The 46,259-nt window shown below is 62.9% G+C and carries 35 protein-coding genes and 1 pseudogene; 16 read left to right on the plus strand and 20 right to left on the minus strand.

Annotated elements, in window-relative coordinates; all coding sequences use genetic code 11:
- Positions 1-441 precede the first annotated feature (441 nt).
- Both G6038_RS18230 and ribB (G6038_RS18235) read left to right on the plus strand, forming a co-directional pair.
- A complete protein-coding gene (locus tag G6038_RS18230) occupies positions 442-993 on the plus strand; it encodes a nuclear transport factor 2 family protein (RefSeq protein WP_165039210.1) in 552 nt (183 codons plus the stop codon).
- A 222-nt stretch (positions 994-1,215) separates the two neighbouring features.
- Entirely contained in the window at positions 1,216-2,397 is a 1,182-nt protein-coding gene (gene ribB / locus G6038_RS18235; protein WP_346772850.1) for a 3,4-dihydroxy-2-butanone-4-phosphate synthase, read from the plus strand.
- 105 nt (positions 2,398-2,502) lie between these two features.
- On the opposite strand, the gene G6038_RS18240 is transcribed toward ribB (G6038_RS18235), so the two are convergent.
- On the minus strand, positions 2,503-3,027 hold the full coding sequence (locus G6038_RS18240; RefSeq protein WP_165039211.1) for a nuclear transport factor 2 family protein: 525 nt from the start codon (positions 3,025-3,027) through the stop codon (positions 2,503-2,505).
- 342 nt (positions 3,028-3,369) lie between these two features.
- Between G6038_RS18240 and G6038_RS18245 the strand changes: the two genes are divergently transcribed.
- The 8 genes from G6038_RS18245 to G6038_RS18280 all read left to right on the plus strand — a co-directional run bounded on the left by G6038_RS18245 (position 3,370) and on the right by G6038_RS18280 (position 13,408).
- Complete coding sequence (locus tag G6038_RS18245) at positions 3,370-4,539, plus strand: flavin reductase (protein ID WP_206025047.1); 1,170 nt, start codon at positions 3,370-3,372, stop codon at positions 4,537-4,539.
- Positions 4,540-4,565: 26 nt separating this feature from the next.
- Positions 4,566-5,333 (plus strand): SDR family NAD(P)-dependent oxidoreductase, encoded by a 768-nt coding sequence (locus G6038_RS18250; protein ID WP_165039213.1) that lies wholly within the window; start codon positions 4,566-4,568, stop codon positions 5,331-5,333.
- A gap of 751 nt (positions 5,334-6,084) precedes the next feature.
- Positions 6,085-7,320, plus strand: coding sequence for a hypothetical protein (locus G6038_RS18255; RefSeq protein WP_165039214.1), 1,236 nt, complete (start codon positions 6,085-6,087; stop codon positions 7,318-7,320).
- Positions 7,321-7,540: 220 nt separating this feature from the next.
- Positions 7,541-7,993 (plus strand): TRAP transporter small permease subunit, encoded by a 453-nt coding sequence (locus G6038_RS18260; RefSeq protein ID WP_165039215.1) that lies wholly within the window; start codon positions 7,541-7,543, stop codon positions 7,991-7,993.
- Positions 7,986-9,485: a TRAP transporter large permease gene (locus G6038_RS18265; protein ID WP_165039216.1), complete on the plus strand. Its 1,500-nt coding sequence runs from the start codon at positions 7,986-7,988 to the stop codon at positions 9,483-9,485. Before G6038_RS18260 ends, G6038_RS18265 begins: the two co-directional genes overlap by 8 nt.
- Before the next feature lie 71 nt (positions 9,486-9,556).
- Positions 9,557-10,795: a CoA transferase gene (locus G6038_RS18270; RefSeq protein WP_165039217.1), complete on the plus strand. Its 1,239-nt coding sequence runs from the start codon at positions 9,557-9,559 to the stop codon at positions 10,793-10,795.
- A gap of 17 nt (positions 10,796-10,812) precedes the next feature.
- Positions 10,813-11,958: a CaiB/BaiF CoA-transferase family protein gene (locus tag G6038_RS18275; RefSeq protein WP_165039218.1), complete on the plus strand. Its 1,146-nt coding sequence runs from the start codon at positions 10,813-10,815 to the stop codon at positions 11,956-11,958.
- 466 nt (positions 11,959-12,424) lie between these two features.
- Positions 12,425-13,408, plus strand: coding sequence for a LysR family transcriptional regulator (locus tag G6038_RS18280; protein ID WP_165039219.1), 984 nt, complete (start codon positions 12,425-12,427; stop codon positions 13,406-13,408).
- Positions 13,409-14,017: 609 nt separating this feature from the next.
- On the opposite strand, the gene G6038_RS18285 is transcribed toward G6038_RS18280, so the two are convergent.
- The 17 genes from G6038_RS18285 to G6038_RS18360 all read right to left on the minus strand — a co-directional run bounded on the left by G6038_RS18285 (position 14,018) and on the right by G6038_RS18360 (position 34,544).
- On the minus strand, positions 14,018-15,376 hold the full coding sequence (locus tag G6038_RS18285) for an NtaA/DmoA family FMN-dependent monooxygenase (protein WP_165039220.1): 1,359 nt from the start codon (positions 15,374-15,376) through the stop codon (positions 14,018-14,020).
- Positions 15,377-15,578: 202 nt separating this feature from the next.
- Positions 15,579-17,060 carry an MmgE/PrpD family protein gene (locus tag G6038_RS18290; RefSeq protein ID WP_165039221.1) on the minus strand — a complete coding sequence of 494 codons (1,482 nt, stop codon included), beginning with the start codon at positions 17,058-17,060 and terminating at the stop codon, positions 15,579-15,581.
- A 722-nt stretch (positions 17,061-17,782) separates the two neighbouring features.
- A complete protein-coding gene (locus tag G6038_RS18295; protein ID WP_165039222.1) occupies positions 17,783-18,547 on the minus strand; it encodes an aldolase/citrate lyase family protein in 765 nt (254 codons plus the stop codon).
- Positions 18,548-19,021: 474 nt separating this feature from the next.
- Entirely contained in the window at positions 19,022-20,686 is a 1,665-nt protein-coding gene (locus tag G6038_RS18300; RefSeq protein WP_165039223.1) for an FAD-dependent oxidoreductase, read from the minus strand.
- A gap of 107 nt (positions 20,687-20,793) precedes the next feature.
- Positions 20,794-21,885 (minus strand): CaiB/BaiF CoA-transferase family protein, encoded by a 1,092-nt coding sequence (locus tag G6038_RS18305; protein WP_165039224.1) that lies wholly within the window; start codon positions 21,883-21,885, stop codon positions 20,794-20,796.
- Between the two features lie 11 nt (positions 21,886-21,896).
- On the minus strand, positions 21,897-23,057 hold the full coding sequence (locus G6038_RS18310) for an acyl-CoA dehydrogenase family protein (RefSeq protein WP_165039225.1): 1,161 nt from the start codon (positions 23,055-23,057) through the stop codon (positions 21,897-21,899).
- 11 nt (positions 23,058-23,068) lie between these two features.
- A complete protein-coding gene (locus G6038_RS18315; RefSeq protein WP_165039226.1) occupies positions 23,069-24,079 on the minus strand; it encodes an acyl-CoA dehydrogenase family protein in 1,011 nt (336 codons plus the stop codon).
- Positions 24,080-24,108: 29 nt separating this feature from the next.
- On the minus strand, positions 24,109-24,846 hold the full coding sequence (locus G6038_RS18320; protein ID WP_165039227.1) for an SDR family oxidoreductase: 738 nt from the start codon (positions 24,844-24,846) through the stop codon (positions 24,109-24,111).
- Between the two features lie 61 nt (positions 24,847-24,907).
- Positions 24,908-25,765 (minus strand): enoyl-CoA hydratase-related protein, encoded by an 858-nt coding sequence (locus G6038_RS18325; protein WP_165039228.1) that lies wholly within the window; start codon positions 25,763-25,765, stop codon positions 24,908-24,910.
- A gap of 26 nt (positions 25,766-25,791) precedes the next feature.
- Positions 25,792-27,006: an acyl-CoA dehydrogenase family protein gene (locus G6038_RS18330; protein WP_165039229.1), complete on the minus strand. Its 1,215-nt coding sequence runs from the start codon at positions 27,004-27,006 to the stop codon at positions 25,792-25,794.
- A 64-nt stretch (positions 27,007-27,070) separates the two neighbouring features.
- Complete coding sequence (locus tag G6038_RS18335) at positions 27,071-28,315, minus strand: 12-oxophytodienoate reductase (protein WP_346772851.1); 1,245 nt, start codon at positions 28,313-28,315, stop codon at positions 27,071-27,073.
- Entirely contained in the window at positions 28,254-29,246 is a 993-nt protein-coding gene (locus G6038_RS18340; RefSeq protein ID WP_346772852.1) for a nitronate monooxygenase family protein, read from the minus strand. The genes G6038_RS18335 and G6038_RS18340 overlap by 62 nt, the downstream gene beginning before the upstream one ends.
- 709 nt (positions 29,247-29,955) lie before the next feature.
- Complete coding sequence (locus G6038_RS18345; RefSeq protein WP_346772853.1) at positions 29,956-30,189, minus strand: WhiB family transcriptional regulator; 234 nt, start codon at positions 30,187-30,189, stop codon at positions 29,956-29,958.
- A 932-nt stretch (positions 30,190-31,121) separates the two neighbouring features.
- Positions 31,122-31,865 carry a transposase gene (locus G6038_RS31460; RefSeq protein WP_346772854.1) on the minus strand — a complete coding sequence of 248 codons (744 nt, stop codon included), beginning with the start codon at positions 31,863-31,865 and terminating at the stop codon, positions 31,122-31,124.
- Between the two features lie 6 nt (positions 31,866-31,871).
- Positions 31,872-32,288 carry a transposase family protein gene (locus G6038_RS31465; protein ID WP_240918577.1) on the minus strand — a complete coding sequence of 139 codons (417 nt, stop codon included), beginning with the start codon at positions 32,286-32,288 and terminating at the stop codon, positions 31,872-31,874.
- 201 nt (positions 32,289-32,489) lie between these two features.
- Entirely contained in the window at positions 32,490-33,080 is a 591-nt protein-coding gene (locus tag G6038_RS18355) for a TetR/AcrR family transcriptional regulator (RefSeq protein ID WP_165039232.1), read from the minus strand.
- Between the two features lie 402 nt (positions 33,081-33,482).
- Positions 33,483-34,544 carry an AraC family transcriptional regulator gene (locus tag G6038_RS18360; protein WP_165039233.1) on the minus strand — a complete coding sequence of 354 codons (1,062 nt, stop codon included), beginning with the start codon at positions 34,542-34,544 and terminating at the stop codon, positions 33,483-33,485.
- A gap of 405 nt (positions 34,545-34,949) precedes the next feature.
- On the opposite strand from G6038_RS18360, the gene G6038_RS18365 reads away from it, so the two are divergent.
- From G6038_RS18365 to G6038_RS18395, 6 genes and pseudogenes are all read left to right on the plus strand, one after another.
- Complete coding sequence (locus G6038_RS18365; RefSeq protein ID WP_346772855.1) at positions 34,950-35,483, plus strand: flavin reductase family protein; 534 nt, start codon at positions 34,950-34,952, stop codon at positions 35,481-35,483.
- Complete coding sequence (gene ribB / locus G6038_RS18370; protein WP_165039234.1) at positions 35,483-36,337, plus strand: 3,4-dihydroxy-2-butanone-4-phosphate synthase; 855 nt, start codon at positions 35,483-35,485, stop codon at positions 36,335-36,337. Before G6038_RS18365 ends, ribB (G6038_RS18370) begins: the two co-directional genes overlap by 1 nt.
- Positions 36,338-37,138: 801 nt before the next feature.
- Positions 37,139-38,707 carry an AMP-binding protein gene (locus G6038_RS18380; protein WP_165039236.1) on the plus strand — a complete coding sequence of 523 codons (1,569 nt, stop codon included), beginning with the start codon at positions 37,139-37,141 and terminating at the stop codon, positions 38,705-38,707.
- A gap of 673 nt (positions 38,708-39,380) precedes the next feature.
- Positions 39,381-40,277: an alpha/beta hydrolase gene (locus G6038_RS18385; RefSeq protein WP_165039237.1), complete on the plus strand. Its 897-nt coding sequence runs from the start codon at positions 39,381-39,383 to the stop codon at positions 40,275-40,277.
- Between the two features lie 69 nt (positions 40,278-40,346).
- Positions 40,347-41,783 (plus strand): MFS transporter, encoded by a 1,437-nt coding sequence (locus tag G6038_RS18390; protein WP_165039238.1) that lies wholly within the window; start codon positions 40,347-40,349, stop codon positions 41,781-41,783.
- A gap of 167 nt (positions 41,784-41,950) precedes the next feature.
- A pseudogene (locus G6038_RS18395) lies at positions 41,951-42,748 on the plus strand (IS5 family transposase).
- A gap of 336 nt (positions 42,749-43,084) precedes the next feature.
- Here the strand turns inward: G6038_RS18395 and G6038_RS18400 are convergent.
- A complete protein-coding gene (locus tag G6038_RS18400; RefSeq protein WP_165039239.1) occupies positions 43,085-44,569 on the minus strand; it encodes an aldehyde dehydrogenase family protein in 1,485 nt (494 codons plus the stop codon).
- A gap of 362 nt (positions 44,570-44,931) precedes the next feature.
- A complete protein-coding gene (locus G6038_RS18405; RefSeq protein WP_165039240.1) occupies positions 44,932-45,765 on the minus strand; it encodes a mycofactocin-coupled SDR family oxidoreductase in 834 nt (277 codons plus the stop codon).
- Positions 45,766-46,259: the final 494 nt, after the last annotated feature.

Below are 46,259 nucleotides of genomic sequence, written 5' to 3' on the forward strand. Positions count from 1 at the left end.
AACGGGGCCGACGATGTCCGGGACATCGTCCGGGCCATGGGCGCACCCCCCAACAACTGAGAACCCCTCGTTCACAAGCCGGTTCGGCACTTCGCGATGTCGATTCGAATGTGCCTCGAAGCATAGCCGCGCGGGCCGAGCCGCAATCGAAGGGTTCGATTTATCCCGTGAAGGTGAGGCCCCGTGCGGGTGGGTGTAGGGGCGTCGGGTGGCCGGCCATCGAGACCGTGCCGGACTACGGCTCTATCAGCTGGTGTGCAAGAGAAATTCGACGACGTATCACCGCCGAGTGGTGCGGACCAATAGAACTCGGTCAACCCGACGCCCAGACCTGAATTGCAGATCGCCGATCCCCGAACGACAGATGATATGGAATACATTGAAATCCGCCATTTTTGCGGTCTTCGGCACCCCGCTCCTTCAATGCACTGGTGGTGAACAATGCTGACTCTCTGGAAGTTGATCCGTTCGAAAGTGCTCGGGTTAGAGCAACGGATACTCCTCCTCGAGGATCAGGGTGCGATCGTACGCACTCTGACCAGATATGCTCAGTGTCTCGACTACGGCGACGAAGACGGCTTCATCAACTGTTTCACCGCAGATGCGGAGTACGAGATTCGCTCAGCGCAGACGCCACAGAGGAGCGGCGGACAGCGCACCGAGTCCGGCATGTGCTACAGCGGTCGGGAAGCTCTGCGCGCGTTCATCCAGCAGCACACCCGTGCGCCGATGGTATTTCACAAGCACGTCGCCATGAACCCCTTGGTGGAACTCGAGGGCGACCACGCGTCCAGTGTGAGCTACATTCTCCGGCTCGATGTCGATCTCAGCGGCACTATTTATGTCCGGGCCTTCGGACGGTATCTGGATCGGCTCCGTCGATGTGAGGACGGCGAATGGCGTATCGAGTGCCGAATCGCCGAGCCCGAGGCGCTCGACCTGCGTGAGTTTCGAAGGGCAGCATTAAGTCCTGAAGAACCGCTTCGCTTCTGAGGGAGGCAAGACAGAAATCCGAGTCACGAATTCGTGATTTGGACAGCACCACCGCCGTGTTCAGTGGAAACGGTGCTCCTGCCAAGGCCGTTCCCCGGATCTCCCTACGGCACCATTCGTTCTTCGATCGAGTGTGATGCCGGCGCGACATGGCGGCAACTCGAGTTGAAAATTGCCCGATCAAGACGTCGTAGCCTGTTCGGCTGACTCAAGGAGGATATCGTGACCGAGGTTTCCGTTGCTGTATCGATCGATGAACCGTGCGCCTATCTCGACCCACCGATGTCGCGTGTGCCGGGTGTGAAGTCAGAATTCGCAGTAGTCGAGCAGGCCGTTCGTGACATTGCGAGCGGGAAGCCGGTTGTTGTTGTAGACGACGAGGATCGGGAGAACGAAGGTGATCTGATCTTCGCTGCAGAACACGCGACGACTTCCCTGATGTCGTTCATGGTGCGGCACACGTCAGGCTACATATGCGTGGCTCTGGCCGAGGAGGAGGCGGACAGGCTGGACTTGCCGCCGATGGTGGCACGCAACGAGGACAAGCACGGGACTGCGTACGCGATTTCTGTCGATGCCCGACAGGGGGTCTCCACAGGCATCTCGGCAGCCGACCGAGCTCATACGGCCCGGTTGCTCGCAGACGCTCACACCACTGCCCACGACCTGACCCGTCCTGGCCACGTAGTGCCGCTGCGCGCCCGCGAGGGGGGTGTGCTGAAGCGCCGCGGACATACCGAGGCCGCGGTAGATCTCGCTGTACTGGCCGGGCTCAGGCCGGCAGGTGTTCTCTGTGAGATTGTGAGTGAGCAACAACCTACCGAAATGGCTCGAACCCCGGAATTGCGTCGGTTTGCCCACCGCCATGGCCTGACGCTGGTGTCGATTGCGGATCTGATCGCCTACCGGCGAGTCAACGAACTTTCCGTGCAACGGGTGGTGTCTGCGCGCATGCCGCTCCGTGCAGGAAACTTCACCGCAGTCGGATTCACCAGCAACGATCAGACGGGCGAGGAGCATATCGCATTGATATGCGGCGACCTGAGAGGCGCGGAGCATGTCCCTGTTCATATCCATTCGGAGTGCATTTTTGGTGATGTTTTCGGAGCCAGACAATGCGGTTGCGCAGGATATTTGGATTCCGCGCTATCCGAAATTTCCGCAAGCGGCCGCGGCGTAGTTCTGTACCTACGTAACGGTGAGTACGGCGGACACGGCCTATGGGATGCGGTACGCGTGCGGTCCACTCCCCACGGCCACCGTGCCGACCCATCGTGCGGCGCCCCTCTGGACGAGGCGCTCATAGCTCGAATCCTGTTGGATCTCGGACTGCGCAACCCGCTCCTGATCACGAGAACCGATCTTCAGAACCGGCGGCGGCAGATCTCGCAGCACCTCGTATGAGGGGCGAGGGTGTTCCGGACTCGTCTTGACAGGAGTCCGGAGCTAACGCCGCCGCCGAAACCAATCGTCGTGGGTTCTCCTCGAAGTGTCCGGAGGGAGCGAAGCTCACCCGCGAGGTAGGCCGGGGCCGAGCGAATCCGGACCGGTGTACGCAGGATCGAGTCGGCTGCGACTACCCAGGACGAAACGGTCGCCGATCGGTTCGGTGACGGTCCGAACGTCGCGGAACGTCTTTACGACAACGCGTGACGCAATTCGCCATTCGTTGTTTCTGCGTTCGAACCGGTCGACATAGCGGCCCACCGATGTCAGGAGCTTCCGGTCGTTCTCGCCATTCGGCTTGAGGAGATGCATTCCGGTGAAATATGACTCCGTGTAGGCGGTGTCGCCATCGAGATCGATAATGATCGTACCGAGTGAATGGGTCGTACTTTCGTAACGAGTATCGACTCCGGCCATCGCGTGTTCGACGAATTCCTCAGCTGATCCCACAAATGACCCGTGGTCGTCCACTGCGTCCGGATGGTAGAGCGAGCTGAGGAGCTCTCTGTCGCCGCGGTCGACCGCACGGCAGTAGAGATGAAGGATCTCTCTGATTCGTTCGCGGTCCGCGAGTACCTCGGGCGTCATTCTCCCTCTCTTCTCTCTTTCTTCTCTCTGGAGCTGTCGGGTCAGTTCCGTAGGGACGCAGCGATGGACGCGACGAAGGCCGCGCAATCGACACTATCTCCGTCGGTGTCCGACATTGCTCCCAGGGTCCAGGTGCACGCTCAGCCGCTCGGGGACCGGACCGGTTCCGAGACCGCGTGGCAACGAGGCCGGTCCATGTCAGGCGGTGTCCCCCTCCGCTGGGCCGTAGCGAGCTGGAATCTCAGATGATATAAAGATATCTAATGTACCTTACTTATTCGACGAAAGGGATCGCAGAGGCCGGCGGACCCCTCCGATCCCGGCCGAAAAGACGGGACGAGCATGAGCGATAATGCGAGCGTGTCGATAGACCCACGAACGTTTCGTGACGTGTTGGGTCACGTACCGACAGGGGTGGCGGTCGTGACGTCGATCGACAGTGATGGGCGACCGGTCGGCATGGCGGTGGGATCGTTCACATCGGTGTCATTGAACCCACCTCTCGTCGCCTTCCTGCCGGACAAGGGGTCCACGACATTTCCGAAAATCCGAGCTGCGGGGCGATTCTGCGTCAACGTGCTCTCGTCCTCACAGGAGGCCACCTGCCGCGCCTTCGCTGTACGGGGCGGAGACAAGTTCGCTTCGGCTCCGTGGCAACCGGCGCCCTCGGGTTCTCCGATTCTTGATGGCGTGGTCGCTTGGATCGATTGCGACCTCGACGAGGTCCACGAGGCGGGCGATCATTTCATCGTCGTGGGAAGGGTGACGAGCTTGGCGATCGACAACCCTGTGACACCTCTGGTGTTCTTCCAGGGAGGGTATGGCACATTTGCCATGAACTCCTTGGTTATGGGGGTTCTGGACGGCTGGAGCGAACAGATCCTGATGGCGGACAAGGCTCGCGGCCCTATCGAACAGCTTGCTCGTGAAACGGGTATGCTCGTGAGGGCCTACGGAGTGCATGGAGACGATCTCGTCGTCGTTGCGTCGGCGTCGCCACAACCGGACGTGACCCCCTCCGGAGTCGGCTTGAGACTGCCCTTCGTGCCTCCTTTCGGTCGGGGCTTCCTTGCATGGTCCGATGACGCGGTGTTCGACGAGTGGTGCTCACGCTCGCCGCATCCGTTGACCGAAGAGCAGAGGCGAGCGATCCGGAAAGACCTCGAGACCGAGCGTTCTCGGGGATGGGTGGCAACCAAGCGTTCGGATGGCTTCGGCGAGATATGGTCGCTCGCGGAACATATCGGCGCGGTCGGTCAGACTCCCGCGCTAGCCCGTCAGATCGCGTCGCTTGTCAGGGAACTCGACCTCGCCGAACCTGAGGGCGTGGACGTGCTCGACGGTCGAACGGTACAAGGATTCTCGGCTCCTGTATTCGACGCGGACGGAAAAGCTGCACTGGTCCTTTCGATTTCCGGGATCCCTGCAGGGGTGACCTCGTCCGATCTGGTAATCGTGCTCGACGAGCTGCGGGCAACAACGAGAACCATCGCGTCGGTGTTGCAGGTCTGATTGCTCACAGCACACAAGGATTCGAAGTGGACGTTGCCGGAGTTTCAGCTCTCGTCACCGGTGGTGCAAGCGGTCTCGGTCTCGCCACGGCTCGGTCACTCGCGACCGCAGGCGCCGTCGTGACGATCGTCGATCTACCCTCGTCGGGTGGTGCCGAGGTTGCTTCCTCGATCGGTGGCTACTTTGCACCGGCAGATGTTGCAGACTCTGAGCAAGTGGCAAAGGCTGTCGCGGCCGCCACGGAGCACGGCCCACTGCGGGTGGTCGTGAACTGTGCGGGCATCGCACCATCCTCGACAGTCCTGGACGAGGACGGCGCGATCAGGCCGCGCTACTTCGAGAAGGTCGTTCGCGTCAATCTCATGGGTACGTACAACGTGACTGCCTACGGCGCTGCCGCGATGAGGTTGATCGAGACTGACGCCGACCAGACGCGCGGGGTCATCGTAAACACCGCCAGCGTTGCAGCGTTCGACGGGCAGATCGGCCACACCGCTTATGCGGCAAGCAAGGGCGGCGTTCACGCGATGACACTTCCGCTCGCTCGTGAACTCGCCCGATACGGAGTAAGAGTTGTCACGGTCGCTCCTGGCATGATGGAGACGCAGATGTTCGAGAGGCTTCCGTCCCGGACGCAAGATCTCCTCATCCAAGAGATTCCGTTCCCGGCAAGGCTAGGGCGGGCTCACGAATTCGCAGCTCTCGTGCGACATATCGTCGAGAACGAGTATCTGAACGGCGAAACGATACGTCTGGATGGGGCGATCCGCTTGTCTCCGGCGCCAGTGAGGTAGGTGAAAGGGCACGAGCCTCCACCCCGGGCCCGTCCATTCGTGACAGTCGCCGCTCGGTGGAGCAGGGCCAGGTCGGTGGATCACATCGGACACTTTCCAGCGCAAGCCACGCCGGCTCGAGTAGCACGTGATTGCCACTCGGATGGAACTGTCCGAGTGGTCGTCTTCCTACAACCGGCGGTGCCGAGTCTCCGTCCTCGGACGCCGCGCCAATGGGACTCGAGCAACGCCAATCATCGTGTCATACCGTTGCCTGCCAGGTGCAACGCGGTGCTGAGGGCGGGAGACGTTATTACTTTGAGTCGCTCGAGCCGACAGCAGACGATGTTCCGGGTGTGAGCAGGTGCTTCCGCCGAGCGAGCCGTGCTGAAGTGCGCTTATCGTGCCGCCCGGACAGCTGAGCTCGAGCGCGAGCGGCCCTCATAGGTGTATCGAGGTGGAAGGGGTCGACTAGTGTTGTTCGCGGTCGCCTTTAGAGGTCGTATCACCCAACAATGACCTATCCTCTGTGCCACAACGTGATTCATCCCACCCTGGAACGTGTGTTCTTGCCTGTCGCGCGTTCTGCAGATGCGATCGCGGCCGGTGGGCCGCCACGGATCTACGGCAGGAGGGAGCGAGTTCCTCGACCGAAAAGAATGCTCTTAGTGCATTGAGTTGTTTCTTTCGATGCCATAATATGATGGCCATCACAGTGGAGCTGAGGCGAGGTCGCCGCGCGCCCACCCTCACGTATACGAAGGAGTACGCAGTGTCCAATAAGAAGGTGCTGTCGGGGGCCGCGATTCTCGTCTTGATCGCACTGCTCACGGGATGCTCTGCCGGCGGGGCATCGTCCTTCTCCGGTGAAGAGCCAACATCTTTCGATCAAGTCGAAGCACGAACGCTCGTTGTCGGAGAGATCTTCCCGCCCGAGAGCATCGGAGCTCGAGCAGCTCAGGAATACTACGACTACGTCACGGAGAACACCGACGGAAAGATCACCTTCGAGGTGCACCACTCCTCCTCGCTGTTCCCCTACCCGGAGGCTTTGAGTGCTGCTGGTGCAGGCGTGGCGGACATCGCAAGGTTCAACATAACTCAGACTCCAGACGACCTGCCGATCTCCAACTGGGTAGCTTCGATCGGTATGCTCGAACCCGACGGGTACCCGTTCGGAATAGTGGTCGGGCAGGGAGCGGGAGCCGAACTGTTACGGCACGAGCTCGTGCAGAACGAGTTGGCGGAGAACAACGTCATCGGTCTTCAGATCGGAACATCTCCACGTGCCACGATGCTCTGCACGGAGCCGGTGACGACCCTCGCCGATGCGAAGGGAACGCCGGTTCGGTCGGGATATGCCTATCTTGCGAAGGAACTTCAGGAGATCGGCATGACCCCTGTGAATGTTCCGGGTAACGAGCGGTACGAGGCCCTCCAGCGTGGTGTGGTGGAGTGCGAAGCTACGGTGGCAGGCGGAACGGTTTTCACAAGCTCGAGCCTGTATGAAGTCGCAAAGCATTTCAGTGACCCTGGCTTCCGTCAGCCCTCGCTGGGCGGCGGATACGCGATGAACTTGGACACCTGGAACTCGTTCCCGCAGATCGTCCGTGATGTTTTCCTCGACGCGGAAGCGCGCCTCGCCGCGACGGCAATCGAGGTGTTTGCAATCGGCAACGCAGAGTTCGCCGAGATCGCCGAAACTGCAGGTGTCACGTTCCACGAGACGGAAGAATTCCGCGAGATCCTCAACGATCTGGCACAGGAGGAGCTCGACAGCATCATTGCTGCGGCTCCGGCCGGAGTAGAGGATCCGCAGGCGATCGTCGACGAATACCGCGCAGCTATAGAGCGCTGGTCGGCAATCGCGGAAAACGAACTCGGTTTGTCACCTGAGGACGGCGTTCCGACCGGTGAAGAGTTGAAGCAACAGTACTTGGATGGAGTGACCGCGGTGGACTGGGACCTGTACGCGGAGTTCATTGCCACTGAGGTCTACGGCCTCTGACAAAGACCATGGAAGGTAGGGACAGGCCCCTGCCGAAGCGGTCCCACCCATCAACGAATTCCGGGGATGACACGTGCAAGTGCAAACACCGAGCCCAGCGTTGGGTCCACAGGCGAGTGACGACATGCAGTCCGACCACAACGAAGAATCGGCACACGTCACCGTGCCACCCAGCAACCCAGTATCTCGATTGACGCGGATCTGCGCAGGAATCGCAGGAGTGGCCCTCCTGATCGGCGCGGTCCAAGTATTCCTCGACGTCCTTCTGCGGAAGACGATGAATCAACCTTTGCCTGCGACCTTGGAAATCGTCAGTTACTGGTGGATGCCGGTGATCGGCCTCCTCGCCCTGGGCCTTGCTGAGATCAGGGGCGAGCAGATCCGGATGACCCTCGCTTTCGAGGCAGCCTCGCCTACAACCGTGAAGTTGGCCGACGTGGGTGCGGGGATCGTCTCGATCATCGTCGGATTGTGGATCACTGTGCTGTGCGCGCAGCAGGCTTTCGAGTCGTTTGTGAAGGCCGAATCCGGAGTCACTGTGCGCTGGCTGCCGGTCTGGCCGGCACGGTTCGCCATCGTTGTTGCGCTCGCCGTGTTCCTGATCGCCGCAACAGTGCGCGTGGTGGTAACGATCCGTGAATCGCGCTCGGAAAGGGCAGACAACGATGCTTAACGCAACCACAACACTGAGCGTTCCGGCAAAAGCCGACGAGGCGTCGACCCGCCGGTCGGATGGCAGGCGGTCGAGGACCGCCCTCTACATCCTGTGGGCGGTCGTGGTTGGCGTGGCTGCCGTCATGCTCTTCGCGGACATCCCCTCGCTTGCGAGCGGAGTATTGACGATCGTCCTCTTGCTTCTGCTGATGGCGGCGATGGTTCCCGTCGGATTCGCCATGGTCGCGGCAGCCGGTCTCGGCTTGATCAGTCTGGGCGGCATACGAGTTGCCGAGCAGTCTGTTGAGGCTGTGGTTTTCGACAGCGTCGCCTCATGGAACCTCATGGTCGTCCCGATGTTCATTCTGATGGGCGTCGCGATGTGGAAAGGTGGCATCACAACCCTTGCGTACTCTGCTGCGCAGAAGTGGCTAGGGTGGCTACCAGGTGGACTTGCTGTCTCAACCAACTTCGCGGGGGCCGGGTTGGCGTCGGCAAGTGGGAGCACACTCGGCATCTCCATGGCTCTCGGTCGAATGGCGATCCCGGAGATGTACCGTGCGGGCTACAGTCCGCAACTGACCACCGGGACAGTCGCAATGGCCGGCACATTGGGCCAGATCATCCCTCCGAGTGTGCTTCTCGTGTTGTATGCGGGGCTTGTGCAGGTCCCGGTCGGTGCGCAGTTGGTGGCCGGTATCATTCCGGGAATCATTCTCGCCGTAGCCTTCGCGCTGTGCATTGTCGTGTGGGCACTGGTCAAGCCGGACCACGCGCCTCGCGCGAAGCTCGCCGTCAGCTGGGATGACCGATTCCGTTCGCTGGTGGGTTTGGTGCCGCTTTTGATCATCGGCCTGTGCGTCGTCGGTGGAATGCTGGTGGGCTTCTTCACTGCGACCGAGGCGGCGGCGGTGGGCGCGGTCGTCGCAATCGTTCTGAGCCTGGCTACCATGAAGGGCCCGCGAGATCTGCGCTCCATGGGGCGAGTCATCGGACAGACTGTGACGGAGACAGTGGTCTCTGTGTCAGGGCTCTTCCTTCTGATCATCGGTGCGATGTTGCTCAGCAGGGCAATCTCTTTGAGTGGTTTGGCAAGAGAGATATCGGGGTGGCTGATCGGGCTCGACCTCAGCCGGGTGCAGTTGCTTCTCGCTCTGATCCTGGTCTACGTCGTGCTGGGTATGTTCCTCGAGTCCTTCCCCATGATGGTGCTGACGCTGCCGTTCCTGCAGGGTCCGCTCGAATACCTCGGCGTCGACATGATCTGGTTCGGAATCTTCATCGTGATCATGTGTGAGATCGGGATGGTGTTTCCGCCAGTGGGAATGGTGACATTCGTTGTGCACCGCCTCGCTCAGTCCCCGGAGGTTTCCGGAGGTCGGAAGACGTCGTTGGCTCAGGTTTTCGTCGGCGTGATGCCCTTTGTTGCAGTCGCGGTGGTCATTGCGGTGCTCTTCATCTTCTTCCCTCAAATCGTGTTGTGGCTCCCGGAAACTGCAGCGGTGCAGTGACATGCATACCTAGAGCGCATTAGAGTATGCATTTAAATGCGATTCGTTGAAATGAACTGTATGGGAGTCCCATGACCAGCATGCACACCGGACGTCGGCCACTCGAGGGCCTCATTGTGGTGGAAGTGGCTTCCTACCATGCTGTACCCGGGGCGGGAGCGACGCTGGCCGACCTCGGTGCCACCGTCATCAAGGTGGAGAATCCACAGGGAAGTCCCGAGCGGTTCGCCAAGCGGGACGGTACCGACCCGCTTCGGTCGGCATCGGTGAACGACGACGAGTGGAGTCTCCTATGGGATTTCGCCAACCGGAGTAAGCGTGTGATCAGCCTTGATCTCAAGCAACCCGAGGCGCAGCAGATTCTCCATCGGCTGGTAGAAAACGCGGATGTCTTCCTGACGAACACCCCGGTGCGTGCGCGCGCGGGAATCGCAACCGGCTATGAACGATTGCGTGAGGTCAACCCACAGCTCGTGTACTGCAGTCTGACGGCGTTCGGGTCTGAGGGGCCGATGGCGGCACAGCCCGGATTCGACTCACTCGCACAAGCTGTTTCAGGGATGATGATGGCCACCGGGCAGGACGAGCCGCATCAGCTCGGGCTCATCCTGCTGGATCACCTTTCGACCATCGCGGTGACTGCAGCGGTCACGACTGCACTCGTGACGCGGCAACTTCAGGGCATCGGTCAGGAAGTTCATGTTTCTCTACTCGGTGCGGCGACCTGGGTGATGCAGACGAACTTGCTTTCCTCCAGCGTCAACGGCGCCCCCGTCGATCTGAGTTATGACCGTATTCGAAACTCCCCGAATGCAACCACATACCGAGCGGGCGACGGGAAGTGGATCATTCTCGTGAACGTGCCTGAAGCCAAGAACTTCGCGAAGCTGTGCGCAGCGGTCGGCCATCCCGAGATTGCCGAGGACTCTCGGTTCGCAACAACCGAGTCGCGACGTGCGCACCGAGGCGAACTCTTCGCTGCCTTGGATTCGGCATTCGCCAAGCGCCCGCGTTCGGAATGGCTGGAGCTGCTGGCCCAGGAACGAATTATGGTGGCACCGGTCAACGACCTGTTCGATGTGCTTGATGATCCGCAGATCCTCGCCAACGACTATGTGGTTCAGATGGACCACCCACGCCTCGGGAGAATCCGAACACCGCAGCTGCCTCTGCGATTCGGGGTATCGGCGCCTCCGCAGGCGGCTCCCGCCCCGCAGGCGATCGGCGAGAACACGGCAGCCGTGCTTCGCGACTACGGGTGGGATGACGAAACAATCACCGATCTGCGCGCTCGTGGCGTGATCCGCTAGAACAAGGACTGACGCATATGACACATTCGACCACAACCCCCTCGGGCCCTCTCGCCGGCCTACGTGTCCTGGAAACTGGTGGCACAGGCCCCGTTCCGGTCGCAGGGATGTTCCTCGCCGACAACGGCGCAGAGGTGATCCGCCTGGATCGATTCGGCGGTGATCGTGGTTCGGGCATGCTGGTTTCTCGGGGAAAGAAGTCTATCTGCATCGACCTGAAGAAGCCGGCTGGAAAAGGCCTTCTGCTCGAGGTCGTCGATGAGATGGATATCGTTCTGGAGGCATTTCGACCGGGCGTAGCCGAACGGCTGGGATTCGGACCAGATGATTGTCTCGCTCGTAATCCGCGTCTGATCTACGGCCGGATGACAGGTTGGGGACAAGAAGGACCGCTAGCGCAGACCGCTGGGCACGACATCAACTACATTTCCGTTATCGGAGCGCTCGACGCCATCGGCCGGGAGGGGGAGTCGCCGGTGCCGCCGTTGAATCTCGTCGGCGACATGGGCGGTGGTTCGATGTTCCTTCTCTTCGGCGTCCTCAGCGCCCTGTACGAGCGCCAGTCGAGTGGTCGTGGACAGGTGATCGACGCGGCGATGGTCGACGGAGCTTCGCTGCTCCTGACGATCATCCACGACATGGTCGCGCGTGGAACGTGGGGCGACCGCGGAACGAACCTTCTCGACTCCGGCGCGCCGTACTTCAATGTCTATGAGACGAAAGATGGCCGGCATCTGTCGATCGGCTCCCTCGAACCCCAGTTCTACGCGCTGGTGAAGGAAGGCCTGGGATTCGCAGACGGTGACCTTCCCGAGCAGACAGATCGATCCCGCTGGCCCGAAGCTCGCAAGCTTATCGGCGAGCGGATCAAGACGCAGCCGTTGCAACATTGGGTGGACGTCTTCGACGGTACGGACGCCTGTGTTACGCCGGTCCTGTCGCTGACGGAAGCACCCGAGCATCCGCACAATGTGGCAAGAGGAACCTTCGCAACGATCGGTGGTGTGCGCCAGCCTTCGCCCGGGCCTCGTTTCAGTCGGACGCCGCAATCTCTGCCGGAACAGCCCGCTGCTCTCGGTGCCCATACACGAGAGGTGCTCGCCGGCCTGGGCATGACCGACAGCGCTATCGATCGACTGTTTCAGGACGACATCATTCGCTGACGCGCCGCTGGTCGATGAGCGCCGAGCGCGCGACCTCTGGTCGGACGCGTGGCCATCATCGGTCCGAGTACACGAGACGACCCGGAAGCGGCGTCTGAATGCAGAAGGACGCGCGCCTTCGAAGAAGAATCGACAAAATCTCGAGGGTCTGAACAGGACCGAGCGGGCGATGCTGTGCAGGAAAGCGCGCTTGTGGGGCATAACCGTGGACCGCGCCGTTGTGTCTTTCGTATCTGTCCGCCGTGTTTTCTGGAGCGGATCGGGGACACCCATCGCGACACGATTTTGGATTGGGCACAACAACGATCCGGCAGGCAGAAGGACTCCATCATTCTTCGGGTAACGTCAACACCGCGTGTTGCGTGACGAACGGCCCGGGTGATATCGGACCACCGTTCGTTCGCGGACGGTGGCCGGTAGTCGATGATTCCAGCCTGGAACGGATTTGTGGAAAGGATGCGGTGTAGTGGTAGACGAGGCACAGTCATCCCCAGAGCCCGAACCGCTTCTCGATCTCGCCAAGCTCAACCATTTCGTCATCGTCGCCCGCTCGGGAAGCTTTGTGGACGCAGCCGGACAACTCGGGCTCTCCCAGCCGGCTCTCAGCCGGAGCATCCAATCGTTGGAGCGTCATCTCGGCGTCCGGTTGTTGGAGCGCAGCCGTGCGGGCGTTGAGCTTTCTGCGGCAGGCAAACAGTTGATCGCCCGGGCCGAAGATCTGCTGTACACAGCACAGTTGTTGAGGCGAGAGGTAACCGGAGTATCCGACGGGACTCGGGGGAGTGTGGCGTTCGGGATCGGGCCCTCGGTTGGATCTCAGGTGTTGCCGCATGTCAACCGTCGCCTACTGAGCGAGTATCCCGGGATTCACTCGAAAGTTGTGATGGCGAGTTCTGCTGAGATGTCCGAGCAGCTCGTCGAGGGGGAGATCGAATTCTACATCGGACTGGCCGATCATGGTGCGGCAAGCGCGCGAATCAGCAGTGAGCAACTCGGTGAGGTGACACCGGCTTTTCTTGTCCGGAAGGGGCACCCACTGCTGTCGAACAAGACCGTCACTCTGGAGATGCTGGCGGACTATCCGAAGATCTCCGGCTCGGCGTGGGCACGGAGGGCCCCCATGGTTCTGCCCGGCGCCTATCGGAGTATCGCGCCGGTCTCGCTCGAAGTGGATAATCAGGCCCTGCTCATCGACGCCGCGCTGTCCACCGATGCGATCCTTTCGATGTCGACAGGGGCAGAGCTTCCCGGCCTTGTACTTCTACCGGTGAGGCTCGATATCCCGTCGAGTGTGATCGGTCTCCACTGGGTGTCGAGTCGGACCTTCTCACCCGCCGCGCTAACCGTACGCAACCTGATCTCTGAGGTGATCAAGACGATGCGCATCTTTCCCAGCCGAACAGCGACCACAGACTCCTCACGCGACTCGGGTGACCTGAACGGCGGATGAATTCCCTGGCAGGCATCTCGAGACGATTCTCCATCTCCAGGTGCGGGCCTGCGCTGTACGCGATCACGTGCGATGTCCTCGAGAGTGGCGGAGACGCGTTCGGATTCTGTCCTGGAACCGGCCCGCGCCGCATTGCGAGTCCTGGTTGTCTCGGTGGTGCTGGAAATGGACAGCCGGCCAGACACGTTCAAGCTCGAGTAGGTTCGGAGCAACTCCCGGACTGATGTTCAGCCGTATTCCGCAGCGTCCCGGCTGATGCACGCAGCGATTCGGTGGGCTGCCAAAGCGCGGATCTCACTCTCGGATTGCGTGATTCAGCCGAGCGGATGTCGACAGCGGGCCATTCGTGTAGATGCCTACGCAGCGAGTTGCCCGCGGAACCGTCGCACCGACGAAGATCGCCGAGGTGGAACTCGGTGGGGATATTCGTGGAGGTGATGCGAGAGAAGGCGATTGCACCGAATCCAACGTCGGTCGCTCCATTGTCGGCACTCGGCGCCGCACCAGATCGTAGTGGTGCGGCGCCGAGTGAACTGCACGAGCTCGCTCCCGAACTGGGGAGCGTTCGTCACGGGTACGCTCCCGGACGACCGCGCAACCGGTGCGTCGTCAGCCTCGCGTCCGGTCCTGGAGGCCCAGCCGCTGGCGGATCGTTCCGCGCGTGTCCGGATCGCCGATGAGACCGCGCTTGCGTAGCTCCGGCATCACCGTGCGCGCGATGTCCTCGTATGTCCCGGGCGAGTTGGTGGGCTGCAGAACGAAACCGTCGCAGGCCTCGGAACGGAACCACTCCTCCATCTGGTCCGCTACCTGAGATGGGTTGCCGACAAATCGGTTGTTTGCGCGCGCTGCTCGCACGCGTGCCAGATCGTCCAGGGTGGCGTTTTCTCCGAACATCCGGCGAGCTTGCTTGATGTAGTTCGCCATCAAGCCCCTGGTCCCGGTGACGCGCTCGATCAGGTCGTCGGTCAGAGGCTCGTCGCGGGGCAGGATGGACAGGTCGAAGTTGGCCTGCTCCGAGACGTAGATCAACTCTTCCTCGGTATCGACCAGGCTGTCGTAGTACGCCTCCTTGGCTCGCGCGAGTTCCTCGGTGTCACCGACGATGACCTGCGCAGAGGGAATCAACGGGGCGGCATAGCGTCCGCGTCCGGCGGCCTCGAAGTGCTGCTGCTGGTCCGCGTAGTGCTTGCGGCCGTCATCGATGGTAGGCGCGCTCATGAAGATCAGGTCGGCCCAACGCGCGCCGAACTGCCGTCCGCGGGGTGACTGGCCTGCCTGGAGTAGCGCCGGCCAGCCCTGCGGTGAACGCGGCACCGTCAAGGGGCCCTTCGAAGAGTATCGATTTCCGCGGTAGTTGATCGGAGCGATCTTGTCGGGATCCGCGAATCGTCCGGTGCCACGATCGAATTCGACCGCGTCTTCGCCCCAGCTTTCCCATAATGCTGTGACGATCTCGAGGAATTCGTCGGCGCCATCGTAGCGGTCACCGGGTTGGCGGTAGTCGACTCCAAAGTTCTCTGCCTCGTCCTGGTTCAGGGAAGTGACGACGTTCCAGATGGCCCGGCCGCCCGACATGTGGTCGAGTGTCGCGAAGGATCGAGCTACGTGGTAGGGCTGCCCGTAGGTGGTGGAGAAAGTACCACCGAGTCCCAGTCGTTCAGTCTTCCCAGCCAGGAGACCAAGGATTGGAATCGGGTCGAGTTTGATGGCGCGCGCCCCGCGCTCGACCGTCTTTCGGATGGATCCCTCGTACGCGGCCGGCATGGCGAGACGATCGTCGAAGAACATGAAGTCGAAGCCGCTCTTGTCCAACGTCTGTGCGAGCGAGGAATAGTAGTTCGGGCTCATCACGTCGGGATTTGTCGAGGGCATCATCCAGGCGCCTAGCGACGTCTTGGTGATGGAGGCGGAGACGAAGGCTCCGATCACCATATGTTCGCGGCGTGGGCGTTCGGAAGAAGACATGTGAGTTGTTCCTTTCGGTGAGAGTTTCCAGGCGCGCTCACGCGCCGCGATACTTGGGAGCTCGGTGACTCCACGAGGACCTGAATGGGTGCGCAGCCGACCCCGATGAGGAGCTATGACCGATCGGATGTCGGGAATGGGTGCCTATCGGTGACGGTGCCGTCCACTGAGACTGAAGGTGCGGTTACACCGGGTCGACGGTTCAGGCTACGGTTGCCTTGGCGATGCGGGAGATGTCGGTGGACCCTTCGAGGACGCGGACCGCTTCGATGAGCTCCTCGATTCGGGCCGCGGGGAGGATGTTGTGGAGGAAACGGCGTGTCTTGTCCGCTACGTCGTCGAAGCCGAACGCGGTTTCGGCGCTCCACGGGTCGCCCTTCGCGTACTCGGTGTATTCGGTATATGTGTGCCCGGATCGAGTGCGCAGCGTGACCTCTGTCGGGATCCGCGCCGAGAAGCCTTGTGTCTCCATCTGCTCGAGCATCACAGGACCCCAGTCTGGATTCACCTCATGGCGTACCTTTCGCGCGAGGGTGCGGATCCGGTCGGATTGGAGTAGCTCGTCGTCGAACCAGGCAGGTCCAGCGGGTACCCGGTTGGCAAGCAACGAGATTGCCGTTGGTTCACTCGACATGAGCTTCAGACCTTCGTCGATCTCGTAGGTCATGAATAGTTCCTCGGAGAGCAGGTGAGGAATGATCCGTACGAGAATGTCGTCGATGTCGTCGGCCGGAATGTCGTGTTCGGTGATGATCTTGTCGACGAGATCGAGTGCGTGGTGGCCGAATCGGCAGAACGGATACGGCTTAATCGAGGTCTCCGAAATGAACCACCGTTCGCCGAGTCGGTCGTACAATACATCCGAATCAGCGCCGGGCGCAGCGAAGGAGATCCAGAACTCGCTACCCTCATCGAAGATGTCGGTGTTCGCTTTCCACCCGGATTCCGCGAGAAGGGCGGCGTTGACTGCCGACTCTGCAATCGGACCGGAGAGCTGATACTTGTGCCAGTTGGGCCTGGCGCCGAGAGTGCGCATCTTCGGCTTGTTGCGCCGCAGGTCGTAGTAGATCGGGGTGGTCGCGTATGCCTGTCCGAGAGCGTGTGTCATCGCTTCGGCATCCAGTCCGATGACCCGCCCTGCGGTTGCTGCAGCACCGATCGACTGCCACGAGAAGCCCCATATTTTTGCGTAGGTGAGTCCGCCGTTTCCGTCGGGAACGAACTGCTTCAGAGACTGGCCGACACGAGCGGTCAGGTCGTAACCTGCGGCGATCGCGGCGATGAGATCTGCGCCCGCGACATTTCCCCGTTCCGCGAGTGCCAGACCCGTCATGACGCTGGATGAGACGGTGTGCATACGGTTATGCATCGTTTCGTCAGCGTCCAGTAGGTTGGAAAGCTGACCGTGGACGTAGGCTGCACTGCCCGCGGGCACCTTGCGCCCATCCACCATCAGGGTGGCCTCCGGTACGCCTCCCTGATCGCCCTTCAGGGCATAGAGCGCCTTGGCCATCGGCGTGTGGTAGGTAGCCGCGGTGACGGCTATACCGTCGAGGATAAGACTTTTCGTCGATTCGACGACGCTCTTGGGAAGCGACTCGAATGAGCTCTCGGCGGCAAATGCCGCCAGCCGGCGGGTGGTCCGGTCCTCGTCGATGGCGGGAGTCATCTCGTCAACCGTCATTCCGTCTCTCCTTCTCGGAGCCCGGGGTTGCTTCTCCGCCTTCGGGCTCCAACGTTGATGTTCAGGAAGAGTCGCTTGAAAGCGACTTCGCTTCGGCTATCCGTTCTTGATGCGCACTCGACTGTCGCGCACACTCGAAAGTGCTTCGGGGGTAAGGTCTGCCGACTGCGCACGGAATTCTTACGCCATCACGATTCGTACTCATGAAGTAGCTGCTGCACCGTGCCCTCCTGGCCCATCGGGAGGGCTTCAACGGAGGGATGGGGCGTTAGGGACCTTTGCGCCCCCTTCCGTGGCAGCAGCAGAAAGGACGCCGTCCGGCCTCATCCAGTAACACACGTGGGATATTTGCGGTCGACCGCCGCTCTGGATCACCATCAGAGCGTCTTCGGTCCGTGCAGTGGCATAGGCGAGAAGTGTGTCCTGGCCGGCTCCGCGTGGGGGCACCGTGTTTCGTACCCGACGCTGCTCCCTGGTACGCCGGGAGGTGGTGGCGAAGCGCGTCGTGAGCGCGCCTTCGGGCATGGGGCTGTGGGCTGATCCGTGCCCGTCTACCGCGAAGTACCAGCGCTGCCGGGTTTTCTCGGGCGAAACCACGAACTCCACCGGCACCTCCCATGGTAAATAACCTGAACGTTATTAAACGTAAGCTTAGATGCAGAAGGGTTATGGAATCAAGTGTTTGCGTCGGATCTCATGTGGCATGTTGCCTGGACCTGTCCTCAGTGGGAGTGAAGTCTGAGGTCGATGCGTTCCCGTGCTTGACGGGCACCCTCGCCGATGTAGGGAAGATCGGCTCCGCATGCGACAAAATCAGCCCCGTGCTTCTCTGCGCCGGCAAAGGCGGCGCCTGCGTGAACTCCCGCAGCGTGCGCGGCATCGCGAACCCGACTCCAGATTTCGATCAGCCGATCGCCGCTGAGTTCCTCCTCCAGATCCTGAGCGAGATCGGCGTGACCGAAAAAGACATGATCGAGACCGGGGACGGCCACGATCTCGTCGATGTTCTCCAAGCCGGCTCGGGTTTCGATCAGCGCGATGGGGAGGACGTCGATGTTTATCTGCTGTGCACGCTCATTCCAGTTGCGTGGATCGAAGTCGGTGCCCGGGACGACCGAGCAACGCCCGCGCCCTCCTGCCCGGTAGTGAACAGCGCGTACGAGCACCTCGGCCTGTGCTGCGGAGCCGATCTTGGGAACGATGACGCCCTGCGCGCCCATGTCGAGCGCTTGCTGGATAAGTGCAGGGTTGAGTTCGAGTACCCGCACGATCGGCACCATATCCCTCGATTGGGCCGCTCTGATATGTGCTACACCTGCGGATACGTCGATCACGCCGTGTTCGCGGTCAATGACGACGAAGTCGTATCCGCTCGCGCCGAATATCGCTGTCGTGGACGGGTCGGAGGACATGATGAACGCGCCCAGGGGACGTCGTCCCTCGTTCGCGATGCGGGTGAACTCTGCTCGGGCTGTATTTCTGGTCATCGGGACACCTTTCTCGTCGCTTCGTCTCGCGCAGACCGATACATCGTCTTTCGTCAAAGAGATATCTGATACATCTTAGGCGATGCTTCTTCGGCGGCGGGGTGCTGTGGCTGCGATTCTGAGGACCGGGAGAGGTGTCGAGCGCGGCGACCGGCAGGTGGGTGCGGTGAGTCCCCCGGTCTGCTCGTGCGGGGGACACCGCTGTTCGAGTCCGCCTGATTGGAAGAAGGATTCGACCGGGAGGAGCCCTTAGGCCGACCGAACCTAGTGGACTGGGGCTGGTTCATGCCTCCGCCATTTTCCAGCGACAAGCCGTTCTTTCATTCGACGGCAGAGCCGGGCGGTCCTGGTCGATCGCGGTGGCAGCGCTTCTGTTGCCACCGCGTCGGTCAGGACCGCCCGGCTTCCCACCGCTCATTCCGCGGTCATCGGGTACCTCTGTGAGGGACTTGTTGTCTTCTCCGATGGGGCAAATCAGGCACCACGACGCGGTCGTCGTGTTGCTGCAAGCGCCGCAATGTATCCGAAGGCGAGGGCGGGTCCGATGGTTCCGCCGGCGCCCCAGTAACCCTCGCCTGCAGCGGACGCGACGCAGTTGCCGGCACCGAAGAGCCCCGGAATCGGCTCGCCTGCGGTATCGAGCACCTGCGCTTCGACATCGGTTTTCGGTCCGCCCTTCGAGTCGAGTGCCCCGGGGCCGAGGAGGATGGCGTGGTACGGACCTTCCGAGCGGAACGGGTGCATCGTCGGATTGGGATAACCCGAGTCGCGGTTCGGCTGGTTGAAAGTGAGGTCGACCGGTTTCGCCCCCCGCTCGAAATCGGCGTCGTAGCCTTCTTTGGCGAACTCGTTGAACCGCTCTACGGTTTCCTTGAGCGACGCAACGAAGTCGTCGGCGAGTTGGATGTCGCCGATCTTCGGGGCGAGAAGAGTCAACCGCTCCTGGATGCGATCGGCCAGTTCGTCCCAGGTGTCTCCACTGAGGACGTATGTCGGGTTCTCGTCCTTGGGGGGGATCGGAGACCGGGCGTATCCCGTCGCGTCGTTCTGCACGACGTCGTCGTCGTAAATCATGAACAGCACCCGGTTCGGATATTCGAGCGTCGCGGAGCTCCAGTAGTGGTAGGTCTGACCCCGATCGGCGTAGGACGTCTTCTCGTTCATCACACGCTTGCCGAAGCGGTTGACGTAGAACATGCTGTCGCCGAAGTTGAAAGTGACTGCCTCGGAGGTCGATCGCGAGGCCAGGGCCTGTTCGAGAATGAGTTCGCTCCACCATGCCGTGCTCATAGTGCCCAGATCGGTACCTGCGTCGAGGCCGATGCGCAGGAAGTCGCCGGTGCTGGTCTCCACCGAGCAGCTGCCGACGATGGGACCGCGCAAATAGGTCTGTGACAGCTCGGGATCCTGAACGAATCCTCCTGAGGCGAAGATGACTCCCTGGTGGGCTCGGACGAGGATCAGGTCACGCTTGGCCCGCACCTGAACGCCGATGACTTCAGCGCCCTCGCTGTCGCGCACGAGACCGATGACACGGTGGTCCGTGTAGGTCGTGACCCCCATCCGCTCTGCTGCGGCGCTCATATCGTCGATCAACATCTGGCCGCCGTCGCCGATGATGGCACCGGCGGTTACGAGAGACCGGCCGAGCGGCGCCTTGTCCTCTGGGAAGTCGGCATAATAGTCCGGGCTCGGAAAGCGGACGGGATGAATGACATCCAGGTCGACGAGCCGCTGGATGGCCTCCGCGCCGCGATCGTAGAAGGTGGCGATGAGGTCGTAGGCGTCCTTGTCCAAACCGAAGCGCGCGTCTTCAGAGCGGTACAGAGCCGGGTAGGCCACTTTGCACATGTAGCGCAGTGCGTCGTCGCGAGGGTCTTCAAGACCGTCGTTGCGCATCAGATGATTATTGGGGACCCAGAACACACCACCCGCACTCTTGCCGGTGGTTCCCCCCAGCCAGGCGGCCTTCTCGAACATGATCACCGAAGCGCCCTCCGCGCGGGCGGTGGTAGCCGCGGCATGCCCTGCGGCACCGCTGCCGACGACTACGACATCGGCTTCGAGGTCCCACTCGATCTCCGACCCGTCAACGTCGACAGCACGTACGGTTTCCCGGCTTCCAGTCGTCTGTGTCATGGTCATCACCCTTTCTGAAATCGACGTCCACCAGTGGCAGAGGTCCTGAACGTGGCGGAATGCTGAGCTCGGGCAGAGCCGATGGTCGACACCGCTGCCCAGCCTGGTCAGTGGTCGGCGACTGCCAAGGGGACGTCGTGTGCTGCGGGATAGCCACGCTCCACGGTTGACACCTCGCCATCGAAGATCAGCGGCTGACGTACGACCCGGAGGTCCGGTGCTTCCTCGACCGGCACCAGGATCTTTCGGTTCACGACGTGCGGGTCGGTCACGACGTCGTCGAGATCGAACACGCGGCCGGCACTGACGCCGGCCGCGGTCAGCCGGCAGACGAGCCCCTCGGCGTCGTCCACCAGCGCCAGCGCCTCCGCCAGACGCAACCGCAGCTCGTCGCGCCGCGCCTCACGTTCGGCTGTGGGAATCCCCATGAGGTCGTCACACCCCAGTACCTCGCATAGGACGTTCCACTGTGTGTCCTCGCCGGCCACTCCGAGGGCGACCCGTTCGCCGGAACCGACGGGGAACACGCCGTAGGCGGGATCGCGCGGAGGGAACGGCGCGGCGGTTAGGTGATTGGCGCGGGCAACCAGAGCCGCGGCGTTCCACGACATCAGGCAGTCCAGCATCGAGACGTCGACGGCGCTGCCGACCCCACGGCTCGATCGGCCCAGCAGGGCCGCGAGGACGCCGATCACAGCAAACGTCGCGGCTGCGAGATCGGCCAGGGGGAGGGGCGAGCCGTTCGCCTCGTCGTCGTCTTCACGGATGAGGCCGGCCATCGCCTGCACTACCAGGTCATGTGCGCCGTGCGATGCGCGCTCGCCGGTCTGGCCGAATGCAGAGACACTCACACAGACCAGTCGTGGGTATCGCTCCCTCAGCGCCTCGGACGACAGGCCGAGCCGAGCTGCTACGCCGGGACGGAATCCCTCGATGAACACATCGGCGCCCTCCAGCAGCTCGTGCATACCGCAGATGCCCTCCTCTGTCTTGAGGTCGAGCACTACGCCCCGCTGGTTGCGACCGACGGCCAGGAAGTGGCCCTCGAACCGGCGAGTCGGATCCCGACGGTCTGGTCCCTCTACCAGGACGACATCCGCCCCGAGGTCGGCCAGAATCGAGCATGCATACGGTCCGGGGAACTGCTGTGCGAGAGTCACGATCTGCACGCCGCGCAGAGGCTTCGCCTGTTCTGTCATCTCCGTCTCCTTCAGTAAGAGCGAGGAAGTCCGAGGGACTCCGCGAGTCCGTTACGAATCATCTCGCTCGAGATCGGGGCCAGACGGAACAGTCGTGCATCCCGCCAGTAGCGTTGCATATCCGTCTCCGCCGTATAACCGGCACCACCGAGAATCTGGATGCCCAAGTCCGCCGCCTCTCCCGCGTGCTCGGATGCCACCAGCTTGGCGAGATTCGCGACCTGGCCCACCGGAAGTCCCCGTGCCTGCATCGTTGCCGCCTTGAAGGCCAGTAGCTCGCTCTGAGCCTGCGCGATTGCGATATCCGCGATCTTGTGCTGGAGCACTTGGAAGCGCGCAATGGGCCCACCGAACGCTTCGCGTTGTTGCGCGTATGCGACTGCGTCCTCCAGCACTCCGTCGATCATCCCCAAACAGAGCCCGGCCAGGACGATCCGCTCGTTGTTGAGTGAACCGAGAAGCGCACGAAAGGCGTGTCCGACCTCGCCGAGGACCATGTTGTCGGGGATGATCACGTCGTCGAAGAAGACTTCGCTGGAGCGAAGCCCGCGGAAGCCGACCTTCGGGATGTGCTGGAAGCTGAGCCCTTGACTGTCTGTCGGCACGATGAACATCGTCAAACCGTCGCGAGGTCGATCCCCGGTCGACGTTCGGGCGAGGACGAGGATGTACCGCGCCCACTCGGCGCCAGTGCAGTAGGTCTTCTGCCCCGACAGCTGCCAGCCGCCGTCGACACGGCGCGCCTGCATGCGCAGCCCTCCCACCAGGTCGGTGCCCCCGCCCGGCTCGGTGAAGCCGATTGCCCACCTGTCCTCCCCGCGACTGATCGGAGGAAGTAGGCGCTCACGCTGTTCCGCGGTGCCCGCGGACAGGAGTGCATGCGCGCCGGCAAAGCTGGTGACGCCCCACGCCCACGTGAGACCACCGAGCGTCCTGGCCAGCTCTCGGGCAAGAATCAGCTGCGTAACACTGTCACCACCCTGACCGCCGTACTCTTCGGGAATACCGATGCCGTGGAAGCCCGCCGCCGCCATCCGGCTCCACAGTTCGGTCGGGAAGTTCTCCTCATCCCGCTCCCACATACGGGCCTCGGCCTTGGTGGCGTGGTTGTCGACCCAGTCGCGGACCGACTTCCGGAACTCTTCCTGTTCCGGATCCAATTCGAAGTCCATCTGTTGTCCTCTCAGCTCGCAGGCAGAACGGCGTCGGCGATTCCGCGCAGTTGGTCGTCCTGCGAACCGAGCTGAGCATTGCGCGCTAGGACTCGACGCAGGTAGCGATGAGATCCATGTTCCCAGGTGTAACCGATACCACCGAAACTCTGCATCGCGTTCAGAGCAGCCACCCGAGCGGCCCGGTTGGCAGATGCGAGTGCGAGGCGCGCGGTCATCGGCCCCGTCGGCGCGCCGGTGTCCAGTTCGGTGCACGCCAGATGCGCAAGTGCCGAGGCAGGTTCGAGTGCGAGGTGGACTTCCGCAAGCATGTGTTTGATCGCTTGGAAGGATCCGATCGCGCGCCCGAACTGTGTTCGCACTTTGGCGTACTCGACAGCCATGTCGAGGATCCCGCGACCGACGCCGACCAGCTCCATAGCGACGACGGCCTGTACGCGCGCACACACGGTATCGATGATCGTCGCGGCCTCGTCGGGATCGACGACCACGAGACCCACGACGTCGTCGAGTGTCACGTCGGCCAGGGGCTCGGTCTCGTCGAACGGGTTGAGGGTCTCGATGCTTACCCCGGATTCGGAGGTATCCAGGCACACCAGCGAACCGTCCGCAGTCACACACAGAACGACCGCCGGAGTTTCTACCCACGGAACATTGCGCAGGGTTCCGGAGAGCCGGTTCCCGGTCAGCGTGGGCAGCGCGGTGCTCTGGGGAGCGCCGACCAGCGACCACGGCGCTGTCGCCGTCCGCTCACCGCTGGCGAGGTCCCTGAGCAGTTCGTCGACGCGCTCGCCGTCGAGTTCTGTGAGAAGGAGAGTCGCAAGCACCGCAGACGGCACGAGGGGCGTCGACCGGAGGATGCTCGCAGAGGTCTGCGCGACGAGGCCGAGCTCGACGAGGCCTGCTCCTTCCCCTCCCAGATGTTCCGGGACGACCAGTCCCAGGGCACCAATCTCTGCCAGTCCGCGCCAGAGCTTGTCGTCTGCGACCTCGACCAGGAACTCACCCATGGTCTCGCGCAACTGCTCCTGCTCGTGTGTGTAACTCAGCTTCATGCCGAAGCTCCTTCCACATGCTCTGTCGCCGATTCCTCGACGCGAACGTTGATCCGGTGCCCGAAAGGCGAGTCGTCCGCAGAGCGCAGGACCAGCTCGGGCACTCGGACTCGTGGATGCAGGCTGTCCAGCCACAACACGGCGCTGACACAATCCTCCACCAGGATGGCGGGTCGCTCGATATCGACCATCATCGGCGTATCGACGGTCGGAAGGATCAGCACGTTGACCGAGATGCCGTCCTTCTCGACCTCCGCGCGCATGGACTCGGCGAGCATCCGGACACCTGCCTTACTCGCTGCGTAGCCCGTGAGCCAGGGGTGTCCGTCGATCCCGGAGATCGACCCGATGATAATGATGCGTCCGCCTGGCCTCATCGTCTGTACCGCTGCCCGGCTGGCGACGTACGCGCTGGTCAGGTTGAGTCCGACGGTGTCGGAGAACTCCGCCGCCGTCTGCTTGCGGATGCCCTTGGCTCGGAACACGCCGGCCGAATGCACGAGGAGGTCGACATGACCCAACTCTGCGAACACCGCCGCCATGCCCGACTCGTCAACTGCGTCCACCGCGTACCAGCGAGCACCGATACGCTCCGCAGCTTCACGCAAACGCTCCGGGTTCCGGGCAGTAATGACCACCTCATGGCCCTGCTGCACCAGTGCCTCGGCGACCGCGAGCCCAATGCCGCTCGACCCTCCCGTCACCACTGCGGTGGGCCTACGCTCCTCGGTCATCCGTTCTCCTTCGCTTGACTTCGACCCGCCTCCTGCGGGCGATCCTGCTGTGGTTGGCTTCCTACCGTCCGGTGAAGACCGGTGACCGCTTCTCGGAGAAGGCAGCGAGCCCCTCACGCGAATCTTCGGACGTCAGGACGTAGCGTGTCGTCCGCTCCAACTCGAGCCGCATATGGGTACGGAAGCCGTACCCGGATTCCAGTCCCTCGTTGATGACGAACTTGGCGTTCGCCTCGGCGAGCGGACTGCGCTGTGCGACGAGCCGTGCGAAGGCCAGTCCACCCTCGAGCAGCTCCTCGTCGTCGAACACACGGTTCACCAGCCCCAGCGCGTGCACCTCCTCGGCGGGCAGCAGCGACCCCGAGAACACCAGTTCCCGTGCTTTGGCCGGACCGATCAGGTGAGGCAGGATGGCAAGCGCGCCGGCACCGCCCATCTGTCCGTAGCGCAGGTGACCGTCCCCGATGCGTGCCGACCGAGCTGCGTAGGCGAAGTCGCAGTTGACCAGGATCTCCAGTCCGCCGGCGACCGTCACCCCGTTGACCAGCGCCACGACCGGCTTCGGGAGCGAGCGGATCTTGGCGAACATGCGGTGGTTGGTCTCCATGATCTGAGGCCAACGTTCCTTGTCGCTCTGCAGCTCGATGTACTTCTTCAGGTCACCGCCCGCGCAAAACGCCTGCCCGGCACCGGTAATCAGGACGACCCGGACAGTCGGGTCCTCGCCGAGCTCGGTCAGTCCGTCGTGGAGGCCGGCGACCATCGCCACATCGAGCGGGTTCATCGCCTCTGGCCGGTTCAGGGTGAGCAGGCCGGCGAAGGCGCCGTCACCGACCTCGATTCTTTCGACCAGAACACTTCCCTGATCCTTCGCCTTCGTTTCAGGGGCGGTGCCTGTCGTCTGGGTGGTGGTAGACACGTGCGTTTCTCCTCTACTAGGGGCGCTCAACGAGGTTCGCGCGGCAAGCCGAGCAAGAGCTCGCCGACGATGTTGCGCTGGATCTGGTTGGTGCCTGCGTAGATGCTCTCGGCGCGGGCATTCAGAAACACTTCGAGCCACGACCGGGGGCTGTTCGGGCTCCCCGGGTCGTCCGCGCGGAGCCAGGTGGCACTGGGTCGGCCTCGCAGGACGGCCGCCTCGGACCCGAGCATGTCCAACGCGAGTTCAGTTGCACGCTGGTGGTACTCGGAGTACAGGACCTTGAACACGCCGCCTTCCGGACCCGGCCGGTGTCCGTCCACCAACCGGGCCAAAGCCTCTGCGCCCATTGCCTTCAACTGGGCGACCTCGACGTGACAGCCGGCCAGCCGGGCACGGAACTGGGGATCCGAGATGGCTCCAGTCTCGCGGGCAAGACCGACGAGCCGCTGCAGCTCCTCATCGAACTGCCACGGGACATACAGCACCGTCTCGCCGCGTTCGTACCCGAGCAGCGACATCGCGACCTTCCAGCCATCACCGCGCTCTCCGAGAATGAGTGCCCCATCTGTCGTGGCATCGGTAAAGAAGATCTCGCAGAACTCGTCGTCCCCCCGGATGTTGCGGATCGGCCGCGCATCGATCCCCGGCTGGTCCATCGGCACCAGCAGCATGCTGATCCCACGGTGTGTAGGCGCATCCGGCTCGGTACGCGCCAGCATGAAAATCCAGTTCGACCGCAACGCCGCCGACGACCAGATCTTCTGCCCGTTGATCCGCCACGTCCCCGATTCGAGAATCGCTCGGGTCGATACCGCGGCCAGGTCGGAGCCGGCTCCCGGTTCCGAAAACCCTTGGCACCAAACGTCCTCACCACTGAGGATTCGAGGCAGGAACTGTTCCTGGATCGCCTCGCTTCCCCAGTGCAGAATCGCATTTCCGAGCAGACTGATGCCGGCCGCGTCGGTGTCGTTCCACAACGGCAGCCCGTGACTGAAGAGCTCCTCGAAGAGGAGGGCATGGTCCTCGACTCCGAGTCCACGACCGCCGAAACGCTCCGGCCAGGTCGGTGCCAGCAACCGGGCGTCCCGCAGGGCGGCACGCCAGCGCGCATGGAACTCGCCGGCCTCGTCCGCGGACAGTGCACCGATGCCACGCCATCCGTCAGGAACCGTCTTTGCGATCAACTCGCGGATCTCTGTCCGCAGATCGCTGCCGTCAATTGTGTCGACAGTGTTCACAAGACCTCTTCTCGTTGCTGAAGTCGAAGGGCGGGATGCCCGGATCGTCGCGTCCCGGGCGCCGTCAGTACAGGCGCTCGCCCTGGGGTGGACGTGAGTAGGGACGGACCTCGTCCAGACGCCCGGCGAGCACCTTCCGGACCCATTCCGAGTCGGCGAGGAGCGCCCGGCCGATCGCGACCACGTCGAACTCCCCCCGCTCGAACTGACGTCGAAGGAAAGCGATCCGCTGTTCGACCGTTTCCCGTACCGCCGTGTTGTCGCTGCCCATCAGCGCGCCGACGCCGACAGAGCCCACTGCGATCACCGGTCGACCGGTGATCTTGCGCGTCCAGCCGGCCAGGCTGAGCTCGCCCTCGGCAGGGAAGGCTGGACTCCAGTGCCGACGGGTTGACGGGTGGAATATGCTGACTCCCGCGTCCGCCAGCGGCGTCAGGATCCGCTCGAGCTCGAGCGACGTGCCGGCAATCTGCGCGTCGTAGTGGTCCGACTTCCACTGCGAGAATCGGAACACGATCGGGAAGTCCGAGCCCACAGCAGCGCGGATGGCGGTGATGGTCTCGACCGAGAACCGTGTCCCGTAGTCGTCGGCCAGACCGTAGCGATCGGTGCGCCGATTCGTTCTCGGCCACAGGAACTGGTCGAACAAATAACCATGCGCGCCGTGGAGCTCGATGCCGTCGAAGCCGGCATCCTTCGCGACCAGAGCAGACTCGACGAAGTTCTCGATCGCGCCCTCGATGTCGGCAACGGTGAGGGAGCGTCCGACCGGTGCGCCGGCCAGATCCAGGCCGGAGGGGCTGACGGTCTCCGTCTCGGGGCCGCGCTCGTATTCCGTCCCGCGAACAGCTCCCGCGTGCCAGAGCTGGGGCATGATCGCGGTGCCCTCGGCGTGCACTGCGTCGACGATGCGCCGCCAGCCGGCCGCAGCGTCATCCCCGTACATGTGCGGTACCCGCGGGCTGAACCCGGCGGCGGGGTCCCGGACGTGAACGCCTTCAGTGAGAATCAGACCCACGTCCGCCGCCGCCCGACGGCGGTAGTAGTCGACGTCGACCTCGGTCGGCACTCCGCTCACAGATTTGAGACGGGTCATCGGCGCCAGCGCGAAGCGGTTGCGGACCGTGAGTCCGCCACCCAGGTCTGCCGGGGTGTTGAAAACGGCGAGATCCCGCTGAGCGTCGAGGGTCTCCTCCTCGTCTGTCACAGTCGCGTAGCTCATCGCCTGTCGATCCACGAAGCTTCCCCTACTCGTTTCCATAGCTGACGACCGCCTCCTGCAAGTGGCCGGTGATGATGCGCTCGGCATCGTCGACGATCGACGAGACCACCTCCGAGCAGCTGCGCACGTCGTCGATCAGGCCCTGGGACTGTCCCGCCCACCACATGCCGCCCTCCATGTCGCCGTCTCGAAGCACGGCTGCGCGGCCCCGGTCACCGGACGCCAGATGGGCGACGTCGGCGAACGCCGTTCCAGACCGGCTTTCGATCTCAGCGATTTCCTCCGAGATCGAGTTGCGCGCCACGCGAGCGCTGTTACGGAACTTTCGGAACACCACGACAGTGGAGCGCTCGTCGTTGGCAACGATCTGCTGCTTGACGTTGTCGTGCACCGGCGCCTCGGTAGTGGCGACGAACCTTGTCCCCATATTGATCGCCGCGGCGCCCAGTGCGAGCGCAGCGACCAGACCGGATCCGGTCGCGAAGCCACCGGAAGCGATGATCGGCACTGTCAATTGTTTGGCGGCTGCCGGGATCAGGACCAGGCCCGGGACGTCTTCCTCTCCCGGATGTCCGGCACATTCGAACCCGTCGATACTGACCGCGTCCACGCCCAACCTCTCGGCCTTGAGCGCGTGACGAACCGTCACCGCCTTGTGGATTACCTTGATCCCGGCCGACTTGAAGTCGGGCAGGTGCGGCTCGGGGCTGCTTCCAGCAGTCTCCACCACCCCGACTCCACTTTCGACGATGACCTGTCGGTACTCGTCGTACGGCACGTCCCGCAACGTCGGCAGGATGGTCAGATTGACACCGAAGGGCTGATCGGTGAGGTCCTGGCACCGCTTGATCTCCAGCGCCAGATCCTCCGGCGTCGGCTGCGTGAGCGCCGTCAAGAACCCCAGAGCGCCGGCGTCGGCTACGGCAGCAATGAGACGAGCCGTGCCAACGCCGGTCATTCCGCCGCAGACGATCGGATGCCGGACCCCGAACATCTCGGTGAACGCTGTGGTGAGCACGATATACCTTCCTGATGTGTCAGCACCGGCATGCCGGTTGCGGGTCGGCGGTTCCCACTTCATCAGCGGAAATCAGACAACCTCAGGACTCATTCCTATCATAGAGATAACTCTATGATCTACCCCTTGTGGAGCACTACCTCGTGTCAACGTCCTCTACCCCTCCTCAAGGACAACCGCACCCCGGTAACCCGACGCGCCGATTGCTGTGGCCGCGGCCGGGTCATCGCGAGTGTTTCTTGGGATGGATGCAGAACATGTTCAAGCGATACCGCTGAGCTGCGTGATTCACCTCCCGTACCCGGGTTGCGGCTCGGGTCGCGAAAGCGCGCGTGCAAACGCCGTTCGAGATCGTCAGGATGGATGATGTGGCAGTGGATTCCTTCGCCGCCGCGCCCGAGCCGGATCGATCCGCATCCGGTCGGCCGGCATGTGCAGGTATTCCGCAATGCAACGGCCGCAGAGAGTGACATGGGTGCCTTCGGCGAGCCTCGACCGGGCGGTCGCCAATCCGAGGTTCTCGGAGTCACAGACCATGGCGAAGGTCTTGCAGTCGAAGCGAATCCTCACCCGCTTCTCCGAACATCGACTTCGAGAAGCCTTGTGGACATCGAGGTCCGAGGCAGATACCGAACTTGTCGCTGCAGGATTCAGCCGTTGCTGTCAGCGAGTGCAGAGAGGACCCGAAGGTCTACAGAGAGTCCGTTTCTCAGCGTGCGACAGGAAGGTTGAACCACTTTCTCCGACGCCGGTAGATGTGTCTTTCCTCTGGTGAGAGGCCGCCCCAGATGCCGTGCAGTTCGGGATCGTCGATGGCATGAAGGCGGCATGGTTCGAGCACGGGACAGGTGCCACAGATGCGTTTTGCCTCCTGTTCTTCCGGTCCGCCGGGGGAAAAGTCGAAGAACAGGTTCGAGTCGGCATCACGGCATGCTGCGAGCACGTGCCACCGCCGCTCCTCGGTGTTCGGCGACCGTCGGGTGGAGCTGTACGATGAGGGATTGTTCATTGCTGCCTCTGAAATGTGGATACCGGATCGCGACGCAGGGAAGCGGCGTGCCGGTTCCGAACGAACCGAGTCGATTGCTCATCTGCATTCTCATGGTGGGTGCTTACTGACTGGCGGATCTGGGAGTCATCGACTTCGTCCTCCCGGACAGCTCGTCGTTGCCATCGTGCGGACGTCGCCCGGCGCGAGACGAACAGGCCGGTCAACTCGCTTGAGGTCGGGGACGACCCGGGACCTGGCCTCCGGGCGTGGAGGTAGTCGTATGTCACGATTCCCCGGGGCAGCCTACAGGTCGGTCGGTATACATGGTTTGGGGTACTGGAACACCTGGGCATAAGGTCTTGCCGGCGACTGATGATGCCTCGTTGAAGAGGATGCCAGGTGTCCTGATAAGGGGTCTCAGGAAGCGGTGGCTCTGGCCTAGCCTCGATGGACCGTCCTAGGTATCCCAGAGGGTGGCAATCCAGCGGAGAGGCTGTTCTCGTGCCTGCCCCCAGGAAGTCCGACGACGAAGCACTGAGATCGAGCGGTCTGAAAGTACATAGCGCCACGGCCGAGGGCACCTCACTGCAGGGAAGGGTTATGTCATCCAAACCCATGCGGACTCCGTACGGAAGGCAACTCAGAGGTATCTAAAATACTATAATGCCAACTTCGACTACGTGCATTCCAGGTCAGTGGATACCGTCTGGTCATTCCATAAGGGGTCAGCGGATGCGGGACCATCCTCCCGTTCGGGGAGGCGTAACCCGTCCTATGCCATCTGCAGATGGCCACATCCATCGAAGTGGTCTTCCGGTTCTATAGTGCATCGATCGCGCGGGAGAGATTGCCGCAGTGCAGCAGTGACCGGATCCGGTAGTGGGTCAGGTTCCGGAACCTGAGAGCGTGGCGCGCAACGCTTCGAGTCGGCCGTTGATCGCCCCGGTGGGCCCGTCCGAGGCCCGGAAGTCGAAGTACGTCAGCAGACCGTTATGGCGCCGGTGCAAGGGGCGACCGAGTTGGTCGAGACCGTCCGGAACCCCGGAGCAGATCATGTCGATGTCCCAGGTCGACCGCTCCTTGCCACGCGGCCGGTCGTGGTCGGAGTAGGCGTCGATGACGTCCTGGTAGACCCGCCACGTGACCGCGAACGGCAGGTGCTGTTCCTCGGCGAACACCGACTCGAGACCTCGACGTTGCCGGTCGCTGAGCAGTTCTTGCCGAGTGCGGACGGGGCAGCGAACGCCGTAGAGCGGATCACCCGAACGGCCGTGGTGCCCATACGTGTGCTGCTGCCCGCGTTGGCGGCACAGATCCAGCTTGGTGCTGGCCAGGGCGACGACGTGGAACGGATCCATCACCGTCACCGCATCGGGAACTGCGCTGGTCGCGGCATGGTTGTAGCCACCGAACCCGTCCTTCGCCAGCACCTGGATGCCGTCCCGGAACGCGGCCCGCTGCCGGTCGAGCCAGGTCGTGAGCGCCGCCGAGGATCGGCCCGGGCACCCCAAATCAGCCACCGTGCCGGTCCAGTGCCGTCGAACACCGGCGCCAGGCCCACGACGCCGGCGGATGTATCCGTCGACGGTGGTGGCGTGGCGGATGTGGGCCCAGCGGTGCTCGTCCACTCCGATCTACTCGCACCGAGTTGAGGAGATGTTCGTCGACAGCGACGATCGTGGCTGTTGGCTCGACTGCGATGGCGTTGACTTCTGTCCCAGGACAGGCCCAGTTCGCTGGCGATCGCCACGACGGAGGTGCCGTCGATTATCGACCGTCGCAGGATGTGCCGGGCGCAGCGGCGGCTGGTCGACCAGCCGCGACGAGCCTGTCAATGGCCGATTCCGGTCGGTATTGTGCCGGAACAGCTCCCGCTCGCAGGGGGTGGCCCCACATCGGTATCGCGGAACGCGCACCCGTAGCTGCATCGGGTAGCCGGCCACCGGCAGATCGGTCACCGTCCGCACATTCGTGTCCCGGAACCGTCCGATGCTGCCGCAGCCCGGACACCGGCCGGGTCCGTCGGCGAGTAGATCGCAGAACAACACCATGACATCGTCGCCGACGGCGGCGTCGGTGGTCGTGACAGAGAGTTCGGCGGTGCGCACGATCGTGTCGGCGACAATCGAGGCGGGCAGGCAACTAGGCTCGGCACAAGGCTCGCGGTGCGGTCGAGATGTGTGGCGTAGGAACCTTCATCGACGTGCCGGGGCCCATCTTACGGCAGCGACACCACCGTCAAGCCCGCACCTTCACGTCCTCCGCTGCACTCCATTTCCGGAAGAGTCAGATTTCGGATTCTCGAGTCCATGCATTATGAGTTTCAGATACTGGTCGGCCATCTCGTCCGCTGACAATCGTCCCGAAGGAGTGAACCAACGCACCGCTACCCATATGGAGTCGCGCAGGAAACGGTAGGTGACAGCGGTGTCCAAATCAGAGCGAAACACTCCAGAGGCAACCCCGTCTTCGAGGACCTGGATCCAGATCCGGCGTACCTCTGCCCCGGCCTCAGCGACATAGTCGAAGCGGGAAAACTGTTTGAGATAACTGCGTTCGTTCTGGACCACTGTGATTGCTGCGCGATGTGTTTCGAGTGACCTGAACGCGGCTCGCATCAGTTCGCCCAGGACGTCGGCCGGGTCAGCGTCGTCGAGGACGAGTTCTTGGTAGGTCGCCATCAGACTTGTGAAATAGACGGAAAGGATCTCGTGGAGGATCGTCTCCTTCGAGTCGAAGTGATAATACAAGCTTCCGGAAAGGACGCCGGCCGCTTCGCCGATCTGGCGGACGGTGGTCGAACAGAAGCCCTGTTCGGCAAACAACCCGGCGGCTACGTTCATGAGTACCTGACGTCGCTCCGAGTTCGAGACACCCTCCTCCGCGCCTCGGCGACCACGCCGGTAGCGCGTGGAGGCTGCGGACGTGCTGGGCTTAGGTTTCGTTGCCATGTCTCCAGTATGTCCTTCACTTACCCAAGCGCTAGGTTGGTTTTGTCACGGGCCCGAGAAGCTGAGGACGACTCACCGATGCTCCAACATGCCCATGAACTGCAGAGATGACAGACAATTGACGCTACCTCCCTCGCCTCGCCCTGTACGAGCATGATCAGGTTCTCGAGGTCACCGAGGCCGCGTTCGAACGCTTGCTCTGTCGAGGTCGGCACGCCGAGCACCGATGGCGACGTTCGCGGGAAGATGGTCGAGGTTCCGAGCCTGCGCAATGACGTGGTTGGGGAGAGCTTCTCACGCACCCGTGCGACCTGCGGGGGAAGAGCCTGCAGGGCCCCCAGGGGGATCAGCAGAGTCCCGCGCGCCGTCAGCCTGGCGTCGGTGACGGTAACGACTGGGGCTTTCGCCGGTCCAGCGCCGGAAGGCGTTGCTGAAACTGGCCACCTCGACGTAGGCCAGCTGTTTGGAGATTTCCGACACCGGGTCGTCAGTCTCGGAGAGCAGTCGGCAGGCCTCGTGCAACCGCGCCTCGTCTCGCAAAGCACGGAAGCTGACCTCGTATTCGTCGAGACGGCGTTGCAGCGTGCGCATGGACATTGCCAGCTCGGCCGCGACCTGGGCGAGGCTCAGGCCGGCGTTGCCGGGCCTTCTGAGGATCGCCGAAACCTGCTCGTCAATCTGTGCCGATGCCGGCAGCCATGAGTCCGAGCTCTGTGCACGCCTGGCGTGCAGTTTATAGAGGATCGCGTTCGAACGCGGCAATGGCACATCCAGGAGTTTCGTGGGCCAGATCCAACGAATGGCCGTGCCACCGGATATGACCGGAAAATGCACCATGTCCTCGAGAGCGGCTGGCACCGGATCGAGTGGCAATTCAAGACGATCCAGAGGAAACGGACCTTGCCAGAGGTCATCGAGGAACATCGCGATCGCAGCCACGTCCCGCACCACGGTGAAGCGGAAAAACGCACTCATGGGATCGAGTTCGTGCGGCAGCGTGATTTCGATTCCTGCCTCACTCTCCCCGATGTCGATCGAGCGATATCGGCCGACACTGTAGTTGGTCTTCAGCGTGGTGGTCAGGTCCCGGAAATGCCGCAACGTGGGCGCCGAGATGTTGGCCGCACCGAACGCTTCGAAGACTGTATAAAAGTACCTCTTGCCGGTCTCGACCCAGACCTCAACGTGTTCTGCCGTGAGGTTCGCAAAGTCCTCTTGAAAGGCCAATTCCTGACGCCATCCGATGCGCCGGTCCGGCAACTCGAGAATGGCCAGGGGGATCCGCGAGGCGCGCAGGAGGGGTACTGGATCAATTCCGTGATCGGAAAGTACCCCGCACATCAGATGGACGCTCACTGCCGGAACCTCCGACCAGGTCGTTGCACCGGCGACGTAATCCCGCGCTCGCACGGGTACGGGTACGGGTACGGGGTTACGACCACGCATCGCCCCAGTGCCCATATGGGTCTCCTTCACCTCGCGGCGACTCTGCGACGTCGTCAGTATATCGCTCGCGCAAGAAACTCAAGTACTCCAGATCACGACCGTACGGTTGGCGTCGAACCGCAAGCGAACTGGCGGGATCCCACAATCCTAGAGGAGAGACGAAGGCAAATCCGCGGTTGGCGGAAACTCTCAACTCCCTTGGCGTCCGCGAGTTAACGAGACGACGCTCACACCTTCTAGCGTCGAACTGAGTTCCATCGCGCCGTCCCGGGACATCGGGACCATGCGGAGATCCGCGTTCAAGGAGGTTCCAGCGTGAACATACTTCAGCTCGATGCGCTCGGCAGCGACCCGGCGACCCGGACGGCCGCGTTGCGTACGGCATACGGTTGTTTCCCCACCGGTGTCACCGCCATCTGCGCTGTGCGGGATCATCAGCCGGTCGGGATCGCCGTGAGCTCCTTCGTGGCCGTCTCGATGGAACCGCCGCTCGTGGCCGTGTGCGTGCAGCACACCTCCACCACCTGGCCGCGTCTGGCCGACCTTCCTCGACTGGGTCTTTCGGTTCTCGGCGCCGATCACGACGCCGCGTGCCGCCAGCTCGCCGCGAAGCACGGGGACCGATTCGCCGGCCTCGACTGGTCAGCTACCGACGACGGCTCGATCTTCCTCCACGAGGCCGCAACCTGGCTCGACTGCAGGATTCACCAGATCGTCGCGGCCGGCGACCACGACATCGTCCTGCTACGCGTCGAAGCCCTCGAGATCCACAAGGGCGTGGGACCGCTGGTCGTCCATGCCAGCACCTTCCACAGCCTTGCCCAGCTGGCGACTGCGAAGGCGAACTGATGAGCATTGCCGTGGAACCACACCTCACCAGGACCGTTCCAGCGTCATCCCGTCCCGTCCATGATGCTCTGGCCGCGCTGCGCGAAGGACTCCCGGTCCTCGTCATGGACGCGGCTGAACGCAAGAACGAGGGGTATGCCGTCATCGCAGCCGACCTCGCCACCCCCCGATGGATAGCCTGGGCCGTGCGTCACACCTCCGGACTGATCTGCGCCCCGATGCGGGCCGAACGAGCCGAAGAGCTCGACCTCCCCCTGATGGTCCGCAAGAACGAAAATCCACGACAGACGGCCTTTACTGTCGCCGTCGACGCCGTCGACGGGGTCACCACCGGGATCAGCGCCTCGGACCGAGCACGCACCCTGCGTGTTCTCGCTGCCTCGGAAAGTCGTCCTGCCGACCTCACCCGCCCCGGTCACATTCTCCCCCTGCGCGCTCGGCCCGGTGGGGTGGTGGAGCGGCCGGGTCACACCGAGGCCAGTGTCGACCTCTGCAGCCTAGCTGGACTGCCACCGATCGCTGCCGTCGCCGCCCTGGCTGGTAGCGGGGAGGAGCTTGCGCCCAGCATGGCCAGCCGCCACGAAGTCAACGACCTCGCCGCCCGATTCGACCTGCCCGTTCTCGACATCGCCGACCTCGTCGTCCACTGTCTTCATCACGGCAGCGGGCTACTTCCCCGCGTCTCCCGGCGCAGCACGACCCAGCTCACCACCGTGTACGACGATCTCACTGCGGTCATCTTCCATGACAATCAGACCGGCGCCGAGCATATCGCCCTGCTCGGCGCAATCCCTATTGGGCCGAATTGGGCCGACGCCTCTGATATCCATCCACGTCTCCTGTCCCGCCGCTGACATCCTGCACACCGACACGTGCGATTGCCGGCACCAGCTCGACCGCGGAATTCGCAGGGTCGCCACCGAAGGCGGCGTCGTGATCCGCCTCGCTCAGAAATCCCCTGCGTTCGGTACACACACCTGGGACAGCGCGGATGAGGCCGCGGCCGCCGCGATCCTCGCCGACCTCGGGCTCACGTCCACCCGGCTTCTTGCCAGCCCGGGCAGCACTGCCGGGCGCGCTCACAGTGGTACCAGCAAGTTGGACCCCGGCTACGAACGTCACAGCCACTGATCAATCGCGCGGCTCTGAGCCGCCAACTACCGCCTGACTCAACACACCCGTGCCGTGGTCACGATCGCGGAGGCCGTCGCACCCTGCCTGTCTCGAGTGTCGTTCCGATCCGACAAGCGCATCCGATTCACGTTTACGCCACGAACACCCGCCTATTGCGTCATGTCAGGATGCACAGCGTGCTCTGCTCGCACCGCATCGGTACCCGCTCGCCCTGTTCGGACAGTCCCATCCGTATCCGGTGCTACCGAGCACATCGAGCCGCTACTCACCGCCAGCCCGTACCGCACGCTCCGATCCAGTTCCGGACTGGGTGCCACGCGACCGATGAGCGCGCAGATCCGACACGGTCGCAAACTGGTGCCCGGGCGCACACCACCTTCCAATAAAGCGATATCTGTGATTACTTAAATGCTGGGAGCGTGCCGCTTGGACGCGAGTAACAGGGCTGTCGTGAGCCTTCCCTGGAGGGGTGCAAACCGACCGGGCGGGCGAGCGCAACATCAGATTAGGAGCGACCCCTCATGTCGGGTGACATCGTCTACCGCGAGCCGGGCTACAGGAGCCGGCTCATTGCTTCACTGCGTCGCTACGCTGAACGGCCGGCTCTCCGTGATGGCTCCGTGGAATGGAGCTACGCGCAGCTGGAGCAGCGACTGCGTGAGCTGTGCGCCGGCTTGGCCCAGGCGGGACTGCGACGCGGTGACGGTGTGGGCCTTCTGGGTCGGAACACGCTCGACTATGCGGCACTTCAGCTCGCGGTGCCGTTGACCGGCATGTACTTCATGTCGCTTTACGAACTCGAGTCGACCCAGCAGCACGTGGCGCAGGTTGAGTACGGCGAGCTGCGTGCCGTCGTGGTCGACCCGGTCAACTCTCCGGGTCGAGCAGGCGAGCTGGCCCAGGCTCTCGGCCCCGACTTCCCGATCCTGACACTGGGACCGGCCGAAGCTGGACAGGACATCTTCGCGCTGGCCGCGCGCGGAAGGTTGGAGAGGCTCCGCGTGGATCCCGATCCTGTACAGATTCTCGAGCTCGGCCTCACCGGCGGTACCACTGGGGCACCGAAGGCGATCGTGGACAACGACACCACCTATATGAACCAGTCCCTCATCCACGTCGCCAATTACGAGCTACCCGATTACCCACGCATGCTGCTGAGCACGCCCCTCTCGCATGGCATCGGCCGTGTCGCACTCAAGACGATGCTGCTGTTGGGCGGTTCGGTGGTGCTTCAGCCGAAGTTCGACGAAGAGCGCGTCCTTGCGACTGTCGAACGTGAGCGCGTCAACTCGCTACTTCTGGTACCCAGCCAGATCTACCAACTGCTCGATTGTGACGACCTCGACAAGCGGGACTTGTCGAGCCTGGAGACCCTGCTCTATGGGGGCTCGCCGATGGCGCCGGCCCGAGTGCGCCAAGCTCTCGAACGATTCGGCAGAGTGCTCGTTCAGCAGTACGGAGGCCAAGAGGCCAAGGTCGTCTCAACCTTGAGCAAAGTCGACCACGATCCGGACCGACCCCATCTACTTGGTTCGGCCGGCCAACCCTGCATCGGCGTAGAACTGGCCATCATGGACCCCGACATGCGAATCCTCCCTGCCGGTGAAATGGGTGAGATCTGCACGAGGAGTCCGGCCTCGGTCCCGTGCTACTGGAAGAACGAGGAAGAGACGAAAGCCCTCCACCGCGGCGGATGGGTCCATAGCGGCGACCTCGGCGTCATGGATGATCGCGGCTACGTGACGCTCAAGGACCGGCTCAAGCAGATCATTATCTCGGGTGGGCACAACGTCGTTCCCCGTGACATCGAGGACGCACTCGTCTCTCACCCGGGGATTCGCAGCGCCGCCGTATTCGGGGTCCCCGACCCCCGATGGGGAGAGTCCGTCAAGGCCGTCGTGGTCGTCCGTTCCGGCGCAGCCGTAGTCGAGACCGAGCTCATGGAGTTCGTGAAGTCCAGGCTGGGTCCGGTCAATACGCCCAAGAGCATCGACTTTGTGCCCGAGCTTCCGCTCACCACCGCTGGCAAGGTCGACAAGAAGCAGCTCCGACGCCCGTACTGGGAGGACCACGACCGCTCGGTCGGATAGCCGCATAGCTCTGCGCTCGATGACAGCGCGCTACTCGGCAAGCACCGAGACGCAAGGATGCTGCGCCGCTGCTGTGCCGTGGCCGGGCGCTGCTGCCCCGTGCTTGGGCAGGGCGGATGTAGGACGCCAACGGTCGCTGTTCGTCGCGAGCCATGCGACGGTCTTGTCCGACTCGGCACTACTCAGAGCTGGTGATCCGCTTCCATCGAGCCACCGAACACCACCTCAACGTCCACGAGGAGCGCCCCTGCCTGCGGAGATGCCAGAGATGATCCCACGAACTTGTGGACCGGTCGACGGGGGATTCACCTCGGCGCGACGGCGTCGAGCCACGCCTCAAACTCGTTCCTGGCACGGAGTCGATCGAGATTCGGTCGTGGTCCGCTCGAAGCATGATCTGGACCTCGCGTCCTCCGTTGATCGGCTGCCGATGTAATGCTTCGGACATTGTTCTCGGCAGCTGAGCGGTGTTGACAGGACTAGAGACCAATGCAATCCTCGCAACAGGTTTTAAAGATAACTCTGAGGTGAAACAGTTCTGAGACAAGGTTGCTCGCTGTGCAGGAGCATCAGGACGATGGAAATTGCTGTGCTGTCGAAAAGAAGCTTGGGGGTTTCCGCTCTCGCTGGCTCGGGGTGCGGCAGTAGGCGGACAAGGTTGAAGGAGACTCGGATGGCACTTCACCACGGAACTCACGAGTGCGTCGAGTTCGACGTGGGCGATGTACGCCTGAGGGGGGAGCGCTGGGATCCCCACCCGGAGAGCCGAGTCAAGGGCCTCGTTCTGTTAGCCCATGGAGGCGGACAGACTCGTAATTCCTGGCGCTCCACCGGTGAAACGTTTGCTGGCCGCGGCTGGCGGACCGTGGCTTACGATGCCCGCGGACACGGTGAGAGCGATTGGTCGCCGCAGGGGGTGTACGACACCGGGGTTCTCAGTCGCGACATGCACGCGGTCCTACGCGAGCTCGGTGAACCTGCGGTTGTCATCGGGGCCTCGATGGGCGGGACGACCGGGATGGTCGTGGCCGGGGAGCATCCGGAGTGCGTCCGTGCCTTGGTCCTCATCGACGCACTTCCCAAGATGGAGCGCGTCGGGGCCAGCCGGATCGCCGAGTTCATGGCATCGGGACGCGACGGATTCGCCTCACTGGAGGAGGCCGGCCGTGCCGTCAGCGCCTACAACCCGCATCGGCCGCCGCTTATCAGCTACGAAGGCCTACACAAGAACATGCGTCAGGACAAGGACGGAAGATGGTACTGGCACTGGGATCCGGCGTTCCTGGCGTTCGGTACCGAGCCTGCGGCTGGGGAGCGAGCGGGCAAGGTTTCTCGCGCTGTCGACCACATCGGTGCGCCCACCGTACTCGTGCGCGGCCGGTTCTCCGACGTGTTGTCGGACCAGGGCGTCGCTGACTTCTTGAATCGGCTTCCGTCTGCTCGGGTGGTCGAGGCGGGCGCTGGGCACATGGTGGTCGGCGACGACAACAGCGTCTTCGCGGCAGCGGTCCTGGACTTTCTGGACGAGGTGGACGTCAGTGTGTTCCCCGGTACATCGGTGGACCGGTGAGCGCCCCATCGAGTTGGCCGTTCGCTCCACTCGGTCTCCGCGCCTGTCCGATTTCTTGCGGCTGTCGGCATGACAACTGAGGATCTTGATGCCGATCAGCCGGACCGGACAGCCCGCGCTGGGCTCGTCGCTTGTCTGGGAGCCATTGGCATCACGATCCTCGACATCTCCAAGGCCAACGTCGCCCTGCCCGCTATCGAACAGTCCTTGTCGCCAAGCAGTTCCCAGCTCCAACTGATCGTCTCAGGGTTTGCGCTCGCATTCGCCCTTGCCCTGGTGCCCTCGGCTCGTCTGGGTGACGCGGGAATGGGTCGCGTCGGTCTACTCGCCAGTGTGGGGGTCTTTTCCCTGACAAGCGTTCTATGCGCGTTCGCACCGTCGGCTGACCTGCTTGTCGTGTGCCGGATTCTTCAAGGTGCCGCCGCGGGCGTTCAGATGGCGCAAGCGTTGGGGTTCATCCAGCGCCTCTACCTAGGCCGGCAGCGCGGCCGGGCATTCGGGGCCGTCGGCGCGACGCTCGGCCTCGCGACCGCGATCGGTCCGACGCTCGGCGGACTGCTGATCGTGGCGGCCGATGGCGACAGCGGTTGGCGTCTCCTGTTCGGCTCCAGCGCGCCTGCCGGAGCCGCTGTGTTGCTGCTGGCCGCGCGCGTCCTGCCGCGGGAGTCTCGCGCTCGGCGGCCCATCGAACTGGATCTGCCCGGAATGGCTTTGCTCACTGCAGCGGTTCTGGCGGCACTCGTGCCGGTCATGGTGGGCACCCACCGACTCCCAGCCGCGGCTGTCTGTCTTTGCTGGGCTGCCGCCGTCACGATGGGTGTCGCCTTCGTTCGTTGGGAGGGTTACCGCGCAAGGAGTGGATTGATGCCGCTGGTACATCCGACGCTCTTCGCCCAGGCGTCCTTCCGAAACGCAGCCGCTGTCGGATCCGCATATCACATGGGGATCGGGGCTCTCTTTTTGATTGTTCCCCTCTATATTCAGTTCGGTCTGGGACGCGATGCGGTCACCGCAGGCCTGGCGACCCTGCCCTTCGCGCTGGGGCATACCGTCGGCGCCATGCTGAGCGGCCGGGCACCTGCGAAGAGGGCACGACAGGTCATTACCGGCGGGCTCTTGATCGTTGTACTCGCCTACGTGGGCATCGCTGTGGTCTCCGCGCTTTCACCGGGACAGGAATTCCCGTGGGTGTTGCTGTTGATGGGCGTGGCAGGCACGGGAGCAGGGTCGGTCGCCGCACTCAATCAGGTCGTGCTGCTCTCCGAGGTCCCCGTCGAGATCGGAACGAGCGCTGCCTCACTAGGACAGCTAGGCCAGCGGATCGGCAGTGCCGCCGGAATCGCCCTCGGTCTCTCCCTGTACCTGACCGCCGAGATGACCGGTGACTTCAGCGCTTCACACAGCTTTGGGCGCGGCATTGCCGGAGGTGTCGTCATCTTGCTGATAGCGCTGGCGTGGGCGATTTTCGACGCACGTCGCGCTCATTCACCGGGAGTTGCGGACTGACCGGTCGGTCACGGAACGATGTCGTTGAGTGTCGCTGTGAGGCACACCGACTTGTGGGCGTTCTCGGCCTCGATCGCGCCGAGCGCGGTAGCGCTGTTCTTCACTTAGAGCGTGCCTTGTATGGATCAGATCCTGTGTACGGCATGATGCATGTCGTGGTCGATGCGTTGTCTACTCGGTTGGTGCCGGATGCGTTGTGGGAGATCGTCGAACCGCTGCTGCCTCGGTTCTCGCCGAGGCCGCAGGGCGGCGGGCGGGGGGGCGCTGGACGATCGGGCGGCGTTCACCGCGATCGTCTACGTGCTGACCAGTGGCTGCGCCTGGCGGCACCTGCCGCCGTCGTTCGGGGTCAGCGTCCCGACCGCGCACCGCCGCTTCGCCGCGTGGGTCAAGGCCGGGGTGTTCGACGAGCTGCACCGCCAGGTCCTCGACCGGCTCGGCGCCGGTGGGGACCTGGACTGGTCCGCCGCGATCCTGGATGCAGCGCGCGTCCGGGCGAAAATGGGGGATCTTTGACCGGTCCCAGCCCGGTCGATCGCGGGAAGAACGGCTCGAAGATCCACATCCTCTCCGATGCCGAGGGCATTCCGCTCGTGACCGCGGTGACCTCGGCGAACACCCACGACAGCGTGATGCTGCAGCCCATGGTGACCGCGATCCCCGCCGTGCGGTCGCGCAGTGGGCCGCGTCGTCGGCGACCCGGCCGGTTGCGGGCGGACAAGGGCTACGACTACCCCGTGCACCGCCGGTGGCTGCGCGCACGGGGCATCGTCCCACGGATCGCGCGCCGGGGCGTCGACAGCAGCGAGCGCCTCGGCCGGTACCGCTGGAAGATCGAACGCACCCTGGCGTGGCTGACCGGCTACCGCCGGCTGACGATGCGCTACGAACGCCACGGCGAGCACTTCGCCGGCTTTCTCCAACTCGCCGCCGCGCTGACGTGCTGGAAGAAACTCACCAAATGAGACATTCGCTTATCGAATGCAGAGAAGCCTCGCCCTTGCGGCAACGACGATCGCATCGCGGCGGAACTTTCGGGGTAACGCTCCTCGGCACGAAGGCATCCCTGGTAGTGCAGGAGACATAGGTTTACAACGGCAGCTCGTCCATCGAGCCGAATAACGCCAGAGCGCACGAGCACACGTCTTTCTCGACCGCGCCCCAACTGCGCATACGCTGCCGGTCCCAGAAGCCGCAGGTCTTCCGAACCGCCCTCTTTGGGTGCTGACCTGCGCAGACCGCGTCGGAGGCCGGGACCATCATCGTCGATAGTCGCCGGCCTCCGACCTGAGTACTGCCCTCTACTTGCTTACGCGCTTCGTGAGCGTGTCGATGGCATCGGCCAGGCCCTGCTCTCCGGTCGTGGCCAGGCTCGGGTCGGTGAGAGCGACTCCCGTGAATGGCGCGAAAACGCTGGTCTCGCTGGTCTGGGTTGCCACGGTCCGCTGGTGGCTGAACTCGTCGAAGCCGTACTTGCCGTGGTAGGCACCCGTTCCCGAGTTTCCGACTCCACCGAACGGTGCGTTGGTAACTATGTAATGCAGTGGACCGTCGTTGCGGGTTACACCACCCGAGCGGGTGTGTCGCAGGACTCTGTCGTACTCGTTGTCGTCCTCGCCGTAGTAGTAGAGCGCCAGCGGAGAAGGCCGCGTGTTGATATAGCCGATGGCCTCATCGATATCGTCGTAGGGATACACCGCCAACACAGGTCCGAAGACTTCGTTCTGGGCGATGCGAGCGTCCTCCGGCACGTCGAGAAGGATTGTCGGCGCAATCAGGCGGTGAACCCGTGATGGCAGTCGACCTTCCTCGACCGGATCGACCGCCTCGATCTTGGTCGCTCCTTTGTCGAGCGCGTCCTCGATCAGACCGAGGACGCGCTCGAAGTTGCCCTCGTTGACGATCGACGGCACACCTGCGTTGTCGAGGACCGTCGGATGGACCTCGAGATACCCTTGCCGGACGGCGGACACGAAGTCGTGGAGGTGCTCGCGCGGTACGAAGGCGTAATCGGGCGCGTAACAGGCCTGGCCGTTGTTGATCAGGCGGGTCGTCGCGATCTTGCGAGCGGCAGCGGCGAGGTCGGTGCTGCGGGAAACCAGGGCAGGGTTCTTGCCGCCGAGCTCGAGAGTCACCGGGACGAGATTCTTCGCCGCATTGACCGCCACGATTCTTCCCACTGCCGGAGAGCCGGTGAACATCAAGTGGTCGAGCTCGAGCTGGGAGAACGCCTGAGTGGTCTCCAGATCACCTACGACGACAGCCACCTCGTCCTCCGAGAGGCGGGTCGAGATTGCCCGGGCCAGAGCGACACCGGTCCGCCGTTGGACGTCGTTGGTCTTGATGATGACGCGGTTACCCGCCGCCAAAGCTGCGATCGCAGGCTGCACAGCAGTTGCAATAGGTCCGTTCCAAGCGGCCAGGATGCCGACCACTCCGAGAGGAGATTGAAGGATCTGCGCGGGGATGGATCCTTCGACCGGCACTGGCTGTATCCAGTCCTCGAGCCGCTCCTCGATGAACCGTGCCTCTTCGAGCAGGCCGAGGATCTCGAGCGCCTTGGTCGTAGCAGGCGACCGGCGACCGTAGTCGGCGTCGAGCGCCTCTCCGAGTGCATCGGCGTGCTCGAACACGGCAAGGAGGAGCCGGTCGATCCGGTCGCGGCGCGCGTTTGCGCTCGGGGTGCCTTCCTTCAGGAAAGAGCTTCGCTGCAGATTGACGATCCGGTCGAGTTCCGCACGACTGACGTGCTCGATCGCCGGAATCTCGATGATCGGTGCGCTCATGTTGATGATGCCTTCCTCATTGAAAATGATGCCAGGGGTATCCGCGGTGACCTACGGGGCACTTAACGTCAATGACTTTCCGTCTGATAGTCCGCGAGGGGCACCGGATACGGGAGTGCCCTCCCTCTGAGACTCACCGGCGCCGATCTGGTCGGGAAACTGCTGTTGATGTTCAAACACCCCGACGAGCGCGGTAGCCGATGCCTGTACGGCGCCAGCAACGGCCAGCGTCCGGACGACGGACCAATGCTCGCAGTGGCTCCCGCTACCGAGACCTCGCTCGCCCTAGGATTACGGTCGCCGGCGTCGAGGCCGAGGGGTGATCGCACAACCTTGGGCACTGCGACCTCGGTCGAGTGCAGCTAGCGCAGTGAAAATCCGGCATCAACCGGAAGGCTCACGCCGGTGATCCATTTCGCTTGATCGGAAACCAGGAAGGATACGGCATCGGAAATGTCTGACGGAGCCAGAATCTCAACATCCAGGGCGTTACGCAGATCCGATATGGAATTGCGGCCGCCTTCTGCTGCCTCCTTTGCAAGTCTTTCCATCGTGCTGTTCTCGGTCATTCCGGACGCTACGCCAGTCGGGTGGATCACGTTTACCCGGATCCCGTGTTCTGCCAGAGCGTGGGCCAACTGCCGCCCCATGCCCACGAGACCCATCTTCGCCGCGGTATAGGCCAGCTGTCCCGCGGCGTAACCGAAAATCGGCCTCGTCGCTGCAATGGAACCGGTCAGGATGATGACCCCGCCGTTACCACCGTCGATCAGCTTCGGAACGCATGCGCGGACTACGTGATAGGCCCCCGAAAGGTCAACAGCGATAGTGTCTTCCCAAAGCTGCAGCTCCATTTCCTCTGGCGCTGCACCCAGGCGGATAATGCCGGCATTCGACAGAACGATGTCGAGGCGACCGAGTTCGGCGACTCCCTTGTTGACCGCGGATTCAACCGCTTGTGCATCTCGGACGTCGACCTGACTCGCAATGATCTTCCGGCCGGTTGCCTCGACCAAGCGGACAGTTTCCTCAAGATCCGAGAGCTGCGAATTCGGGTAATCCATGGTGCTGATGTCTTCGCAGATATCGATGCCGATAATGTCCGCGCCTTCACTCGCAAGACGCACTGCGTGTGAGCGCCCCTGACCACGAGCGACACCACTGATAAATGCTACCTTGCCTGTAAGATTTCCCACGGAAATACTCCTTTCAGTTCTTCCGAATATATGGCGTGGTAGTCGGCGACCAGGCGAAACCGATATCGACCGACCTCACTGACGTGTCCATCGGCAGTTTCAAGTTCTCCGTCTCCACGGAGCGTTCCTGCATCGTGTTGCAGCGGAGATAATTCCTTGGCCCGGCAACACCGGGCTTTCAGGTCAGGAGACCGCGTCGCCGGCGCCCAAGCTCGACATCGCTTACTGCAGGCGCTCATTCATGCCGCCCCTTATCCTGCGAACCGGTCCACTGCTGACCGCGTGAGTCCAGAGTCTCGAACACCTCGCCCCGCAGACATAACCGGAGAATCCCCGGCGAAGAGTGGGTCGGACCAGCAACTCGGCTACGTTTACCAGGCAGTTGTCGGCTCTCGGCAGCGAAGGCGGCAAACATTGACTCCGCGGAACGGGACTCAGTTGTTGTGGGGTGCTCCCATGGCCCGGACGATGTCCCGGACATCGTCGGCCCCGTC

The sequence above is a fragment of the Rhodococcus sp. 14C212 genome (assembly GCF_011058195.1).
Taxonomy (GTDB): Bacteria; Actinomycetota; Actinomycetes; order Mycobacteriales; family Mycobacteriaceae; genus Rhodococcus; species Rhodococcus aetherivorans.

Coding starts and splice junctions, on each gene's coding strand:
- ribB (WP_165039234.1), top strand. CDS start 35,483: ATGAGCATTGCCGTGGAACCACACCTCACCAGGACCGTTCCAGCGTCA.
- G6038_RS18285 (WP_165039220.1), bottom strand. CDS start 15,376: ATGTCTTCTTCCGAACGCCCACGCCGCGAACATATGGTGATCGGAGCC.
- G6038_RS18295 (WP_165039222.1), bottom strand. CDS start 18,547: ATGACCAGAAATACAGCCCGAGCAGAGTTCACCCGCATCGCGAACGAG.
- G6038_RS18300 (WP_165039223.1), bottom strand. CDS start 20,686: ATGACACAGACGACTGGAAGCCGGGAAACCGTACGTGCTGTCGACGTT.
- G6038_RS18265 (WP_165039216.1), top strand. CDS start 7,986: ATGCTTAACGCAACCACAACACTGAGCGTTCCGGCAAAAGCCGACGAG.
- G6038_RS18270 (WP_165039217.1), top strand. CDS start 9,557: ATGACCAGCATGCACACCGGACGTCGGCCACTCGAGGGCCTCATTGTG.
- G6038_RS31465 (WP_240918577.1), bottom strand. CDS start 32,288: ATGGTGTTGTTCTGCGATCTACTCGCCGACGGACCCGGCCGGTGTCCG.
- G6038_RS18400 (WP_165039239.1), bottom strand. CDS start 44,569: ATGAGCGCACCGATCATCGAGATTCCGGCGATCGAGCACGTCAGTCGT.
- G6038_RS18335 (WP_346772851.1), bottom strand. CDS start 28,315: ATGCCGAGCGCATCATCACCGGCCACTTGCAGGAGGCGGTCGTCAGCT.
- G6038_RS18245 (WP_206025047.1), top strand. CDS start 3,370: ATGAGCGATAATGCGAGCGTGTCGATAGACCCACGAACGTTTCGTGAC.
- G6038_RS18390 (WP_165039238.1), top strand. CDS start 40,347: ATGACAACTGAGGATCTTGATGCCGATCAGCCGGACCGGACAGCCCGC.
- G6038_RS18275 (WP_165039218.1), top strand. CDS start 10,813: ATGACACATTCGACCACAACCCCCTCGGGCCCTCTCGCCGGCCTACGT.
- G6038_RS18230 (WP_165039210.1), top strand. CDS start 442: ATGCTGACTCTCTGGAAGTTGATCCGTTCGAAAGTGCTCGGGTTAGAG.
- G6038_RS18290 (WP_165039221.1), bottom strand. CDS start 17,060: ATGACGGTTGACGAGATGACTCCCGCCATCGACGAGGACCGGACCACC.
- G6038_RS18310 (WP_165039225.1), bottom strand. CDS start 23,057: ATGGACTTCGAATTGGATCCGGAACAGGAAGAGTTCCGGAAGTCGGTC.
- G6038_RS18240 (WP_165039211.1), bottom strand. CDS start 3,027: ATGACGCCCGAGGTACTCGCGGACCGCGAACGAATCAGAGAGATCCTT.
- G6038_RS18380 (WP_165039236.1), top strand. CDS start 37,139: ATGTCGGGTGACATCGTCTACCGCGAGCCGGGCTACAGGAGCCGGCTC.
- G6038_RS18385 (WP_165039237.1), top strand. CDS start 39,381: ATGGCACTTCACCACGGAACTCACGAGTGCGTCGAGTTCGACGTGGGC.
- G6038_RS18320 (WP_165039227.1), bottom strand. CDS start 24,846: ATGACCGAGGAGCGTAGGCCCACCGCAGTGGTGACGGGAGGGTCGAGC.
- G6038_RS18355 (WP_165039232.1), bottom strand. CDS start 33,080: ATGAACGTAGCCGCCGGGTTGTTTGCCGAACAGGGCTTCTGTTCGACC.
- G6038_RS18305 (WP_165039224.1), bottom strand. CDS start 21,885: ATGACAGAACAGGCGAAGCCTCTGCGCGGCGTGCAGATCGTGACTCTC.